The organism is Massilia sp. CCM 8734 (assembly GCF_011682155.1).
Taxonomy (GTDB): domain Bacteria; phylum Pseudomonadota; class Gammaproteobacteria; order Burkholderiales; family Burkholderiaceae_D; genus Telluria_A; species Telluria_A rubra.
The window spans coordinates 113,217-170,887 of record NZ_WHJI01000011.1 but is presented as its reverse complement, the minus strand read 5'-3'; the positions used below and the strand labels follow the sequence as shown (position 1 = coordinate 170,887).

The following is a 57,671-nucleotide window of genomic DNA, read 5'->3' as shown; positions in this document are numbered from 1 at the left end:
ATTGGTTCGCATGGGATCGTCCGCTTCTATGTGCCGGGCCACCAAGGGATCGGGGTGCATTCCGGCCGGCGTCATCACCCAAGAATCCCGGGCCCGCCACACCCGACCATGGGATGTATCCGCACCACAGACGAAGCAATGGCGGTGATCAAGGAGAAAATGCGCACATCTCCCATCACTTCGGTTCGCGTGGAACACAACTGCGGCACGCATACACACGCAACACGACGCCGCAACAGGCCTGCTCATGCATAAGGCCACCTTGAAGATGGGCGCCGCACTTCTGTTGTGCGCTTTCCTTAGCCCGGCCGCCCATGCGAAAAAAAAATGCACGCGAGCTGACGCCGACGCCGCCCAAGCGATGATCGATCATCTCGGTAGCTGGGAAAAGATCGACCAGGGACGCAGGCGATACGGTCAATGCGACGACGGCAGCATTTCTGACGGTATTTCGGAAGCGGTGGCGCGCAGGCTGGTCGACAATTGGGACACATTGCCCACGCTGGCGAACCTGATCAAGAAAGATCGCGCGTTGAAGCCTTTTGTAACGAGGCATTTGAATGAAACGTTGAATAGCGAGGACCTGGAGAAAATCCAGGTGCTGGCAACGTCGTCGTGCCTGCCTGGGTTGAAAAAGCTGTGCGCCGATTTGAATCGCGCGGCCACGGAAGGGCTCCGATAAAAAAACGCTTGAGGAGGATGCACTCTCCCTCAAGCGTTTTTGCTTGCACCATGAGCAGCATGTGCGCATGGTGCGGCGAACGGCGGCCAATGGCCGCCGTTCGTTTATACAACCTTGTTGAGCGCCGCGTCCCAACCACCGGACGTATTGCCGCCAGTGCCACCACCGATTTTTTGTTGCGTGTATTTCCACTTCACTTTCGAGAATTTCAGTGCAACGCTTTCAGCCATGATGCTGCCGGCGCCGACGCTCGGAGCGATGTGCCCGATCAGTACGTTTTCCAGTTCGATCTCGTAGTACTTCACACGCTCGCCCGTGCCATCGGCACGGAAGAACTCGAACTTCGCTTTTGCCAGGGTTTTACCCGAAGCGCAGTGTTGCGCCAGCACTGGCGAGGCCAGGTCGGCGATTTTTACAATGCTAATTTCCGACAACTCAGCGCGCTCGGCGGTGTGACCACCGGCGGTCGAGGAAGTGGCCGAACGTGGCTGCGAAATTGCCCAAGCCACCGATTCACACTCGATCCAGTCCTTGTGGGTGGAATCGGCGGACTCGCCTTTTACGCCTTCGATTTGGAGGTATACGTCAATTGCCATAATGATCTCTATATGTGCAAGGCGAAATTGCCTTTTACGATTATAGCAAAATTACCAACGTTAAAATGTTGACTTATTCAAATCTTAATCTTTAACATTTTGAACGCCGTTTTTGGGCCAATCGGGGCAAGAAACTTCCGCCGTAGATCTTATGTGTTGCGCATATGCTACTGAGCGCACAAGTTCGCCTGATACGATCCGCTGACACGTGGCCTTCACGTGGCAGGCCGGGTGCGCTGTCGGTCCCGGGCATTCGTTCCATCCTCAGCGGAGGTAACCATGTTCTTCAGATTGATCAGCGCGGCGACGCTTGCCACTTGCGCCGCAGCAGCCCAAGCCGGCCCTATCGAGTTCCAGTTCAGCTACACAGGATTTTACGACAAGGTGAGCAACCAGTTCGATCCGGCGGCTTTGATCGCAGGCCGCTTTATCGCCGATGACCTGAACGGCGACGGCTTGTTTGCCAAGGAAGAACTGCTGTCGTTCAAACACAATGGTTCGAACGATTACATCGGTTGCGGCGTCGGCGACCAGTATTACTGGAAATGCAGCATCGAGCGCTTCGGCTACCGCATTGGCGGGCCGCTGAAGTTTTCCAGCACCTGGTCGCAATCGGATATCGCCTACCAGATCAGCAGCTCGACCATCACCGGCGAAGAATACGTCTACAACTACCGCACCGCCAACGGCGTCGATAGCCGCGGCCTGATCTGGACCGGCCAGACCCGCTTCGCGATCAACGCCCTCAATGCGGTGCCGGAACCGTTCTCGCTGGCGCTGATGGCGATCGGCGCCGCCGGCCTGGGCGCGGCGCGCTGGCGCCGCCGCACACGCTGATGCACGGCACGGCGCGCAGGCCGTGTCAGCTTTCGACGTCGACGCCCTGGATGGCGCCATCTTCGGCAAACTTGACCGCGACCACGTAGTTGGTCAGGTCTTCGCCGAAGGTAAAATCGAACATCGCAAACGAGGCATCCGAGTCGTCCGGCATCGGATGCAGGCCCACATGGCTCAGGTGCAGGGTCGCCAGCATGCGCTCCTCGACCGGCAGCGCGGGGTCGGTGCCCTCGATCAGCGTGGCCAGTTGCTCAGGCGAGAACTCTTCCAGGTGATGATCGATATACGTGTCCCTGACCACGCCCCCGGCGTGGAAGTCGGCCACGCAGGCGGCATGCGCACGCGCGATCTTGCTGTCGAGCTGCTCCATGAAGCCGCTGACACGGTCGAGCACGGCCGGATCGAGGTCCTTGACCGCGGAGAACTCGGTAAACCCATCCTCTCCGGGAAATGCGTTGAAGAAAGCGAGTGACAGGTCGATTTCCCGTCCATCGACCAGATACGTGGCTTCGTTGTATTCCTCAGGCAATGCCAGGTTGATGGCGCCGAAGTGGGGGATGATTTTTTCCATGTTGATTCTCAATTGACCAGAACTTGCTATTTTATCAGCCGGTGACATTGCGCAGGAAAGCCCGGCAGCGCCTGGCGGCAACCTTTGTCCACCGTCAGGAACACGAGGAATGTATGTTTTCCGTGCATGATTCCCGGATAAAATGGTCATTCGTTCAACCTTCGACGCGGAGAAATCATGGTCCAATTACGGCACTACGCACTGATGGCATTGATGGCCCTGGCCGGGGCGGCCCAGGCCAAGGCGCCGCGGGCGGTCACCGGGCAGTTCGACTACTACGCGGTGGCGCTGAGCTGGTCGCCGTCCTACTGCGCCAGCCGCAGCGACCCGGATCAATGCGCGGCCGGACGCCAGCTCGGCTTCGTGCTGCACGGGCTGTGGCCGCAGTACGAATCGGGCTATCCGTCCAGCTGCAGCAACGAGAAGCTGCCCAACGACGTGCGCGAAAAATACACCTCGCTGTTCCCCTCGCCGAGACTGATCGGCCACGAATGGAGCAAGCATGGCACCTGCTCCGGACTGGCGCCGGCGGCTTACTTCGATCTGTCGGCCAGGCTCAAGGAGCAACTGTCCATTCCCGCGCAATACCAGAAACCGGCGGCGCCGGTGCGCACTACCAACGACGCGTTGTACAGCGCCTTCAAGGAGGCCAATCCAGCCCTGGCCAAGGATGGCGTACTGCCCTTCTGCGCCAGCGGCGGGCGCTTCTTGCGCGAGCTGCACGCCTGCTACGACAAGACCGGCGGCTCGCGCAGTTGCAGTCCGGGCCAGGTCAAGCGCTCGAAAAGCAGCTGCGGCCAGGCCAGCTTCCTGATCCAGAGCGTGCGCTGATCGCTCAGGCCTGCCACACGCCGTAGCCGGCCTCGCGCAACCCGATGCCAAGTTCGACTTCCATGTCGGCCGCGCCCGCGTAAGGCATCGGGTTGTACACCGCGTACAGTTCCGGCAGCAGGCGCAGACCGTACTTTTGCACGAACTTGTTGGCCTGGATGCCCGCCTTGTGCTTGTCGAAGCGCAGGTCGACGCTCAATCCCGTCATGCCCACGTACACGCACGGTTTGCCGCTCACGTAATCCGGATTGGACTTCTTGAAACGCGGCTTGTACAGCACGTCCTTCGACAGCTCGATGACATACACACTGTGGTGGTAGCGCCGGCCCATCGGCGCCTACGGCGGCGTGGCATTGCGGCCCAGCGGGCCGATGTCGGCGCTGCCCAGCACGCGCTTGCGCGCGCCGTTGCGCACCACGGCCAGCATGGCCTGCCCCACCTGGCGCGTGGTCAGCACGTGCCTGGGCATGGCGGCGCGCAGCAGCGGCAGCACGGGCTTCATCAGCGCATAGAAAATGCGGTAGGCGGTGGTCTTGGACTTGATGCCGTCAAGCGGCTCGATCATCCCCGGCCTGAAAATGTACACGCCGCGAAACGGCAGCGCCAGCAGTGCGTTTTCGGTCTTGCCGCGCACGCGCTCCCACATGGTGGCGCTCGTTTCGCTGCTGTCGGCGCCGGCGCCGGACACATACACGAACACCATGCGCGGATTTTTCGCGACCAGCGCATTGGCCGCCGCCAGGGTCATGTCGCAGGTCAGGCGCGTGTAGTCGGCCTCGCTCATGCGCGACGACGTCACGCCCACGCAAAAGAAGCAGGCGTCGATATCGTCCAGCTGCGCGGACAGCGTGGCGTAGTTGAACAGATCGGCGTGCACCACATCGCGCAGCTTGGGGTGGCGCTGCCCGGTCGGGGTGCGGCCGATGGCGACGACCTGCGCCACATCGGCGGCCTGCAGGCATTCGCGCAGCACGCCCTGCCCGACCATGCCGGTGGCGCCAAATATCAGAACTCTCACGTGGTCTTTCTCCTTGCCGCGCAGGGGCGCATCAGGGCGATATGATAGGCCTTATTGCGTGCCCGCGCAGGCTGGCGAATCGGGTTCGGGGATGACGCCGATCGACCGGATCGTCCCGTCCTGCCGCAAGCGCGCCGCGACCACGGCGCCGGTGACATCGTCGCCAATGGTGAATGCGAACACGGCAAATGGCGGGTCGGATGGGTCGGGCAAGGGATAAAGCGTGATGTGACTCAGTTCCAGGGCCAACAACATGCGCTCGTCGACGGGCAGCGATCCGTCGGTCCTGTAGATGACGTGTTCCAGCCAGCCAGGCGGCAGCCGCGCCTGGAGATACGCAATGTACCCGGTCCTGACCACGCCGCCGGTATGGAAATCGGCGCTGACGGCGGCGCGCGTGCGCTCGATGTGACGGTCCATGTCGCCTGCGAATTGCGCGACGCGATCAAGCACGGCCGGGTCGAGATCGCGCACCGGCAGCCGCATCGTGGCGCCATGCTCGTCCACGTCCGTTGTGTGCAGGGCCAGCGACAAATCGATTTCGTCAAACCGGCCTCCCACCTCGTAAAGGTAGTCGGCCTCGTAGTACCGATATGGCGCCGCCAGGTCGATGGCGCCGAAGTACGGGATGGTTTTATCCATGTGGAGCCTCGCTTTGAATCATCGTGCCGGCAAGGCCGACGGAAAAAACAGTTGCTGCCCGTTCGGGCGGAAGGCGGCGATCCGGGCCTGCCCTTCGCCGGAGGTGATCCAGTCGATCAACTGATGCGCCGCGCGCTCGTTGATGCCCGGATGGCGCGCCGGATTGACCGCGATGATCCCATACGGATTGAACATCTTCGGGTCGCCCTGCACCAGGATCGCCAGCGCGGCTTTGTCCTTGAAGGTGGCGTAGGTGGCGCGGTCGGTCAGGGTGCAGGCTTGCAGCTCGGCCGCCATGCCCAGCACTTGCGCCATGCCCAGCCCGGCCGACAGGTAACGCGGCGGCGGCGGGCGTATGCCGGCCGCTTTCCAGTAGCTCTTTTCCATCTGGTCGGTGCCGGAATTGTCGCCGCGCGAAACGAAGCGTACCTCGCTCGACGCCAGCCTGCGCAGGGCGGCGACGATATCGGAGCCGCCTTTGATGTCGGCCTTGTCGGACGGCGGGCAGGCCAGCACGAAGTCGTTGTACATCACGTCGCGCCGCTTGATGCCATGGCCCTCGGCCACGAACGTGTCTTCGGCGGCGCGCGCGTGCACCAGGGTGACGTCGACATCGCCATTTTTCGCCAGTTCCAGCGCCTTGCCGCTGCCGACGGCAATGACCTGCACTTTTGTGCCCGTCTTTGCCTCGAACACCGGCAGCAGCCAGGCCAGCAGGCCGGAATTGTCGGTGCTGGTGGTGGTGGACAGGCGCAGCACCTGCTCGCCCGCCAGAGCCAGCGGGCAGGCGATGCCCAACCAAAGGGCAAATGCGATTTTCCCGGTCATTTGTATTCGAGCTTTCCATCACGTAGTTTAAGGCGTTGCACGCCGGGCATGCCGATCAGGTCACGGTCGTGGCAGGCCGTGACCACCGCGCCGCCGGCCCCCGTCAGGGCGGCAATGAGCGATATCACCTGTTCGCGCGCGGCGCCATCGAGGTTGGCGGTCGGTTCGTCGAGCAGCAGCAGGGCAGGCCGCAGCACCGACGCGCGCGCCAGCGCCACGCGCTGCACCTCGCCGCCCGACAGGCGGGCCGGATCGCTGTCTTGCAGGTGCGCGACGCCGGCCCATGCCATGGCCTGCGCCACCGCCTGCGCCGCCTGCGCCCGCGGCACGCCGCGCGCGCGCAGCCCGTAGCCGATGTTGGCCGCCACGCTGGTCGAAAACATCACCGGATGCTGGTGCACGTACACGATCGCCGCGCGCAGGGCGGGCGGATACGGCGACAATGCCGCCGGCCGCCCCTGCCAGGTCAGGCCGGATGCCTCGCCCGGTTCCAGTCCGGCCAGCACGCGCAGCAAGGTGCTCTTGCCGGCGCCGTTGATCCCGGTGAGCACGTAAGCGCGGCCCGCGTCGAGCGCAAAGGCGTCCAGGTCGAACAGCACGCGCGCGCCGTGCGCCTTGCGCAGTTTGTCGATGCGCAGCAAGCTCATTGGCGTGCCCCGGCGGCGCGCGTGTCGCCCTGCAGCAGCATCAGCGCGCCGTTCATGAGCAGCGCCAGCGCCACCAGCACGATGCCGAGCGCGATGCCCTGGGCGAACTCGCCCTTGCTCGTTTCGAGCGCGATGGCGGTGGTGATGGTGCGCGTCTCGCCGGCGATATTCCCGCCGACCATGAGCGCGCAGCCCACTTCCGACAACACCCGTCCGAAGCCGCTGATCAGCGCCGCCATGACGCCGAAACGCGCTTCGCGCAGCACCGTGAACATGGTGCGCCAGCGCGACGCGCCCAGGGCGATCGCCGTTTCGGCGTAGCGCGCATCGAGCGCCTGCACCGCCGCCAGGGTGAAGGCGACCAGCACCGGGGTGGCGATGATGCACTGCCCGAGCACCACGCCCGGCTGCGAAAACAGCCAGTGCAGCGAACCCCACGGGCCGTGGCGCGACAGAAGCAGGTACAGCAGCAGGCCAATGAGCACCGTCGGCAGCGACAAGCTGGCCTGCACCAGCCAGATCGCGACGCGGCGCCCGGGAAAGCGGTAGCTGGCGATCGCATACCCGAGCAGCACCGCCGGCGCGCTTGCCAGCAGCAGGCCAAGCACGCTGGTCTTGAGCGACAGCCACACGATGCCCCACAGCGCGGCGTCGCCCGACAGCAGCAGTGCAAACGCGGCGTGCGTGGCGTCAAGCAGCGACATCAGGGCGCGAGCGGCTCGAAGTCCAGGCGCTCATGGCCGGTCAGCAGCAAAAAGTGCTTGCCGCTGCAGCGCGCCAGCAGCGCCATGCCGATCTTGCCGGCCACCATGTGGCCCATCTGGGTGGTGCCGGAGCGCGACAGCAGGAACGGGATGCCCATCTGCGCGCCCTTGATCACCATCTCGGACGTCAGGCGGCCGGTCGTGTAGAACACCTTGTCGCCCCCGGCCACGCCGTCGAGCCACATGCGCCCGGCGACGGCGTCGACCGCGTTGTGGCGGCCCACGTCTTCCACAAAATACAGCAGCTCGCCCGCGTTCGAGAACAGCGCGCAGCCATGCACCGAGCCGGCCTGCTTGTAGATCGATTGCTGCGTGCGGATGGTGTCGACGATGCGGTACACGGTCGATTGCGCCAGGCGCGCATGCGGCGGCAGCACGATCCGGTCGATGTCGTCCATCAGGCCACCGAACACCGAACCCTGGCCGCAACCGGTGGTGACCACCTTTTTGGAGGTGCGCGCCTCCACGTCGGCGATGCCGGAACGCGTGAGCACGGCCACCGCGTCGACCGACCAGTCGACCTGCACCGAGACGATGTCGGCGAGCGCTTGCACCAGGCGCTGGTTGCGCAGATAGCCCAAGGTGAGCGCTTCGGGGGCGCCGCCCAAGGTCATCAAGGTCACCAGCTCGCGCTTGTCCACGTACACTGTCAGCGGCCGCTCGGCCGGAATGGCGATGGTCGAGCGGCGTCCCCGTTCATCGAGCACCTCCACCTCGTGGGTGAGCGGTGCGCGCGCGTCGCTCAGGCGCGGCAAGCTCATGCTGCGGGCATCCCGGCGAGCAGCTGGCCGCCGCCAAAGCTGCCCTGCGGCTCCACCACCCCGCCCAAGGTCACCCGGATGGCGCAGTATTTGAACTCGGGGATCTTGCCGAACGGGTCGAGCGCGGCGTTGGTGAGGCGGTTGATGGCCGCTTCGTAGTAACAGAACGGCACGAAGATCGCGCCGCGCGGCGAACTGTCGTCGGCCCGCGCGTAAAGAACCACCTGGCCGCGGCGCGAAGCGATCGTTACCACGTCGCCCGGTTTGCCGCCCAGCGCCGCCAGGTCGAGCGGATGGACCAGCGCCACCGGATCGGGCTCGATCGCGTCCAGCACCGCCGTGCGGCGCGTCATGCTGCCGGTGTGCCAGTGTTCGAGCTGGCGCCCGGTGATGAGCACCATCGGATACGCCGCGTCGGGGCGCTCGTCGGCCGGGATGATATCGGCCGGCACAAAGCGCGCGCGCCCGGACTCGCGCGGGAACTGCCCGGTAAAGACCACCGGCTGGCCCGGATCGCCCTCCTTCGTGCACGGGTAAGTGACGGCGTGCTCGCGTTCCAGCCTGTCCCAGGTGATCCCGCCGATGCTCGGCATGATGCGGCGCATCTCGTCGAACACTTCCGACACGTGCCCGTACCGCCAGTCCAGGCCCAGGCGCTGCGCCATCTGCTGGATAATCCACAGATCGTGCCTGGCCTGGCCGGGCGGGTCGATCGCCTGGCGTCCGATCTGCACCAGGCGGTCGGTATTGGTGAAGCTGCCCGTCTTTTCGGGAAACGCGCTGGCCGGCAAAATCACGTCGGCCAGGTACGCGGTCTCGGTCAGGAAAATATCCTGCACCACCAGATGCTCGAGCGCGGCGAGCGAGGCGCGCGCGTGGTTGGCGTCGGGGTCGGACATGGCCGGGTTCTCGCCCATGATGTACATGCCGCGGATCTCGCCGCGCGGAATGGCATGCATGATCTCGACCACCGTCAGGCCGGGCCGGGAGTCGAGCGGCATGCCCCAGGCCTGCTCGAATTTGGCCAGCGCTTGCGGATTGTCCACGCGCTGGTAATCGGGGAACATCATCGGGATCAGGCCCGCGTCGGACGCGCCCTGCACATTGTTCTGGCCGCGCAGCGGATGCAGGCCGGTGCCGGGACGCCCGATCTGGCCGGTCATCAGCGCCAGCGCGATCAGGCAGCGCGCGTTGTCGGTGCCGTGGATGTGCTGCGAAATGCCCATGCCCCACAGGATCATCGACGCTTTCGAGGTGGCGTACAGGCGCGCCACGTAACGGATGGTGTCGGCGTCAACGCCGCAGATGGGCGCCATCAGCTCCGGGCTGTAGCCGGCCACATTCTGTTCCAGCTCGGCGTAGCCGATGGTGCGGCTGGCGATGAAGTCCTGGTCGACCAGGCCTTCGGCCACGATCACATGCATCATCGCGTTGAGCAGGGCCACGTCGGTATCGGGCTTGAACTGCAGGTAGCGGTGCGCGCTGCGCGCCAGGTCCGAGCGGCGCGGGTCGCACACCACCAGCTTGGTGCCGTTCTTGATCGCGTTCTTGATCCAGGTGGCCGCCACCGGATGGTTCACGGTCGGGTTGGCGCCGATGACGATCACCACCTCGGCCAGGGTCACGTCCATCACCGGGTTCGATACCGCGCCCGAGCCGATACCTTCCAGCAGCGCCGCGACCGACGAGGCGTGGCACAGGCGCGTGCAGTGATCGACGTTGTTGCTGCCAAAGCCGGTGCGCACCAGCTTCTGGAACAGGTAGGCTTCTTCGTTGCTGCCCTTGGCCGAGCCGAAGCCGGCCAGCGCGCGCTTGCCGTGCGTATCGCGGATGCGCGCCAGCGCGCCGCCGGCGGCATCGAGCGCCTCGTCCCAGCTCGCTTCGCGGAACACATCGAGCACGCGCGCCGGGTCCATGGAAAATTCGCCGCTCTTGGGCGCATCAAGGCGGCGGATCAGCGGCACCGTCAGGCGCTGCGGATGGTGCGCGTAATCGAAGCCGTAGCGGCCCTTGACGCACAGGCGTTCGCGGTTGGCCGGGCCATCGCGCCCCTCGACGAACAGGATCTTGTTATCCTTGATGTTGTAGGTCAGCTGGCAGCCCACGCCGCAGTACGGGCAGACCGACTCGACCTGCTTGTCCGGCACCGCCAGGGCGGCGTCGCGCGCCGGGCTCAAGGCGCCGGTCGGGCAAGCCTGCACGCATTCGCCGCAGCCGACGCAGGTGGAGTCGCCCATCGCATCGTCCATGTCGAACACGATTTTTGCGTGGTCGCCGCGCCAGGCCAGGCCGATCACGTCGTTGACCTGCTCGTCGCGGCAGGCGCGCACGCAGCGCGTGCAGGCGATGCAGGCGTCGAGATTGACGGTAATGGCCGCGTGGGAAGCGTCGCGCGCCGGCTGGCTGCGTGCGGCGAAGCGCGGCTGGCCAAGGGCCAGCTTGCGCGCCCAGAAATCGACTTCGTTGTGGCGCGTGTAGGCGCGTTCTGGCATATCCGACTGCAGCAGTTCGAGCACCATTTTTTGCGCGGCCACGGCGCGCGCGCTGTTTGTTGCGACCTTCATGCCGGCGGCCGGATGACGGCAGCAGGACGGTGCCAGCACGCGCTCGCCGTCGATCTCCACCATGCATGCGCGGCAGTTGCCGGCCGTGTCCATGCCCGGTTTGTAGCACAGGCGCGCAATCTCGATGCCTTCGCGCGCGGCCACCTCGATCAGGGTTTCATGGGCAAAGGCGGCTACCTGCCGGCCGTTGATTTCGAACTCCACGGGCGCGCCCTGCAAGGCCGCTTGCTTGTTCCTGCTGATCGCATTCATGGCTGCACCAGTTCATGAGAAAAATACCTGACGACGCAATCGACCGGATTGGGGGCGGCCTGGCCAAGGCCGCAGATGGAAGCGTCGCGCATCACCTGCGACAGCTCGGCCAGCAGCGGCGTATCCCACTGCGCTTGCCCGATCAGCGCCAGCGCCTTGGCGGTGCCGACCCGGCACGGCGTGCACTGGCCGCACGATTCGTCCTTGAAGAAACGCATCGTATTGCGCGCGGCGGCCACCGCCGAATCCTGGTCCGACAGCACCACCACGGCGGCCGAGCCAATGAAGCAGCCGTACGGCTGCAAGGTGTCGAAGTCGAGCGGGATCGCGCCCAGCGCGGCCGGCAGGATGCCGCCCGAGGCGCCGCCCGGCAGGTAGCCGTAGAACTGGTGGCCGGGCGCCATGCCGCCGCAGTATTCATCGATCAGCTCCTGCACGGTAATGCCGGCCGGCGCCAGCTTGACACCCGGTTCGCGCACCCGGCCCGAGACCGAAAACGAGCGCAAGCCCTTGCGCCCGTGGCGGCCCTGGGCGCTGTACCAGGCGGCGCCGTGCTCCATGATGGCGCGCACCCAGTGCAGGGTTTCGAAGTTGTGCTGCAGGGTTGGCAAGCCAAACAGGCCGACCTGGGCCACGTACGGAGGGCGCAGGCGCGGCATGCCGCGCTTGCCCTCGATCGATTCGATCATCGCCGATTCTTCGCCGCAGATGTAGGCGCCGGCGCCACGGCGCAGGATGAACTCGGGCATGGAGGTGAACGGCGGGTCGGCGCGCAGGCGCGCCAGTTCGGTCTCGAGCATCGCGCGGCAGCCGTGGTATTCGTCGCGCAGGTAGATATAGATGGTGTCGACGCCAGCCACCCAGGCCGCCACCAGCGCGCCTTCGAGGAAGCGATGCGGGTCGCGTTCGAGGTAATAGCGGTCCTTGAAGGTGCCCGGCTCGCCCTCGTCGATATTGATCGCCATCAGGCGCGGGCCCGGCTCGCCGCGCACGATGCGCCATTTGCGCCCGGTCGGAAAACCGGCGCCGCCGAGGCCGCGCAGGCTCGACTCCTCCATGGTGGCGATCAGCGTGTCGGCATCGCGCTGGCCGTCGTGGCACGCGCGCGCCAGGACGTAACCGCCGGCGCTGCGGTAGCTGTCGTAATCGATGTAGCCGGTCGGCTCATGGGTGGTGTGGCCGTTGCTCACCGCGGCGGCCACCGAGTCGCAACTGGCGCGGGCAAGCGGGTGCTGGCCGACCACGGCCGCCGGCGCCTGTTCGCAGCGGCCGATGCAGGGCGCGGCGAGCACGCGCACGTCCATGCCGACGCCCGCGCCCAGGATGGCGGGCAGGCGCTCGAGCAGGTCGCGCGCGCCGGCCATCTCGCACGAGAGGCCATTACAGACGCGCACCGTCAAGGCCGGCGGCGCGCTCCCGCCTTCGCGCACGACATCGAAATGGTGGTAGAAGGTGGCCACTTCGTAGACTTCGGCCTGGGCCAGCTTCATTTCCTGCGCCAGCGCCGCCAAGTGGGCGTGCGACAGGCAGCCGAAGGTATCCTGGATTTTGTGCAGGTGCTCGATGAGCAGGTCGCGCTGGCGCGATTGCGCGCCGAGCAAGGCCTGCACTTCCAGCAGGGCCTGCGGATCGACGCGCCGGCCCTTGGGCGCCTGGCGCTTGCGCTGGCGGCTGCTGGCCTGGGGCACGATCGGAATGACGGGATGGTTCATGGAAGATCCTGAAAGCAGCCACGCTGGCTGACGATGACGACTTCACATCATACCCTTGCCGGCGCCACATTTCACCTCCCACTGCGGTGTCAGGTCTGACATTCGGACACGGCCTCGACCTTAAATGGTCAAACTTGGCGCCAGGTATTGATCAAACCCGGTGTCAAACCCGGTGTCAGGTCTGACATTCGGACACGGGCTCAATAGTGGGCCGCATGGTTCTCCCATCTAAAGTCGAGCTCGTGTCCGAATGTCAGACCTGACACCGGGGTGGGGTTACATCTGGCGCAGCTCCTGCCAGACCATGCCTGGCTCGAGCTTTTCCATGCAGTCGTGGTGACCCAGCGGGCATTCGCGCTGGCGGCACGGCGAACAGGCCAGCCGCAGCGAGATCGAGCGGGCGACGTCGGAAAACGGCGGGGCGTGGTCGGGGTCGGTCGGGCCGTACAGGGCAATCACCGGCCGGTTCAGCGCCGAGGCGATGTGCAGCAGGCCGGAGTCGTTGGCCACCACCGCGGCCGCGCCGGCGATCAGCGCGATCGCTTCGCCAAGCGAAGTGGCGCCGGCCACGTTGTGGATACCATCGGTGCCGGTGAGGGCCGTAATCTCGGCGCAGGCTTCACGGTCCTTGGGCGAGCCGAGCAAGGCGATGTGCGCCGACGGGTCCTGTTCGCGCACCGATTGCGCCAGCGCGGCGAAGTGGCGCGCCGGCCAGCGCTTGGCGGCGCCGAATTCGGCGCCCGGCGCAAACACCACCAGCCGCCCCGCCCCTCCCATGCCGTGGCGCGCACGCACCTCGATAACCTGCTCCGGGCCGACGCGCATGGCCGGGCGCGGCACGTCGGCGCGCAGCGCGACCCCGGGCGCACCGGCCAGCGCGGCGTAGAACGGCACCATTGCGCGCTTTGGCGCATCGTCGTGATGGACCACGTTGAGCAGGCCATAGCGCATCTCGCCCTTGTAGCCGACCCGGCGCGCGATGCCCGCCAGCCAGGGTATGAGCGCGTACTTGATCGTGTTGGGCAGCACGTAGGCGTCGACGTAGCCGCGCGCGCGCAGCACCCTGGCGTAGCGCCAGCGCTCGCGCAGTTGCAGCGCGCCGTGGCGGAACGGGGTTTCGAGCACGCTGTCGACCTCGATCATGGCGCGCCACGCCGGCGCCACCGAGGGCGGCGCCAGCACGTCGATCGGACGCGCCGGATGCTGCCGCTTCAACAGCTGCAGCAGCGGCTGGGCCATGACCGCGTCGCCGATCCAGTTCGGCGAGATGACCAGGGTGCGTCCTTCGCTCATGCTTCGGCCTTGTTTTCCGACTTATTGGCGAACTGCAGGCGGTACAGGTTGGCGTACATGCCGTCGTGCGCCAGCAGTTCGTCATGGCGGCCCGCTTCCACGATCCGCCCCTGGTCGAGCACCACGATGCGGTCGGCCCGTTCGATGGTCGAGAGACGGTGCGCGATGACGAGCGTGGTGCGCCCGGCCATCAGGGTGTCGAGCGCGCCCTGCACCGCGCGTTCGGATTCGTTGTCGAGGGCGGAGGTGGCTTCGTCCAGGATCAGGATCGGCGCGTCCTTGTAGATGGCGCGCGCGATCGCCACGCGCTGGCGCTGGCCGCCCGACAGGCGCATGCCGTTTTCGCCGATCGGCGTATTGACGCCTTCCGGCAGGGCCGCCACCACATCGTCCAGGTGGGCCGCCTTGATGGCCGCGGCCAGGCGCGCCGGGTCGACCCGTTCGGCGCCGTAGGCGATGTTGGCGCCCAGGGTGTCGTCGAACAGCACCACGTTCTGGCTGACCATGGCCAGCTGCGCGCGCAGGCTTTGCAGGGTGATGTCTTCATATGGCACGCCGTCGAGCAGGATGCGCCCTCCCTGCGGCGAGTAAAAGCGCGTCACCAGGTTCACGAAGGTCGACTTGCCGCCGCCCGACATGCCCACCAGCGCCACGGTCTGCCCCGGCAGCACGTCGAGCGTGACATCGTTCAGCGCCAGCGGGTTGTTGTCGGTGTAGCGGAACTGTACGTTCTGGAACTGCAGATGACCGCGCGCGCGCTCCAGCGCGACCGTGCCCGGATCGGCTTCGACCGGGGTGTCGATCATGGCGAACACGGTTTCGGCGGCGGCCATGCCGCGCTGCAGCGGACCGTTCACGCCCACCAGCGACTTGAGGGGCGCGAGCAGCATCAGCATCATGGTGATGAAGCTGATGAATTCTCCCTGGGTCATCCCGGAGCTCATGGCGATGACGATCACCACCGACACCGCCAGCGCGGTGGCGCTCTGGGTGATCGGCACGGTGGCGGCGCTGGCGACCGTGATGCGCTGCGAGAAGCCGAGCAGCGCGCCGCTGCGCTGTTCGAACCGTTCGCGCTCGTAACGCTCGCCGGCGAACACGCGGATCACCTGGTGCCCGCGCGCCGCTTCTTCGACCACCTGGGTCATTTCGGCGGTCACGCGCTGGTTGTCGCGGCTCAGGCGGCGCATGCGCTTGGCGGTGGTGCGCACGATGGCGGCGGTGACCGGCATGACGACCAGCGCGATCAGGGTCAGTTTCCAGTTGGTCCACATCAGCATCAGCAACAGGCCGGCGATGACGAGCGAATCGCGCACGTAGGCCACGAACACGGAATTGATCATGTCGACCACCTGGCGCACGTCGCCGATGACGACGTTGATGATCTTGCCGGTCGATTCTTCGTGAAAGCGCGCCACCGGCAGGCGCAGCAAGCGGTCGAACACCATGCGCCGCAGGTCGTTGAGCACGCGGCTGATCACCCAGTTGTTCAGGTAAGCGGTGGAGAAGGTGAAGATGCCGCGCCCGATGAAGATCGACAGCAGCACCAGCGGCACCAGCCACAGCGAAAATTCGACCCGGTGCGGACCGAAGCCTTTGTCGATCAGCAGTTGCAGCGCGTAGCCGAGCGCCGGCTCGGTGACGGCGGTGCCGGCCATGGCCAGCAGCGACATCAGCGCGCGCGCACGGTACGGTTTGACGATAGCCAGCAGGCGCCGGACTATGACACTATTTTCCATCGTTTTCTCTTTCAGAGCCTGGTCCGGTTGCGGCATGCCGCGCCTGTAAATACGCAGCCTGTACCAGAGGCTCGACATTTTCGCACACGCGGTCCGGGTGCGGCCACTACAAACAGCGCGGGGACGCCAAATACGGCCGCGCCGCCGCTTCCCCGCGCGCGCATCCGGCCGCCCCGGGCCACCCGCGGACCGTACTGTAAAATGGCGAACAAATTTTAGGGGGGCAGGCGCCGCGCACGACGGCGCCCGCTATCGCCACGCTCAACGCGCGGCATGCACGACCCAGGTCGCTTAACAAGGCTATTGCTACAATGCAAGATTCTCCCGGTTTTCCGATTTCACGGCTTGAGCGCGCGGTTCAGTACCTGCTCTTGCTGGCGCTGTTTTGCGTACCGTTTTCCACCTGGCTGACGAATGTCTTTGCCGGTTGTTGCGTGCTCTGTTTCGGCGCCGCCCTGTACACCAGCGCTGCGCTGCGGGCCGCGTTGCGCGCGCCGCCGGCGCTGCTGGCCTTCGGTTTGCTGGCGCTGCTGGTGCTCGGCGCCAGCTGGTCGATCGGGCCGCCGGCCGATATCGTCTCGGCCCTGAAAAAATACTCGCGCCTGCTGGTGCTGCCGATCGCGGTGGCCACCAGCCTGCGCGACCCGGGCATGCCAGGGCGCGCGCTGGCCGCCTTTTTCGGCGGGGCGGCGGTGCTGGCCATCTCGAACTACCTGGTCTGGCACGACCTGATGCCCGCCTCCCCGCAAGGCTACTGGCGCATCGGCACCGCCAAGGATTCGTTCTCGTTCAAGAATCACATCACGATCGGCATCCTGCTCAGTTTTGCGACGGTGACCTGCCTGCTCGGCGCCACCTACGTGCAGGGCGCGCGGGCGCGCGTGGCCTGCGTGGCGGCCGGAATCCTGTTCAGCGTTCCGATCATTTTCCTCAACCAGGGCCGCACCGGCTACGTCGCCCTGTTCGTGGGCATGGTGGTGCTGTTCCTGCTGCGGGTGCGCTTTACGCTGCTGCGCACCAGTTGCGGCATGGCGGCCATCGTGCTGCTGTTCGTAGGTTTTTACGCCAGCTCGAACAACTTCAAGCTGCGCACCGATGACCTGATCACCGAGGTGCGCACCGACCAGAAACGCTCGCCCAACGGCCTGCGCATGAGTTATCTGCGGGTCGGCTCAAGCATCATCGCCGCCCACCCGCTCGCTGGCCTCGGGACCGGCTCGTTCGCCGAGGTGTATGCGCCGACCGCGCTGCGCGACTGGCCCGAGGACGAACTCGGACATACGCGCCACCAGCCGCACAGCGAATTCCTGCTGATCGCCGCGCAGCTTGGCGTGCCCGGCCTGCTGCTGTATTTCGCCATGCTGGGCAGCCTGCTGCGCCCGGCCCTGCGCACGCGCTCCTTCCATGCCGATGCGCTGGTGCTGCTGTGGGTGATCTATGTGGTCAGCTCCTCGTTCAACAGCCTGCTGTGGGATGTGACGGAAGCCTACTGGTTCCTGCTGCTGGCCGGCTCCCTGTATGTGAGCGCACGCCACCAGACGCCGCCGGGCAAGTTCACCTGGCAGGGTAGCTAGATGCGCGCCGACGTCCTCATTTCCATCATCGTCGCCACCTACAACCGGCCCGACGCGCTCGAAGCCGTGGTCGACGCCTGCTTTGCGCAGAGCGACAGGCAGTTCGAAATCATCATCGCCGACGACGGTTCGGGCGAGCCGACCCGCGCCTGTGTCGCGCGCCTGCAAACGCGTGCGACGGTGCCGCTGCGCCATGTGTGGCAGCCGGACCAGGGCTTCCGGCTGGCGATGGCGCGCAACCAGGGCATCCTGGCCTCGCGCGGCGAGTACATCGTGCTGCTCGACGGCGACTGCATCCCGCAACGCGATTTCGTGGCGCGCCATCGCGCACTGGCGCAGCCGGGCTGCATGGTCACCGGCAGCCGCATCCTGCTCGACGACGCCTTCACGCAGCGCGTGCTGGCCGACAAGCGCGACCTGCACACGCTCGCTGTCGGCGAAAAGCTGACCCTGCGCGCGCGCGGGCACCTCAACAAGGTGCTGCAATTGCTGTTCAAGCTTCCCGACCTGGGGCGGGTGCAAAAACGCTTCAGCTGGCGCCGCATCAAGGGCTGCAACATGGCGGCCTGGCGCAGCGACATCGACACCGTCAACGGCTTCGACCAAAGCTTCGAGGGCTGGGGGCACGAGGACGCCGACTTCGTGGTGCGCCTGTTTAACGCCGGCGTGGTCCGCAAGGATGGCGCGTTCGCCACCGAAGTGTTTCATTTGTGGCACCGCGAAAACGCGCGCGACGAAGCCTCGAGCAACCGTGCGCTGGTGCGCCAGCGCGCGGCCGAGCACACCGTGCGCGCACTGCGCGGACTGGCGTGACATGGCGCGCGTGGATGAGCGCTTTGATGCCGTAAGCGCTGGACCTTGCGCGGCGGGGACGTATAATAGGTATGTACGCGTTGGGCGCTGCCGCTGGCAGTGAATGTCGTTTCACCGGGAGTCCATCTTGTCACGTCCGCACACCATTTCTCTGATCGTCACCACCTACAACCGGCCCGATGCCCTGGAAGCGGTGCTGCGCGCCTGCCTGGCGCAGGATGACGAGGATTTCGAGATCATCGTCACCGACGATGGGTCGACCGAGGCGACCCGCCACTGCGTCGAACGCATCGCGGCGGGCACGCAGCGCCGCCTGGTGCATGTGTGGCAGCCTGACGACGGTTTCCGCGTGGCGCGCGCGCGCAACCAGGGCGTGCTGGCGGCGCGCGGCGATTACGTGATTTTCCTCGACGGCGACTGCGTGCCGCGCAAGGATTTCGTGGCCAGCCACCGGCGCCTGGCGCAGCCAGGCTGCATGATCACCGGCAGCCGCGTGCTGCTGTGTCCCGAATTTACCCGCGCCGCCCTGGCCGAACAGCGCGACCTGCACGAGGCGGGGCTGGGCGTGTGGTGGCGCGCCTGGCGCGCCGGGAATATCCAGAAGATCCTGCAGCTGGCGATCCGCCTGCCCGACCTGGGGCGGGTGCGGCGCGGCTTTACCATGCGCCGCATCAAGTCCTGCAACATGAGTGCCTGGCGCAGCGACATCGAGCGCGTGAACGGTTTCGACGAATCGTTCTCCGGCTGGGGTCATGAAGATGCCGATTTCGTGGTGCGCCTGTTTAACGCCGGCGTGCGGCGCAAGGACGGCGCCTTCGCCACCGAGGTGTTCCACCTGTGGCACAAGGAGCGCAATCGCGACCAGGCGGCGCATCACGACAAGCTGGTGTACCAGAGCCAGGTCGACAAGATCATTCGCGCGCCGGTCGGGCTGGCGCGCTAGCCCGGGCACCCATGGTCACGCACGCTGCGGCGCCGCAGCCGCTATTGAGCATCATCGTCCCCGCCTGGAACGTGCAGAACTTCATTGCGGCGTGCCTGGAATCGGTGCTGGACCAGATGGGCCCACGCCATGAGCTGATCGTCATCGACGACGGCTCGCGCGACGCCACCCTGGCGCGCGCGCGTGCACTAATCGAGGCGCGCAGCGACATGGCGTGCACTGTACTGGCGCAGGACAACCAGGGCATCGCCATGGCGCGCAACCGGGGCCTGGCTTGCGCGCGCGGCGAGTACATCGTGTTCGTCGACAGCGACGACCGCCTGCTGGCAGGCTCGCTGGCGGCGCTCGAGCAAGCCATCGACGCGCATCATCCGGACGTCATCGCCTGCGACTTCCGCGTGTGGCTGCCGGACCAGGAAGACAAATCGCACCGGGTCGGCCTGCGCTATCCGCCTGGGCTGCTGCGCGACCAGGCCACCATTCTCAATACCTTCTTTGCCGACCGCCAGATGTATGTGTGGGCCAAAGTCTTCAAGCGCGCCGTGTACGAGCAGCTGGAGGCGCCCGTGTTCCCGCCAGGGCGCGTATTCGAGGACATGTCCACCCTGCCCCGGCTATTGAGCCAGTGCGCCAGCCTGCTGTACCTGCCGCACGCGATCATCGATTACCGCCAGCACCCGGACAGCATCACCAAGCTCATTTCGGAGACTTGGTGCATGGACCTTGCGGGGGCGCTGCCGGTCGCGCGCGGGCACCTGGAGCGGCTTGGGGTGGCGCCGTCGGTGAAAACCCACTTCGATATCGCGGCCGGGTATTTTTATATCCGCGTGGTCAAGGATTCGTACGAACTGCCGCGCGCAAGCGGGCGCCGCGTGCGCGCGTTCATCAAGTCGGTGTTCGTGGAGAGCCTGTTCGGCGACTGCGCCAGCATGCTGGCGGCGGTGCGGGCCGGGCAGACGGTGTCGATCGACAGGGAGCATGATGCACGCATGATCCGCCAGGTGGAACGCGCGCTGGCGGGGAATTTTGTGTTCCGGGCCAGGCAGACGGCCAGTCGCAAGATCAAGGTGTGGAAGCGATTGCGCAGGACTCAAAAGGCGGCGCTGGGGTTGTGATGTAGTTCGTCTTTTTTCTGCGTAGGCCGTCTTGGTACCGAGTTTTCGCTTGCCTAAGAACCGTCGTTCCCGCGGCGGGAACGACGGTTTCTCGGATAACGGTTGTGTAGCGTCGGCGCTTAGTACTCGACCGCGACCTCGCGCGCCCCCAGCACCTGCTCCAGCGCCAAGGTCAACGCATCCGACGGCGCCACCCTCCAGTCGTCGCCGAACTGCAAGGTGCAATCGACGCCCTGCGGCTTGACCCGCATCGCCACCGGCAAGCCGCCGCCACTCTGGGCGCGGTACGGTTGCAGCACTTCGGCGATTTTCGACGAGGCCACCTTGCCCGGCAAGTACAGTCCGAGCTGGCGCCCGTAGTGCACGCGCGCCGAGGTCAGGTCGAACACCTTCTCGGCCGTGATGCGCAAGCCGCCGTTGAAGCGGTCTTCCGACACCTTGCCCACCACCGCCAGGAACTCGTCTTCCTTGAAGATGTTCTTGTTCGACTCGACCACTTCGCTGTACACCGTCACTTCCACCGTGCCGCTCTTGTCGTCGAGCGAGACGATCAGGATCTTGCCGCGCTGGGTCATCTGGGTGCGCACGCCGGTGATCACGCCGCACATCATGCGCGGCTCGCGCGACGGTTCCAGGTCGGTCAGCTTGGTGCGCGCGAAGCGCCGCGCCTCGGTCGCAAACGAATCGAACATGTGCCCCGACAGGTAAAACCCGAGCGCGATTTTTTCTTCCGACAGCTTCTGGCGGTCGGTCCACGGCGTCGCTTTCACATACTCGGGCGGGGCCACTAGGTCGCTGTCGTCGCCGCCGAACAGGCTGACCTGGTTGACCGAGGCCGAGGCCTGGTCGGCCACTTCGACCGCGAACGGCACCGAGGCCAGCAAAATCGCGCGGTCGACCTTGAAGCAGTCGAACGCGCCGCTGCGGATCAGGGATTCGATGGTGCGGCGGTTGATCTGCTTGCGGTCGACCCGCTTGCAGAAGTCGAACAGGTCGGTGAACGGCCCGCCGGCGGTGCGCGCGGCGATGATCGCTTCGATCGCCGACTGGCCCGAGCCCTTGACCGCGCCCAGCCCGTAACGGATGTTGGTGACGCGCTTGCCGGTGACCGACGGTGGCGGGCCTTCCGGCATGAAGCGGTAGTCGGAATGGTTGATATCGGGCGGCAGGAGCGTGAGGCCGCATACCTCCAGCGAGTCCTCGACCAGGATCTTGATCTTGTCGGTGTCGTCCATCGCCAGCGACAAGTTGGCGGCCATGAAGGCGGCCGTGTGGTGCGCCTTCAGGTAGGCCGTGTGGTACGACAGCAGCGCGTAGGCGGCGGCGTGCGACTTGTTAAAGCCGTAGCCGGCGAACTTTTCCATCAAGTCGAAAATCTCGTCGGCCTTTTCGGCCGTCAGGCCATCCTTGGCGGCGCCGGCGCGGAAGATCTCGCGGTGCTCGGCCATCTCTTCGGCCTTCTTCTTGCCCATCGCGCGGCGCAGCATGTCGGCGCCGCCGAGCGAGTAGCCGCCGACGATCTGCGCCATCTGCATGACCTGCTCCTGATACACCATGATGCCGTAGGTTTCGGACAAAATGGATTCGGTGCGCGGGTCGGGATAGTCGAAACGCTCGCCGTGCTTGCGCTTGCAGAAGTCGGGAATGAGGTCCATCGGGCCGGGACGATACAGCGCCACGAGCGCGATGATGTCCTCGAAGCGGTCGGGACGCGCGTCTTTGAGCATGCCCTGCATGCCGCGCGACTCGAGCTGGAATACCGCGACCGTCTTGGCCTTGGTCAGCAACTCGTAGGACGCCTTGTCGTTGAGCGGCAGCTTTTCCAGCGCGAAGTCGGCGTTGGCCGGGTCGAGCTGCTTGATGTAGCGTACCGCGCGGTCGAGAATGGTGAGCGTGGTCAGGCCCAAAAAGTCGAACTTGACCAGGCCCACAGCCTCCACGTCGTCCTTGTCGTACTGCGAAACCACGCCGGAGTCGCCGCCCTGGGTGTACAGCGGGCAGAAGTCGGTGAGCTTGCCAGGGGCGATCAGCACGCCGCCGGCGTGCATGCCGATATTACGGGCGATGCCTTCGACCTGCTGCGCCAGCGCCAGCAACTGCTTGACCTCGTCCTCGTTTTCCAGGCGCTCCTTGAGCATCGGTTCTTCTTCGATGGCGTCGGCGATCGTCACTGGCTTACCCGGCTTGAAGGGAATCAGCTTGGAGATGCCGTCGCAGAAGTTGTAGCCGAAATCGAGCACGCGGCCGACGTCGCGGATCGCGCCCTTGGCCGCCATGGTACCGAAGGTGGCGATCTGCGAGACCGCTTCCTTGCCGTACAAGTCCTTGACGTGCTGGATGACGCGGTCGCGCCCTTCCTGGCAAAAGTCGATATCGAAGTCGGGCATCGAGACGCGTTCGGGATTCAAAAAGCGTTCGAACAGCAGGTTGTACTGCAAGGGATCGAGATCGGTGATGAGAAGCGAATACGCCACCAGCGAGCCGGCGCCCGAACCGCGGCCCGGGCCGACCGGCACGCCGTTTTCCTTGGCCCACTTGATAAACTCGGCCACGATCAGGAAGTAGCCGGGGAACTTCATGTTACAGATCGTATCGGTCTCGAATTTGAGGCGCGCTTCGTAGCGCGGGCGCGCCGCTTCGCGCTTGACCGGGTCCGGGTACAGGTGGAGCAGGCGCTGTTCCAGGCCGGCCTGCGATTCGGAGACCAGGAACTGGTCGATCGTCATGCCGGGCGGCGTGGGGAAGTTCGGCAGTTGCGGTTTGCCGAGCGTGAGCACGACGTTGCAACGCTTGGCGATCTGGACCGAGTTGGCCAGGGCCGCCGGCATGTCGGCGAACAGCTCGGCCATCTCGGCCTGCGACTTGAAGCGCATCTCTTCGTTGAAGCGCTTGACGCGCTTGGCGTTGGCCAGCATTTCGCCTTCGGCGATGCAGGTGCGCGCTTCGTGGGCGATGAATTCTTCGGGCGAGAGGAACTGGATCGGGTGGGTGGCGACCACCGGCAGGCCCAGTTTGGCGGCCAGCGCGACCGCGTGGCGCACCTGGGCTTCCTGGTTGGGCTGGCCGGCGCGCTGCACTTCGATGTAGAAGTGGCCGGGGAAGACCGCCGCCCAGCGCTGGGCGCAGCGTTCGGCCAGCGCCAGGTTGCCGTTTTCAATGGCGGTGCCGACGTCGCCGAAGTGCGCGCCCGAGAGCACGATCAGGCCATTGGCCTGGTTCTCGCCGGGCGACAAGGTCGAGGCGCTGCTGGCCAGCGCGTCGAGCCACTCGGGGCGGATTTCGGCGCGGCCCTTGTGCTGGTTGCTCAGCCAGGCTTTCGAGAGCAGTTCGCACAGCTGCAGGTAGCCCATGCGGTTCTTGGCCAGCAGCAGCAGGCGCGATGGCTTGTCGCGGTTGTCGTCGTTGGTGATCCAGGCGTCCACGCCGATGACCGGCTTGATGCCCTTGCCGCGCGCCGATTTGTAGAACTTGACCATGCCGAACAGGTTGGCCAGGTCGGTAATGGCCAGCGCCGGCTGCTTGTCCTTGGCGGCGGCGGCGACGATGTCGTCGATGCGCACCAGGCCGTCGACGATCGAGTACTCGGAGTGCACGCGCAGGTGGACGAAGGCCGGTGCGGCCGGCTTGGCTGGCGCGGCGAGCGTGGCGCTCCCGGCTTCGATGACATCGGTACTCATGTGTGTTTCGCCTGCTGTACAAAGAGTGCTATTTTACCGCGCTGGCGGCTTGCGCGAGAAAAGGTCGTGGCGGCGCCACATACCCCTGATGCCAACGTGGACATTGTTCTATAATATCGGCTTCCCCGTTTTCCGATCGTTCACCGATCCTTCGCTCCCATGCAAGCTAATACTGCTTTACAAGCTGAAGCGCATGCCGCCATCGCCGCAGCTGCCGCTCACGTCAATATCGCCGCCTACAAATTTGTCACTTTCGACAACATTGAGGAAATGCGTCCCCTGTACCAGGATATCTGCAAGCGCCTGGCGCTCAAGGGCACGATTCTGTTGACGCCGGAAGGGATCAATATGTTCCTGTCCGGCCCGCGCTCGCACATCGACGAGTACCTGGCGTGGGTACGGGCGGACGCGCGCTTTGCCGATATCGAGGTCAAGGAAAGTTATTCGGAAGAGCAGTCGCACAAGCGCATGCTGGTGAAGATCAAGAAAGAAATCATCACCATGCGCATGCCGCTGATCCAGCCCGAAAAGGGGCGCGCGCCGGCGGTCGAGGCGAGCACGCTCAAGCGCTGGCTCGACAACGGCATCGACGATGAAGGCCGCGAGGTCGTGATGATGGAAACACGCAATGCCTTCGAGGTCGATGTGGGCACGTTTGAAAACACCCTGGACTACCGGATCGACAAGTTCAGCGAGTTTCCCGAGGTGGTGGCGCAGCACCGCGAGCAGTTGCAGGGCAAGACCGTGGTGACGTTTTGCACCGGCGGCATCCGCTGCGAAAAGGCGGCGATCCACATGAAAAATATCGGCTACGAGAGCGTGTACCAGCTCGATGGCGGGATTTTGAAGTATTTCGAGGAAGTCGGCGGCGCCCATTACAAGGGCGATTGTTTCGTGTTCGATTACCGCACCGCGCTCAATCCGCAGTTGGAGGCGACGGTAACAACGGTGCAGTGCTTCGCCTGCCGCGCGGTGGTGACGCCGCGCGACCAGTTGTCGCCGCTGTATGTGTATGAAAAATCGTGCCCGCAGTGTCATCCGGAGCGGGATCAGGAAAAAGACCAGGCAGCGCCGTAAAACCAGGGCGTCAGGCGCTCTCACCGGTACCGTTAAATGCAAAACCGTCATTCCTACCACTGGCAGAAATGACTTCCCGAGCAGGCGGGAATCCAAGGCACCGTCGCTTAGCGTAGATGCCTTGGATTCCCGCCTGCGCGGGAATGACGGTTCGACGGTTAACTGTCGAGACCCGCTATGCCATCAAACGCGCCCGTAGTTATCCTGGAAGCGGACGATATCGTCCTCGCCCAGGTAATCGCCGCTCTGCACTTCAATCATCACCAGGTCGAGCACGCCCGGGTTTTCCAGGCGGTGCTTGTGGCCGGCCGGAATATAGGTCGACTCATTGGTCGAGACGAACAATTCGCGATCCCCGTTGACTACCTTGGCCATGCCGCTGACCACGATCCAGTGCTCGCTGCGGTGATGGTGCATCTGCAGGCTCAGGCTGGCGCCCGGCTTGACTTCGATGCGCTTGATCTTGAAGCGGGTGCTGTCTTCCAGCACCGTGTAAGTGCCCCACGGACGGTGCACGGTGCGGTGCAGCTTGTGCACGTCGTGCCCTTCGGATTTGAGGCTCACGTACAAATGCTTGACGTCCTGCACCCGGCTGCGGTCGGCCACCAGCAAGGCGTCCGGGGTGTCGACGATGATCAGGTTACTGACGCCCACCGCGCCCACCAGGCGCTCATTGCTCTGGATGAAGCAATCGCTCACATCGTGCAGGCGCACGTCGCCATCGATGCGGTTGCCGTCGGCATCCGGCGCGATCAATTCGCCCAGCGCGTTCCAGGAACCAATGTCGCTCCAGCCGATATTGCACGGCACCACCGACACCTTGGCCGATTTTTCCATCACCGCGTAATCGATCGAATCGTCGGCGACTTGCTCGAAAGCGGCCGCATCCAGTTCGCACTGGGTAAAATTCTTGCCGCTGGCGCTGCGCGACTCGGCCAGGCAGGCGCGCGTGGCGGCCAGGATCTGCGGGCAGTGCAATTCCATCTCGGCGATCATGCTGCCGGCGGTAAAGCAGAACATGCCCGAATTCCACAGGTAGCGTCCGCTGGCCAGATACTCGCGGGCTTTTTCCAGGCTCGGCTTTTCGACGAAGCGCAGCACCGTGTTGCCTTCCGCCTCGATGTAGCCAAAGCCGGTCTCGGGCGCATGCGGCTCGATGCCGAAGGTCACCAGACGGCCGGACCGGGCCAGCGGAATGGCCTGGGCCACGGCGGCGCCAAAAGCGGCCTGGTCGGCAATCAAATGGTCGGCGGCCAGCACCAGCAGCACCGCATCAAGGCCGTGCGTGGCGGCCACGTGCAGGGCGGCGGCGGCGATCGCGGGCGCAGTGTTGCGGCCGAACGGTTCCAGGATGTAGCTGTTGGACAGTTCCTGGTGGCCTTTGGCGACGGCGCGGTAATCGTCTTCAGTCTTGAAGAACAGTTCGCGGTTGGTCACGGTCAGCACTTGCGCTACCTCGGGCAGGGCGGCGCCGCGCAGCCAGGCTTTTTGCAGCAGGCTTTGGCCATCGGCGAGGCGGATGAACGGTTTCGGGTGAAGTTCGCGGGAAACGGGCCACAGGCGCGAGCCGGCACCGCCGCAAAGAATGGTAGGGATGAGTTTCAAAGCGGTTCCTTTAGGGCATGCATGCCGGATCGCCCGGCGATTGATGTGACAACGCAAATAACGTTGCGCATTCTACATCATTGTATGCACCGGAGGAATCGCAGCAACCCGCCCGCAGCGCCAGGACGGCGCAGCGGAGGGTCCGGTGGGGCTTATTGCGCCGTTTTTGGCAGCAGATCTTTCAGCACGCTCTTGTAGGTGCCGCGCGCGGTTTCGTAGATCGCCAGTTGGGCGTTCAGGCGGGCGATTTCCGACTCGACGTAACGCAGGTTGGTCACTTGCTGTTGCGCTTCCGGGGACAGGTCCGACACTTTGTAGCTCAGGCCGCCGGTGGTGATTTCAAGTTCGTTGGTGCTCATGTTTCCTCTTATGATAAAAATGGCCGGCGCCACATGCCGCCGGCTGGGGGTTAATCAGCGGAAGTAGGATGCGGTGCGGCTCACGTCGCTCGCGTCCAGGGTTCCGGCGGCTGCGCGCAAGCGCAGCGACGACATCATATAGTTATATCGCGCTTGTGCAAGATCGCGCTTGGCCGTAAACAACTGTTGCTGGGCATTGAGCAAGTCCAGGTTGATGCGCACGCCGCCCTTGATGCTCTGTTCGGTCGCCTTGATCAGCAGGTTGCTCGATTCCACCGCGCGGTTCAGGGCGTTGATCTTGGCAATGCTGCTCTGGACCGCCGAAAACTGCTTGCTCACTTCGATCAAGGTCTTGTCGGTCTTGCCTTGCAGGTCGGCGCGCGCGCGTTCCAGCCCGGCCACGGCCTGGCGCGAGGTGGCGTTGACCGAGCCGCCCGAATACAGCGGCACGTTGAGCTGGATGCCGATCGCGCGTACGGTCGAATCCTGGTTGTAGGTATTGATCGTCTCGGACGCGTTCTTGCTGTAGCTGGCCACAAAGTCCAGGCGCGGCGCATGGCCGGCGCGGGCTTTCAGGATTTCCTGCTTGGCCACTTCGAGCGCGGTGGTCTGGGCCTGGAGCTCGGGATTTTCCTTGAGCGCCAGACTCTTCCACTCCTGCACATTATTCGGCGCCAGCGGCAGCGCGCGGAAGTTATCGTTCAGGCCGACCAGATTGCCCGGGTCGCCGCCGATCAGGCCGGCCAGGGTGTTGCGCGAGGTCGCCTGGCTATCCTTCGCTTCGATCAGGTTCGCTTCCGACAGTTCCAGGCGCGCCTGCACTTCGAGCACGTCCGTGCGGGTGCCTTCGCCATGCTTGAGCAGACGCTCGTTAACCTTGCTTTGCTCGGCGTAGGCGTCGCGCTGGGCGGTGTTGAGCGCCACTTGTTCGTCCGCGAACAGGGCGTCGAAATAGGCGCTGATGACGCGGATCAGCACTTCCTGGCTGCGCACGCCAAACACCTGGTCGCTCAGCAGGGCCTGGGCCTTGCCCTGCTTGTAGCGCGCGTACGCGTCCACGTTGAACAGGGTCTGGCGCAGCTGGATGGTGGAAACCCGGCTGATGTATTCAGGATGCGTCAGCGAAAGCGCGCTTTGGATATCGGCGCGGTTCTTGCTGGCATTGTAGTTGGCCTGCACGTTCGGCAGCAGGCCGACCCGGCCAAGGATCGCGCTTTCCTTGCCGCTCTGGTTCTCATAGAACGCCGAACGGTAGGCCGGGTCGTTCTGCAGCGCCTGCTCGTAAGCCTGCTGCAGATTGATGGCCGACGCGCCGGCGCTGGCCAGCAAGAGTGCGGCGGCGGCGACGGCCTTCATGCGGCCCTGGGCGGTGATGCGAAACATGGTCAGTCCAAACGTCATCTTAATCCTCCGACAGGGATGTCTTGGCGCGGTCGAAGACCGGCTTGAACAGGTAATTCATCATGGTGCGTTCACCGGTCTTGATGAACAATTCGGCCGGCATGCCGGACTGGATATCGAGTTTATGCGAAGCGATCAGCTTGGCGCCTTCCGGTGTCACGCGGGCTTTGATCTTGTAGTATGGCATGCCGGTACGCTCGTCGACGGTACGATCGGCCGAGACCTGGGTCACGATGCCGGGAATGTGCGGCGTCTTGTTGGTATTGAAGGCCGAGAAAATGAATTCGACCGGCAAGCCGACCTGCACCTTGTCGATCAGGTTGACCGGCAGTTGGCCTTCGACCACCATCGCATCCGAGTTCGGCACGATATCCATCATGCGCGCGCCCGGGCCGATCACGCCACCCTTGGTGAAGATCTGCAAGCCGACCACCACGCCATTGACGGGCGCCTTGACTTCGGCGTTGGCCAGGTCGAAATCCTGGGCCAGCATACGGCTGGCCAGGGCGCTGGTTTCCTTTTGCACATCGGCCAGCTGGGTGCCGACTTCCTTCTGGTATTCCTGGGTGCGCACGATGCGGCGCAGGCTCAGTTCCATCAACTGGTTCTGGGCGCGGCTGATATTGCCGATATCTTCCGAAATGGTGCCTTGCACCGCCATGAAGGTGCGTTCCATTTCCAGCAGGCGCGAGCGCGGAATGTAGCCATCCTTGGCCAGTTCGCGCATGCCCTCGAGTTGCTCCTTGATGATGACGCCCTGGCTCTTTTTCGAGGCCATCGATTCCTGCAAGCCCTTGGTCTGCGCCTTGAGACCGGCGGCGTTTTCTTCCAGCGCGGCCAGTTCGTTCTTCAGGCTGGTCTGGCGCGAGGCCATCAGCTGGGTCTGGGCTTCCATCGATTCCTTGGCGCGCGGGTCGTCCTTGTTATCGAGCAGTTCCTTGGGGAAAGTTGGCTGGCTCTTGCCGCTGCGTTCGGCTTGCAGGCGCGCTTCCGCCGCCAGCGCGCTGAAATACTGGGTGCGCGTCATTTCGATCGCGGAACGGGCCACGGTCGGATTGATGCGCACCAGCACCTGGCCAGCCTTGACCACGTCGCCATCCTTGACCAGGATGTCTTCCACAATGCCGCCAGTCAAATGCTGCACGGTCTTGCGGCTCGTTTCGGTGGCCACGGTGCCCGACATCGGCACGCCGCGGTCGAGCGGGGCGAACGAGGCCCACAGAATGAAGCCAAGCACGCCGACCAGCACGATGATCCAGCCCATGCGCGAATATTTTTTCGAGTCGACGCTGGCGACCTCGGGCACCACGTCGCGGGCAACGACGTCGGTGACATTTCTGGTTTGAATGTTGCTCATGTTCTTATTCCTTTTCCGTTGTTACTGGCGCGCTTGCCTGGGCAGGCTGGGCCTGGCCTGGCTGGCCCGGCTGGCCCGGTGGCTGACCCGGCTGGCCCGCTTGCTGCTGGCGCTGCTGCTGTTGCTGCGCTTCCAACAGTTTCTGGTTCGCTTCCTGAATCGCCTGCAATACCTGGGCGGTCGGGCCGAACATCTGCACCGCGCCATCACGCAACACCAACAGCTTGGTCGAGACATTGATCGCGGCCGGACGGTGGGTAATGAGCACAATGGTCTTGCCGCGCTGGCGCATGTCCTGGACCGCCTGCATCAGGGCATGTTCGCCCTGGTCATCGAGGTTCGAGTTCGGTTCGTCGAGCACCAGCAGGGCCGGGTCGCCATACATGGCGCGGGCCAGGCCCAGGCGCTGCTTCTGGCCGCCGGACAGGCCGGCGCCGCCGTCGCCGAGCACGGTATCGTAACCGTTCGGCATTTTCAGGATCATGTCGTGCACGCCGGTGCGCTTGGCGGCCAGCACCACCTGCTCCGGATCGATGTCGCCGAAACGGGCGATGTTTTCGCTGACCGTGCCGCCGAACAGTTCAATATCCTGGGGCAGATAGCCGAGGTGAGGGCCGAGCTGGTCTTTGTTCCAGTGGTAGATATCGGCGCCGTCGAGGCGCACTTTGCCGATCAGGGCCGGCCACACGCCGACCATCAGGCGCGCCAGGGTCGACTTGCCCGAACCGCTGGGGCCGACCACGCCGAGCACGTCGCCCGGAGAAATCGCGAAACTGACGCCTTTGAGCACAGGGTGGGTCGCGCCCGGAGGACCGGCCGTGATGTTATCGATCAACAGGCTGCCGACCGGCGGCGGCAGGGGCATGCCTTCCTTGCGCTCTTCATTTTCTTCCAGCAAGGTGGTCAGGCGCTCGTAGGAACTGCGCACGCCGGCCACCGACTTCCATACGGCGATCACTTGCTGCACCGGCGCCATGGCACGGCCCACCAGGATCGAGGCGGCGATCATCATGCCCGGCGTCAGTTTGCCTTCGATGACCAGCAAGGCGCCGAGGCCGAGAATGAGCGATTGCAGCGAGGTTTGCACGAATTTGGTGACGGCGCCGACGGTGCCGGCTTTTTCACTCGCTTCGGCCTGCAATTGCAGGAATTTGCTGTGGATCTTGTACCAGCGCGCCTGCAACTGGGGCAGCATGCCCATCGCTTCGATGACTTCGGCATTGCGCAGGTTGTTGGTGGCCAGGTTGCCGGCCACGATGGACATGGTGCTCGCTTCGGCCAGCGGCTTGTGCGAAACGCGCTCGTTGACGATCGCCAGGATCACCAGGATCGCGGTGCCGCCCAGGGCGAACCAGCCCAGCAGGGGCTGGAAGAAGAAAATCACGATCAGGTACAGCGGAAACCAGGGCGCGTCGAAGAAGGCAAACAGCGCGTTGCCGGTGAGAAACTGGCGAATGTTGGTCAGGTCGCTCAAGGCCTGGCCGGCATTGCCGCCGGCCTTTTTCAGGTTGCGCTCGAACGCGGCGGTGTACACGCGTTTATTCATTTTCATGTCGAAGCGCGCGCCGATGCGCACTAGGATCATGCTGCGCATGAATTCCAGGGCGCTCATGAGCACATAGGCGCCCAGCATGAGCAAGGTCAGCATCAGCAGGGTGATTTCGTTCTGGCTGGCCAGTACGCGGTCATACACCTGCAGCATGTACAGGGACGGCACCAGCATCAGCAAATTGGTGATCGCGCTGAACACGCCGATGGTATAGAAGGTGCCCTTGAACGCGAGCAGTGCCTGCCCAATTTCGTTCTGCTTATCGAGAAGTTTTTTCATTAGAGACCAACACAATTCATTAGTAATTCACGAGGGGGACAGCGCGGACGGCGGCAACTTCCCGATCCTGGTGAGCGTCACGCCAGCCGCGTCAACGGCGGCACATCGGCAAGGGCGTCAGGATGTCAAAAAATCCGCTGGGAAATGTGATGTGGATCACAAGTTCGAAAGGTTAGCACAAAGCAGGTTTTTACACCAGAGAAGATTAACTGAACGCACCATGAATGCCTCAGTCAAACCCGGCACGAACGGCGGGTCGAAAAAAAGGCCAGGCGGTGAAGCCTGGCCTTTTGCTTGCATCGAACCACAGGCCGAAGCCTGCGGTTCTTTGCTACTTATAACAACAATTAAGCAGCAACTACGATTGCGCCTGGGATCAGGACGTTGTAGTTAGCAGCGGTACCAGCACCTGCAGCCAGACCGGTGTCAACACCAGCGCCAACCAGGTGGATGGTGGTGGTAACGCCACCAGCGACCGAAACGATGTCGATGATGTTATCGCCTGCAACTGCGTTGTTGGTGGTAACAGCGCTGCCGGTGACGAAGCTCAGAACGTCGCCAGCTGCGAAGTTCGACACGTTAGCGGTGTAGGTACCGGTTGCAACGTTGAACACGTAGTTCAGGGTTGCCGCATCGAAGTTGGCGTTACCGGCGCTAACTGCAACCGGGGTGGTGTTCGAAGCGGTCGACAGCGAGCCAGCACCGAAGTAGGTGTTGAACAGCGCTTCGGTATTGACGACGGCAGGCATGACTGCTGGAGCCTGGGTCTGCACGGTAACGCTGGAGGTCAGACCACCCAACACGCCCTGCACAACAACGGTGTTGTCGCCAACAACGGTGTCGATCACGCTAACAACCGAACCTGCGGCAAACACCAGCTTGTCGCCAGCAGCGAAGTTGCTGACAACCGACGAGAAGGCTTGGTTAGCAACAGTGAACGTTACGTTCGTGTTGTTACCAGCGTTGTAACCAGGAACGGTGTTGTTCAGGGTAACAGCGACGCTGGTCGTTGGCGTGGTCACGACTGGAGCGATGAAGCCCGATGCGCCTTCGAACAGGTAGTAGTTAGCAACCGACGAGTTGACGAAATTCGACTGGGTCAGACCGGCCCAGTTGTTTGCGCCAGTCAGTACGGTCGAACCAGCTGCACCGCCGGTCGAGGCCAGGTCGATCGTGCCTTCCAGGGTAACCGTTGCGTTCGCAGCACCGATCGCGTCAGCGATCGAGTACACGGTACCGATGTGGGTCGTTGCATCAACAGCGACGTACACGTGGGTCTGTGCAGCAGCGTTGTCAGCGGTGTACAGGGCAGCGATTGCGGTCGTAGCCAGTGCAGCGCTAGCGAGCGTTGGCGTGCCGATGGTGATCGACTTGTTGGTCGTCAGAGCACCGGTCAGGACATTACCACCGATAGCGGTGAAGTCCAGGTGATCGATGCCAGCGCCGATGACGTCGAAGTTGACGATCGTGTCGTTGCCGAAACCAGCAGTGTAGACAACGGTTTCGTTATCCGAAATAGCGTAGTCAGCAACGGTAGGAGCCAAGATCTGAGCGCCAGCGTTCAGAGCTTCGTGGTTGCCCAGAGCGATAACGTCATTGCCCGAACCTGGGGTGATGATGTTGTCGCTGATTGCAACGCTTTCAGCACCGGTCAGTTGACCCAGGGTGATCAGGTTGCTGTCGGTGTAAGCGGTTGCAAAGTTCGAAGCGTAGTCACCGTTGGTACCGTAGGTGGCCAGTGCAGCGACCATTGCTGCGTAAACACTGCTGCCATCAGCTGCAGGGCTGGTGATGCCGTAAGCGGCAGCGGCAGCGGCCAGGTCGCTGATCGACAGGGCGTTCAGCGCGCTGGTTGGAGCAACCAGACCAACGGTCAGGTCACCAACAACGTGCAGGCCATCGGTCAGTGCGGTAACGGTCAGGGCGCCCGATGGGGAGTCCGTAGCTACCAGCAGCTTGTTCAGGATGACGTTGTCGTTGATCGCTTTTTTGATTGCCTGGTTGATCTGCAGATCGGTCGTTTTGTAGGTCGACGCGTCGTTGATCAGGATCGAGCTGGTGATACCTTTGTACGTCACGTTGATGGTCGTGTTGTACAGGAAGTAGCTGTCGTTGAAGTCCGAACGCATGTTGCCGACGAAACGGTCAGCAGGAGCCACGGTCACTTGGTCGGTCGTGTTGAACGCCCAGGTTGCGGTGGTGCCGGCAGGGATCGCGCCGCTACCTGGAACTGCAGGAATCGGCAGCGCAGGTGGAACGCCTGGAATCGCTGGGGTACCTGGAATAGCAGGGGTACCGTAAGCAACGGTGTACAGGTTGGTCGCGCCGGTGTTTTCGCTGTAGATGGTGTCATCGCCAGCGCCGCCGTCGATGCGGGTGTCGCCATCGCCGAGTTTGCGGATGGTGTCGTTGCCGTCGCCGCCGCTGATCGAGATGTTGTTGTTCAGATCTTGGTTGCTGTTGAAGTACGTACCGCCACCAGCGACAGCAGGAACGATGCGCAGGGTCAGCGCGTCGTTACCCGAGTTGCCGTTCAGGCTGAACGTGAAGTCTTCCAGGCCGCTGATGATCTGGCTACGACTGCCTGCAACGCCTGCGTCGAGGTCAACGATCATGGTGTCGTTGTTCAGGCCGCCGGTGTACGAGAAAGCAACGTTGTCAGCTGCCGAGTTCGATTGGGTATCGATCTTGTTGATGTACTTGGCAACCGAGCGGTCGGTGACGACAGCGGTCAGGGCCAGGTTACCGACCAGGGTCGATGCGTCGATCAGACGAACGTCGTGGAAGCCATACATGTCGCCGTGCTGCTTGCCACCGTTGGTGGTGTCGGTACCTGGCAGTGGGGTGTCCACGCCGAGGCCTGGCAGGGTTACCTGGCCGCCGTTAGGAGCGGTACCAGCGGTAGCGACTGCTTTCAGGTTGGCATTGCCATTGACGTACAGGTCGCCTTTGGTAGCGCCGTTAACCAGGATAACTTCTTGCAGGAAGTTGTCGGTCGAGTTGATGGTTTGCAGGCGGCTGGTGCGCTCAACGGTGATTTCGAAACGCTCAACGCCTTTCGAGGTCGAGGTGTCGCCGATCGAGATGCCACCGATGACCAGGTCGCCACCGTTCGAACCACGGCCCACGTCGTCCAGGATGACGGTGCTGGTGATTTTCGAAACGACGGTGGTTGGGTTGCCTTGCAGAATTGCGGTGTGCAGACCCGAATCAGGTGGAACTGCAGCTTCTGCAACCCAGCCCGAACCTTTTGGCAGGGTGATGGTGCCTGCGCCCGGGTTGGTGATGACGATTTCGTTACCGGTTTGTGGCTTGCCGGTTTTGGTATCGGCAACGGTGAACGCGTCACCCAGCTTGACCTGGAAGTTTTCGATGCCTGGGGTCAGCTTGATTGCGGTTTGCAGTGCGGTAACCAGTTCAGCGTACGACTGAGCTTGGTCGATTGCTTGCGAAGCGACTTTGATTGCTTTGCCGTTGAAGCTGAAGATGAAACCGTTGTACGGATTGTCCAGCAGCTTGGCCAGGCCTTGCTCACTAGCACGGGTGTCCATCAGTTGCAGGCGCAGGGTGGCGCCCGAAGCGGCTACCGGCGCTGCGCGCAGGGAGTGCTGGTCGAACAGGACGCCGAAGTCGACGTTACCGGCATCGGTTTGCACCATGGCGATGGTGATGTCTTTGGTGATCTGCGAGTCGAGGATACGGATATCTTCGATGACCAGGTCAGCGCGGCTGTTGCTGTCTTCGAAACGGGTAACGCCTTCCATGCGCTCTGCGTCGATCTGGACTTCAACGGTGCGAACGGTGTTGTTGTCGGTTGCGTCAGGGCCGATGGTCTGTGCGCTGATAACGACGTTTTCAACGCCGGTGGTTTCTGCACGGAAAGCGAACAGCTGCGATTTGCCCACGTCAGCGCGCAGGGTGTCGTTGCCGCCGCCAGCTTCGATGCGATCGCCGCCTTGCAGGGTGTTCTGGTTGTCGAAGATGGTGCCCTGGAAGATGTCATTGGCATCGGTGCCGATCAGGGTATCACGCTGTTCGGTCAGGCGCTGGGTGGTACCTGGGGTCGAGCCCAGAGCCAGGCTTGCCAGTACCGAGTTCACGGTTGCCTGGTAGACGGTTGCGTCGGTGTTCGCGTTGACGTTAGCCAGCAGCTTGCGTGCTTCGGCAGCGGCGAAGTTGCCGTCGTAGCCTTTGACTTCAGCTGCGGTGTCGATAGCGGCGGTGAAGGCGCTTGCGATAACAACTTTCTTGGCCACGGTCAGTGCGTCAGCACCTTTAGCGTCGACAGCGCCGGTCAGGATGTTGTAAGCAGCTGCGCCTTTGCTGACGACGCCGGTGTCGATCTGCTTGGTCCAGTAGGCTTGGCCTTCTGCATCAGGAGCGCGACCGAACAGGTTCAGGTAGACACCTTTCAGGAAGTCGGCGGTCGAGCCAGGGTACAGAGCTGCGGACTCGGCGCTGTTGCCGAAGTTGTCCATCAGCTGTTTCACTGCTGGGTTGGTGTTGTAAGCAACAGCCAGGCCAGCCGTGTCCGTAGGCGCATTAGCAGCGGCCAGTGCTTCGGTCATGCTTTTCAGACCGGTCGAATCAGCTGGACGGCCAAAATAGGAGAGGTAAAGTTCTTGTGCTACTTTTGTGTACTCGGTTGCTACGGCCATGATTGATCCTTTAGTTGAGCTTAGATATAACCAAATTTCTGCGGCCCGGCGGGGTTAACAACCCCTCGCCTGAGCCCTTTTTTGCAGAACAGGGAGTATATTGCCACATCGTGGGGCGTGGGTTGTGATCACCATCACAAATCGCGGTTTATTCCGCTTTTTTTCCGACTATTTGATAAATTTGTTTTGATACTGAACATGTTCCTGCCTGTTTCTTGAGCACCTGCCCCCGAATTGGGCAATATTCGTCCGGACTGGCTTCTGCCACTTGAATGGGGAATCGGGACGCCATGCGCGGCGCGATTATCTCCGCCAACATCGGGTTTATCGGACAATGCGCCTGGCGGTCAGCGGAGCCGACCCGGCGCCATGCAAGCATATATATATATGCACGGCGCGCGCCATAAAAAAAACGACCGCCATGCCGGCAGCCGTTTTAGAAGATCATCGCCCCGCTATCGGCGCCGCTTGCATCGGCGCGGGCGCAATGGCGTTACGCCGGCATTAACGCGTGAAGCGCGCATAGCCCTGCGCGGTCCAGCCCTGCGGATTCCAGATTTCGCCATTAATGCTCTTGAAAATGAATTCAGCGCCATTGATTTTGTCGCCACCGGTCAGGTAGCCGCTCAGGGCGGTGTTGGAGTCCGTCCCGTGGGCTAACTTGCCGGTGGACTCCACCAAGCCGACGGCGCGCACCCGCAACTCGCCTTCATGGCTGCGCACCAGCATGCTGGTCTCGAAACGCTGGGCGCCGAAATTCACGTTCAGGCTGCCTTCCTTGATGGTGGCGGCCTGAGCGTCGCCGCCCTTGCGCGTCAGGCTGGCCGTTCCCTCGGCCAGCGCGAACGAGGCCTGTCCTTCGGACGGCAGGACCATCTTGGCGTCGAGCCGGCGCTTCATCGTATACGAGCCGAGGAAGAAACCGTCGTCATAGGCCGGGTTGTTCATTTTGGCGACCACCTCCGGGTCCGATACGGTGCCGGCGATGCGCTCGTAGCGTCCCCAGATCACTTCCGGCCCTTTTGGCACTTCCGGCACCGGCACCAGCACCACCGGCGGCACGGGCGGCAGCGTCGGGACCGGGACCGGGGTCGGCTTGCTGATCTGGTTGATGGCGTCTTTTTTGGCGTCCAGGTTGACGGTGTTGCCGGGCAAGGCCGGCACCGTGGTGGTGGCCCCGGCGACGCGTCCGCTCGGCTCGTCGCTGCGCGGCGGCACGGCCTGGTCGGGGCTGTTGCCCGGATTGTTCAGCAACTTCGGCACCAGCTGGCCCTTTTCGACCTGCAACAGCATGCCCGGCTGGCCGGCGAACAGCTCGCGGCTGCTGCGCCCTTCGCACGGCCCGCCGCCTTCCGGCCCGCAGGCGCCGGCAAAGCCGGAGACCACCACGCCGCCGGAGACCACGGCCACGCGCGTGGTCAACTGGTCGGTCGAGACGATAAAGTCGGTGCCGCGCACGCCAATGGCCGCCACCGGCGTATTGAAGCGGTAGTTCTGGCGCGACATCTTGACGCCCTGGCCCGAAATGCTGCGCGCCACGCCGCTGAGCAGCTCGAGCTTGACCCGTGTATTGGCCGGATTGCCGGCGTCGATCTTGTAAGCGATGATGCGGGCACGGCTGTTCGGACGCAAGATCAGGAAGCCGCCGTCGACGGTCTTCATATACACGTAACCCTGGGCGCCGGTACTGAGCTCGTCGCCCTCCTGGACGGCCGAATCGAGCACGGCCGCCTTGCTGGCGACCTGCACCTCGCCGGTGACGAATACGATGCGCCCCGCCTCGGCGGCGCCAGCCTGCCCGGCGGCGGCGAACGACAGCGCCAGCGCGAGGGGCAGATAGCGGAATGTGGCGATGGATTGATTAAACATAAATTCTCCCTGATGCCGGATTATGCGCCCGCAAAACCCTTCAAAATGTGTTGCTCGTCACATTATTGCACAATGATACAAATCTGGGACGGTTCAGCAACATCTCTTGCGCCCTTTGCCGTCTATGATGAAGCTCCACCCTCGTACGCGCGCGACATTGCGTTGAGAGTAATGTTGCAAAAAAACTTGCTTTGGTAGTATTACTGTCGCTCTGGCGTTATACTTGCGTCATTTTCCAGGTCGCGCACCTGCGTCGGGAGCACCATTCCCGTCGGTCGGCGCGCCATACTCATTGGTCCACTTGCGCTCCTTCTCTCCCCCTCCCCTGCTGCACCTGTCGATTCCGTTGGCGGCGCTGATGCTCGCTGCCTGGGCGCAACTGCCGCGCGGGGCCTCGGGGCTCGACGCCGCCGACGAATGGCTGCGCGACCGTTTCGTGGTGGCGCAGGCGGTCGATACGCCCGAGTCGCGCATCCTGGTGGTCGATATCGACGAGACCAGCTTGGCCACCCATCCCTGGCCATGGTCGCGCGAGCGCCTGGCCGCGCTGGTGGAAACCCTGATCGGCGACGGCGCGCGCGCGGTCGCGCTCGACATTTTGCAAGGCGAGCCGGGCGACCCGGCCGGCGACATGCGCCTGGCCGTGCTGGCCGGGCAAGGCCCGCTGGTGCTGGCCCAGCTGTTCGACTACGAACAGCGCCCGCAAGCGCTGCGCTTCGGCCGCCCCGCCGGCGGCGCGCCGTCCGCAGCGCCCGGCGCCGCCGTGCCGGCCTACGGCTTCATCGCCAACCATGCCGGGCTGGCGCAGGCGCCGCATGTGGGCAATATCGGGGTGCGCCCCGATTCCGACGGCGTGCTGCGCCGCGTCCCTATGTATACCTGGTTCGAACAGCGCCGCTTTCCAACCCTCTCGCGCGCGCTGCTCGACTGCTGCGGCGCGCCCGCGACGGCGCCGGCGCCGGACCAGCGCGACGGCTACCAGCGGGTGCCGTTCAGCCGCTCGCTCGACGCCTACACCGTGGCCAAGGCCGGCGAGATCCTCGACGGCCGGCTCGACCCGGCGATGGTGGCCGGGCGCCTGGTGCTGATCGGCTCGTCGTCCCTGAGCATCGGCGACCGCGTCGCCACCCCGCTCGGGCGTTCCAGCCCCGGCTTGCTGGTGCACGCCTCGATGCTCACCACCCTGCTCGACCGGCAGGCCGGCCTGGCCCCGGCGCCCTGGCCCGGACGCCTGATGGCGGTGCTGTTCGCCAGCGTCGTCGTGGTGCTGGCCGGCTACACCTTCGCGCGCCTGTCGGCCGCCGTCAATGTGCTGATGCTGGCGGCAGCCTCGCTGACCTGGCTCATGCTGGCCTACGGCCTGTCGGCCCACGATCCGGATTTTTCGGTGAGCGGCCCGCTGCTGTCGATCGGGTTTTTGCTGGCGGTGGGCGTGCCCTTCCACTGGCAGTTGGCCCAGTCCGGCTCGCGGCGCCTGCTCGACACCATGCGCCGCTACGTGGCCGGGGAAGTGGTCGATGAATTGCTGCGCAGCGGCCTGAAAGACCCGCTCGCCCCGCGCCAGCTGCAAGTGACCACCCTGATCGCCGACATGCAAGGCTACACCACCCAGGTCGAAGCGCTGCCGGTGGAAGAAGCGGCCAGGCTGACCACCGATTTTCTCGATTGCCTGACCCGCCCGGTGCTGGAAAACAAGGGCACGCTCGACAAATACACGGGCGACGGCCTGGTCGCCTTCTGGGGCGCGCCGATTCCGAACGCGCAGCACGCCGACCTGGCGCTGGACGCGGCCGCGCGCATCCTGCGCGAGGTCGCCATCCTGAGCGCGCGCCGGGTGCGCGCCGGCGGCCAGCCGCTGCGCGTGCGCATCGGCATCGAAAGCGGCCTGGCCATGGTGGGCGACTACGGCACCTCGTTTCGCAGCATTTATACGGCCGTGGGCGACAGCGTCAACACCGCGTCGCGCCTGGAACAGGCGGCGCGCGACTTCCCGCACGATGTGATCATCGGCCAGGGCACGGTCGGCTACGCCACGCGCCACCGCTTCCTCAGCCTGGGCCGGCATGCGCTGCGCGGCAAGGAGCATCCGATCGAACTGTTTACGCTGGAGCAGCCGGCATGAGGCGCCCGACCCTGGCGCTACTGCTGGCGCTCGGCGCCCTGGGCGCACTGGCCCCGGCGCGCGCCCAGCAGGGCGATGCACCCGAAACGGCGGCGGCGCCCGAAACGGCGGCGGCCGAGGCCCCGGCCCCGCTCAGCGACGAGCAGGCGGCCGAGGAAGAAAAACTCTACCTGGAAGCGCTGCGTTCGCTGTCCGAAGGGCGGCCCGACGAAGCCACCACCAAGCTTGGCCGCCTGCTGGAAAAGAACGCGCTGCACGCCGGGGCCTGGCTCGACCTGGCCATCAGCCATTGCGAACTGGGCAACAAGGCCGAGGCCGAGCGCCTGTTCGGGCAGATCGTGCAGCGTTTCCATCCGTCGGACGCGATCCTGGAATTGATCGCCCACTACCGCGCCTCGGGCTGCAAGGGCCAGCGCGCCCATCCGCGCTCGATGTCGTTCAAGCTCGGCGCCGGCTACGACACCAACGTCAACCAGGGCTCGAGCAGCAGCAGCGTGCAGATCGGCGGCGCCGGCAATCTGAAAACCTACGATCTCGGCCCCGACTCGCTGCCGCGCGCCGATCATTTCAAGGTGCTCTCGGGCGACTTCAACCAGCCGGTCGGCAGCCGCGGCATGCTCCTGATCGCCCAGCTGCGCGCCTTGCGCTACAACCAGGTCAAGAGCCAGGACACCGATTCCGTCCTGCTGGGGCTGGAACGCCCGTGGAGCGGCGCCGGCTGGACCGGGCGCGCCACCGCCGCCTACGGCCTGGTGCGGCTGGGCGAAGAGCTGTATCAGCGCCAGGCCCAGGTGCTGCTGCGCGCCGTGCCGCCGGTCGACCTGGGCGAATCGCTCGGCTGGTCGCTCAGCGCCGGCTACAGCAGCGCCATCTATCCGACCCGGCGCTATTACGATGCGCGCACGCTCGACCTGGGCACCAGCCTGGCGATCCGCAGCAAGCAATCGACCGTGGTGCTCTCAAGCGGCCTGCTGGCGGACCGGGGCAAGGAAGCGCGTCCCGGCGGCGAGCGCGGCGGCTGGTACGGCGGCGCCAACCTGGTCGCGCTGATGGGCGATAAAGCCATCGGCGAACTGGGCGTGTCGCGCCAGTCGTGGCGGGGCGAGCGCATCTATTCGAAGGATTTCATCGAGATCAAGCGCCAGCAGGACACCACCCAGCTGCGCGCCAGCCTGCTGTTCCCGGTCGGCACCCACAGCGCCGTGCAGCTGGAAGTGCGGCGCACCTTCAATCGCGAGAACATTCCCCTGTTCCAGTACGACAGCCGTTGGTTCCAGTTCAGCTGGCGCACCGACAACTGGTAAGATACCGCTCCAGCACGTTTGCTGGCGCTGGTACGGGACATGCCGGCGCCAGCGGAACGACTGTTGATGTGGATAAGATGACTTGGGAATTGATTGTGTTTTTACTGGCCACGGCCGGCATCGTGGCGGGCTGCCTGGTACCGAACGCATGGCTGCCGCCATTGCCGAACGATAAGCTCATGCATTTCCTGGCGTTCGGCCTGCTCGCCCTGTTGCTGGCACGTATGGTTCCGGGCGGCTGGTTCCTGCAACTCTGCCTGCTGGGCTTGCTGGGCGCCGCCCTCCTCATCGAAGTCCTGCAAAATTTAGTACCCGGAAGAAAGTTTTGCTGGCGCGACATGGCGGCCAATGCCGCCGGCATCGCCACGGTGGCGCTGTGCGCGCCGCTCGCGCATGCCTATTTATGACGGAAACAGTGCATGAGTACAAATAATTTCATCGTTACCGCGACCAAGAACGGGGTCCCGCTCGGCCCCGAGGATGCCTCGGTGATGCCGGTGCCCAAGGATTCGCAGAACAAGGTCAGCGTCCAGATCCACCTGCGCAAGATTCCCCTGCTGGCCCAGCTGAGCGAGGATGAAATGCGCCAGGTCATGACCGACCTGCGCATCCGCACCTACGCCAAGCGCGACGTGGTGCTGCAAAAAGGCGCCAGCGGCGACAGCCTGCTGTTTTTGCTGTCGGGCCAGCTGCAAGTGATCGACGTGACCGAGGACGGGCGCGCGATCGGCCTGCGCATGCTCGCGCCGGGCGACTTCTTCGGCGAAATCGCCGTCATCAACGGCTCGACCCGCTCGGCCTCGGTCGTGGCGCTCAGTCCGGTGATGGTGGCGCTGCTGCCGCGCCTCACCGCCCTGCATCTGTTTTCCCATTCGCCATCGGTGGCCAAGCACATGCTGCGCTTCCTGGCCGAAAAAGTGCAGCGCGACTCGCAATTTCGCGCGCTGCTGAGCATCCACAACACCGCCAAGCGCATCTACACCTTCCTCGAACTGATGAAGGAAAAGAAGGAAGGCGATGTGGAAGTGGTGGAAAACCTGCCGACCCACCAGGATATCGCCAACATGATCAACACCAGCCGCGAAACGGTGACCCGCACCCTGCTCGCGCTGGTGCAGCAAGGCATCATCGAAAAAGGCACGCACCGCCTGATCATCCTCAACCCGGCCGAGCTGCACAAGCTGGCGCAGAACTGAGGCGCACCAAGGCCTGGCGCGATCGCGGCGCCGCCGCCGGCCCCAGCTTTGACTGGCTACCGCGAACTGAAATATTGTATACTGCGTATCGTTTTATCCGGTACATGAGGCGCAAGCGGCAGCGCGACGGCGGGCCAGCGCATCGATGCGGGTCCACCAGGGCGCGTGCGCCACGGCAGCCGGGCCATCCCCCTGCCCGACCAACCCGCAAGGAATCGCAGCACCCATGAACGACTCTTCTTCCCCAGCCGTCCAACCTGCGCGCGTGTCGCCGGGACGCGCCCGATTGCCGGCATGGCGCCGGCGCAGCCGTGGCGCGCGCCATCTGCTGCGCCTGCTGCTGGTGGCCCTGATCTTTACCGTCAGCCTGGTGCCGGCCCTGCCGAAACTGGCAGGCTGGCACAGCGCCAAAATTCCTCCAGTGGAAGAATTACGTCCACTGGCGGCCTACCCGGCCACCTGGGAAGGCGGTCTCTTCGATACCGACAAGAATTACGCGCGCTTTGAAAAAGCCTTCGCCGATCAACTCGGCTTGCGCAGCCTGATGATCCGCGTCAAGAACGAAATCGACTACCGCCTGTTCCGTACCTCGCGCCGCGTGTACTACGGCAAAAATGGCGAACTGTACGGCCGCAGCATTGCCGAGGTCGAATTGCCGCTGACCGAGAAAATCCTCGGCACCCAGGCCGCGCAGGACGCCGCCCACGAAGGCGTGCTGGGCCTGGCGGCGCGCCTGCGCGCGGTGGGCGTCACCATGGTCCTGATGACGCCGGTCCAGAAACAGTATTTCACGCGCGAGCGCTTGCCCTTCTTCGCCCCGCGCGTGCCCGACGACTCGCATTTCATGCACTTTTACCAGCGCCTGAAAAGCACGCCCGAGCTGCATTTTGTCGATGTCGTCGGCTTGATGCGCGCCAACGAGGACAAGTTCGCGCCGTTTTTCAAGCAGGATTTTCACTGGTCCGAACCGATGGCCATGGCCACGGCGGCCGACGCGGTGCGCGTGATCGCCGAACTGGAAGGCTCGCCCGTGCGCTGGCGCCACCGGCTCGAACTGGACGTCAAGCCCTTCGTCGGCGTCGAAATGCGCTTTGCCGGACGCCTGAACATGCACAAGGACGTGCCCGAGCCGCAACTGAAGACAAGCTGGCCCGCGCTGCACCAGCGCCGCCAGTTCGATCCCGCCGCCACCGGCCTGGAATTCGATACCGCCACCGTGGAGCGGGCCGACCTGCTGCCGCCGACCTGCATGTACGGCAACAGTTTCAGCGACGGCATGCTGGGCGCCGGCCTGATCGAGCATTTCCAGAAATTCACCAAGATCAGCCGTGCCCAGGAACTCAAAGAGGTCGCGCCGCTGATCGCGGGGCGCTGCAAATACCTGATCGTCCAGGTGCTCGACATCCAGGCCGACCGCTGGGCGGCGTTCACCGTCAAACGCTGACACCACGACCGGCCTGTCCCTTCGGCGCACAAAGGCGCTGACCGATAACTCTTTTGCCGCGCGGGCCCCAGGCCCGCGCCCACGGATCACCCATGGTTTTTTCTTCTCCCGGTTTCCTGTTCCTGTTCTTCCCGGTGTTTTTCGCCTTGTACTTCGTCCTGCCTAGGGCTGCGCGCAACAGTTACATCTTGCTGGCCAGCTTCGCCTTTTACATCCTGGGCGCGGGCGCCCTGACCGTGGTGGCGCTGGTGCTGCTGCTGCTTAACTTCATGCTGGGCCAGCTGATCGGCCACCTGTGCCGCGCATCATCGGAGCGCGCCGCCAAGCTGGCGCTCGGGGCCGGCATCGTGATGAACCTGGCGCCCTTGATCTTCTTCAAATACCTGCTGTTCCTGGCCCAGGTGCTGCACGACGTCTCCGGCGCGGCGCCGTTCGCCACGGCGGCGACCTGGAAGATCATCCTGCCGCTCGGTATCTCCTTCTACGTGTTCCATTTCCTCTCTTACCTGCTGGACGTGCATGCGCGCCGCATCGAGGCCGAAACCAGTATCCAGAAGTTCGCCATCTACATCTTTTTGTTCCCCCACCTGATCGCCGGCCCGGTGGTGCGCTACGCCGAGGTGCGCGAGCAGCTCAACCTCAAGTACCGGCGCCTGGTCGGCAGCGACGTGTTCTGGGGCATGGTGATCTTTTGCATCGGCCTGTCGAAAAAAATGCTGATCGCCGATCCGCTCGGCGCGGTGGTGGACGTGGTGCACGGGCCCACCGTGGCGATGAGCACCTACGCCGCCTGGCTCGGCGCGCTGTGCTACTCGTTCCAGATCTATTTCGATTTTTCCGGCTACACCGACATGGCGATCGGCATGGCGCGCATGATGGGCTTCCGCTTTCCGCGCAACTTCAACCGCCCGTACGCGGCGGCCAGCATCACCGAATTCTGGCAACGCTGGCACATGACCTTGTCGCGCTTTTTCCGCGACTATGTCTACATTGCGCTGGGCGGCAACCGGCGCGGCAAGCTGGCGACCTACCGCAACAGCTTCATCGTGTTCGGCCTGTGCGCGCTGTGGCATGGCGCCGCCTACACCTTCCTGATCTGGGGCCTGGGGCACGGCGCGCTGCTGGCGCTCGAACGCGCGGGCGTGCTCAATTCGGCGCGCTGGCGCCTCGGCAGCCTGCCGGTGTTCGTGCTGGCCACCTTGCTGTGGGTACCGTTCCGCGCGGTCGACCTGAGCCAGACCGGCAAGCTGCTCGGCGCCATGAGCGGGCTCGATCCGGCCGTGCCGCTGTGGCAGGACGCCAACCGGGTGCTGGCCGACCCCAAGGTGATGTTCCTGCTGGCGCTGGCCGGCGTGATCTGCCTGCTCGGCGACCAACCGTTCCAGCGCCTGCGCCGGCGCAGCCTGCGCCAGCCCTTGATGATGGGCCTGTACGCCTGCCTGCTGTATGTACTGTCCTGCCTGGCGGTGGTCGAAGGCGGCTTTAATCCATTCATTTACTTCCAGTTCTGAGCGGCGACGATGGCAAGGCGCATGCGTGCATGAAAACCATCGTTTTTGAACGTGATACCAGGCCCGGTGTGGTGAGATTACATCGTTATGCACAGTGTTCAATTGTGCGGTGAAAACAACGAATTTGTCGGGTGTAAGATGAATTTTTATCTACACCCGCCAGAGAAGCATGCAGATACGCGGGCCGGCCTTACTCACAAGCAAGGAGACCGTTCGATGCCTCAACCAAGCTATTCCAGCGCAACAGGGTATATCAGCGAAAATTTCTTTACCCTGTATTTCGATATCGCCCTCGACGCCGCCAATCCGCCACCGCTCAATGCCTTCAATGTCGATATCAACGGGACCGGCGTCATGCTGGCGGCGCTCACGGTCGACAGCCTGGGCAAGGCCGTCAACATCAGCTTCAGCGCCAATGCATTGACCGCCGGCGACGTCATCGCTTTTTCCTATGAAGACCCGAGCGCCAACGACGACGTCAGCGCCGTGCAAGGCCTGGACGGCACCGACAGCGCCACCTTCTACAGCAGCACCACCGTCGTCGGCGGGCGTCCCGGTCCGGCCGCGCCGCCCTTGCCGACCTTGGACAGTGGCAGCGACAGTGGCGCCTTGGGCGACGGCATCACCAATATCGGCACCCCGACCCTGAACGGCACCGCCCTGGCCAACGCCACGGTCAAGCTGTACGACACCGACGGCACCACCCTGCTGGGCAGCACGACGGCCGACGGCAGCGGCAACTGGAGCCTCACCAGCAGCCTGCTGGGCGACGGCAGCCACACCCTGAAAGTGACCCAAACCAACGGCGCCAGCCAGACCTCGGCGCTGAGCGCCGGCCTGGCCCTGACCATCGACAGCAGCGCGGCCGCGCCGGCGCAACTGGCGCTGCATGCCGGCAGCGACAGCGGCACCATCGGCGACGGCATCACCAACGCCGGCCTGCCGGTCATCACCGGCACGGCCGAGGCCAACGCCAGCGTGCGCCTGTACGACAGCGACGGCAGCACCGTGCTGGGCACGGCCACAGCCAACGGCGCCGGGGCGTGGAGCATCACCAGCAGCGCCCTGCTGACCGGATCGCACACGCTTACCGCCAAACAGACCGACGCCGCCGGCAACGTCTCGCCCGCGTCCAGCGGTTTCGCCTACATTCTCGACACCATCGGTCCGGTCGGCATGGCGCTGAGCACCACCTCGGTCGACGCCAGCGCCGCCACCAGCGGCAGCACGGTGGCCACGCTGTCGTCCACCGACATCACCAGCGTACAGTACGGCTTTGCGGTCGGCAACGGCACCATCGACGCCGACAACGGCAAGTTCAGCATTTCCGGGACGGGCCTGGTGGCCAGCCAGAACCTGCCCCTGGGCGCGTATCACATTTACCTGAAGGCGACCGACGCGGCCGGCAACGACGCCTTCCAGATCTTCACCATCAACGTCGCGAATACCCCCAGCGTCACTTCCATCGTACGCGCCGGCGGGGCCGCCGTCGCGGTACCGGCGGCCACCACGACGGTCAGCTATGCGGTCACCTTCAGCCAGAGCGTGACCGGGGTCGACGCGGGCGACTTCACCGTGGTCACCAACGGCACGGCCGCGGCGGGCATCGCCTCGGTCACCGGCAGCGGCACCAGCTACACCGTGACGGTGGGCGGCCTCGGCGGCGACGGCAGCGTGCGGCTCGACCTCAACGCCAGTGGCACCGGCATCGAAAGTGCCGGCAATGTGGCCATCGGCGGCGGCTACAACGGCGGCGAAACCTATGTGCTCGACCATACCGCGCTGGCGCCCACGGTCCCGGCCATGACCAGCGCCACCGACACCGGGGTCTCCGACACCGACGCCATCACCAGCAACGCCACCCCCGTATTCGAGGGCAAGGCCGAGCCGGGCGCCACGGTCAGGCTGTACGATACCGATGGCACGACCCTGATCGGCACCATCGTGGCCGACGGCAAGGGCAACTGGAGCATCCCCAGCAGCGCGCTCAGCGCCGGCCAGCACACCGTTACCGCGCGCCAGACCGATCTGGCCGGCAACGTGTCGTCCGCCAGCGGCGCACTGACCGTCATCATCGATACTGGCGCCGCGCCACTCGGCGCGCCGCTGCTCACGCCCAAGAGCGACAGCGGCGTCGTGGGCGACAACCTGACCCGCTTCGCCACCCCGACCCTGAGCGGCAGCGCCGAAGCGTATGCAAGCGTGCAACTGTTCGACACCGACGGCACCACCGTGCTCGGCACCGCCACGGCCGGTCCGAATGGGCTCTGGAGCATCCCCACCAGCGTGCTGGGCGACGGCAGCCATACGATCACCGCCAGGCAGACCGATGCGGCCGGAAATGTATCGGACGCCAGCGCCGCGCTGACCCTGCTGATCGACACCGAAGCGCCGGCCGCGCCCGCAGCGCCGCTGCTCTCGCCCACCAGCGACAGCGGCACGGCCGGCGACCAGATCACGTTTGTCAGCACGCCGCTGCTGAGCGGCAGCGCCGCGCCGCATGCCAGCGTGACCTTGTACGACGGCGATGGCGTGACGGTGCTGGGAACCGTGCTCGCCGATGGCGGCGGCCAGTGGAGCATGACCACCCTGCCGCTCTCGCCCGGCTACCACGCGCTCACGCTCAAACAGGGCGATGCGGCAGGCAACCTGTCGCCGGCCAGCCCCATCCTGGGCCTGCTGATCGAGGCGGTGCCGCTGCCACCGAAGATTCCGGTGCCGCCCACGCCAACGCCACCGGTGCCAGTGGTGGCGACGGTCGATGGCGTGCCGGTCTCGACCGTTGCAGTGACCCTGCCGGGGGGCGCCAGCGGCACCCAGACCGTCATTCCCGTGATCACGAGCGAGCGCGCCGAATCGAATGGCGGCGCCAGCACGGCCGACATCGCGCTGGCCACCAGCAGCGGCGGCAACCTGCTGCTGGCCCAGCTGGCACCCGGCGTCGGCCTGACTGCCAGCGGCGGCCCGAGCCAGGCTGCCGGCAATTCGACCGAGCACCTGATCCAGGCCATCCTGGCGTCCACGCCGGGTCATCCGGCCGCCGACCAGTCTCACCTGACCGGCAACGGCGTGGTCTTCCTGGGCAAGCTGGGCGCCAGCCTGCCCTTGCTGGTCGAAACCATCGTGGCCGTCGGCGGGGCCAACAGCGCGAGCGGCGCCCTGACCCTGACCGGCACCAGCAACGCGACCCAGGCGACGGCGCTGGTGGTGGACGCCACCAAGCTGGCGGCCGGCAGCCAGATCGTCTTGAACGCGGTTAACTTCGCCGCCATCGTCGGCGCCGCCAATGTCAGCGGCAATACCGAGGGCCAGATCCTGACCGGCGACGCCGCCAGCCAGACATTTAGCACCGCGGCCGATACCGCCTACGTGTTTTCGGGAGGCGGCAGCGACAGCCTGCGCCTGAACTGGGCGGCGGGCAGCGCCACCCGGGCGGCGGCCGAGCCGGCCGCCACGCCCGCGCCCACCATCCTGCATGGCGGACTCGATGCGGACGCCGGGTTCTTCATGGGCAACAGTGCCGACTACACCATCGCGCACCACGAATCGTACGTGGCCATCACGCCCAAGAACCAGCCGCAACACACGGCCCTGGCGATCAACCTGGAAAGCCTGGTGTTTGCCGACACCACCATCGCGCTCGGGCACCGGGGCGAACAGAGCGCATTGGCCGGACTGTACAAAAACGTGCTGGGACGCCAGGCCGACTACCAGGGTTTCGAGTTCTGGGCCCAGGCCGAAAAGAGCGGCGTAACCCTGGGCCACATTGCGCTGGAGATCATCAGTTCGCCCGAAGCGCAGTTGCTCAACAAGGCGCCCTTCAACGGCTTCATCGAGCATGACCTCAATCTGCTCTACCAGAACATCTTCGGCCGCCAGAGCGATGCGCCCGGGCTCGCCTTCTGGCGCGCGGCCATGGAGCAAGGGGTAAGCCTGGAGCATGTGGCCGACGAGTTCCTGCATTCGCCGGAAATCGCGGCGCATGTGGTGGCGCCGCTGCAGTGGGACTTTATCGTCTGAACGCCCGGCCGCGACCGCCTCGCCGCAGCGGGCGATCCCGGCCGGGTGCACGCCAATCCACATAAAAACATTGCAAGATTATACGGCGCCGCAACGGCGCCGCGACGGCGCCATGACGGCCCGCGCAGCGCCTTCCGCGCTGTCGTGGCCCTAAAGCCGCATGCTATAATCTTCCGCCCCGCAGCCCCGGCAAGGCCAGGCGCGGAGCGGCGCGACCGGTTGCGGCGCCGCCCTGCCGGCTGGCGGCGGCGCGACCTGTTATTTCCCATATGCTAAACAAAACGACCCACACCATGACCTTGCCGTTCGCCGCCTGTGCGCCTGCGCTTCCCACCAGATTGCACGCGCGCCGCGCCCCGCGCGCATGATCTCGCTGTCGATGTTCCGCGGCGTCTGGCGCTACCGCGGCTTCGTGCTCGGCAGCGTCAAGCGCGAATTCCAGTCCAAGTACCGCAATTCCCTGTTCGGCGCGCTCTGGACCATCCTCAATCCGCTGGCCATGATCACCGTCTACACCGTGATCTTTTCCGAAGTCATGGGCAGCCGGCTGCAGGGCGTCAACTCCACCTTCGCCTACAGCATCTACCTGTGCGCCGGCGCGCTGACCTGGGGCCTGTTCGCTGAAATCACCACGCGCGCGCAGACGGTATTCATCGAAAACGCCAACCTGATCAAGAAGCTGCAGTTTCCGCGCATCTGCCTGCCGATCATCGTGGTGCTCAACGCCTGCGTCAACTTCGCCATCATCTTCGGCCTGTTTACCGCCTTCCTGGTCTGGTCCGGCACCTTTCCCGGCGCGGTCTACCTGCTGCTGTTCCCGGTGCTGGCGCTGCAGATCCTGTTTTCGATCGGCCTGGGCATGGTGCTGGGCGTACTGAATGTGTTTTTCCGCGACGTCGGCCAGTTCTTCGGCATCCTGCTGCAGTTCTGGTTCTGGTTCACCCCCATCGTATACCCGGTCACGGCCCTGCCGAAACCGATCCGCGAACTGCTCGTGTTCAATCCCATGGCCGCCGTGATCGCTTCCTACCAGACCATCCTGGTGCATGGCCGCGCGCCGGACTGGGCCAGCATGCTGCCGATCCTGGTCCTCACCGTGCTGTGCTGCCTGATGGGTCTTTTACTGTTCCGCAAGCGCTCCGGCGAAATGGTGGATGAACTCTGATGGGTACCATACGCGTCAATCAACTGGGCAAGGCCTACAAACAATACGGTAACCGCTGGGGCCGCCTGGTGGAATGGGTCCTGCCCTTCCTCGGCCAGCGCCACCGCCTCAAATGGGTGATCCAGGATGTCAGCTTCCAGCTCGCGCCGGGCGAAGCGGTCGGCATCATCGGCATCAACGGGGCGGGCAAGAGCACCCTGCTCAAACTGATCACCGGCACCACCACCCCGACCACCGGCAGCGTGCAGATCACCGGCCGGGTGGCGGCCCTGCTCGAACTGGGCATGGGGTTTCATCCCGATTTCAGCGGACGCCAGAACTGTTTCATGGCCGGCCAGCTGATCGGCCTGACCGTCGATGAAATCGGCGCCCTGATGCCCGAGATCGAAGCGTTTGCCGACATCGGCGAGTATATCGACCAGCCGGTGCGCGTGTATTCCTCGGGCATGCAGATGCGCCTGGCCTTCAGCGTGGCCACCGTCAAGCGGCCCGACGTGCTGATCGTGGACGAAGCGCTGTCGGTCGGCGACGCTTACTTTCAGCACAAGAGTTTCGAGCGCATCCGCCAGTTCCAGAAGCTCGGCACCACCTTGCTCATCGTCAGCCACGACCGCGCCGCGATCCAGTCGATCTGCGAACGCGCCCTGCTGCTCGACGGCGGCCGCCTGGCGTCCCAGGGCAGCCCGGAACAGGTGATGGACTACTACAACGCCCTGATCGCCGCGCGCGACGGCGCCGGGGTCGAGCAGGTCGTCACCGAGGCCGGCCGCACCCAGACCAGCTCCGGCACCGGCGAAGCGAGCGTGACCCGCATCACCCTGGAAGACGAGGCCGGGCGCGCGCTCGAGACGGTCAACGTCGGCGCCGCCGTGACCCTGTGCATCCAGGTCAAAGTGCACCGGCCGGTGTCGCGCCTGGTGCTCGGCTACATGATCAAGGACCGCCTCGGCCAGCAGATGTACGGCACCAATACCCACCACATGGACATGGTCCTGCACGACGTGGCCGCCGGCGAAGAGATTACCTTCCGTTTTGCCTTCCCGCTCAACCTGGGCGAAGGCAGTTATTCGCTGACCACCGCGCTGACCAGCGACGAAACCCATTTGGGCGGCAACTACGAATGGCGCGACCTGGCCTTCCTGTTCATCGTGATGAACATGAACCGCAAATACTTTGTCGGCACCAACTGGCTTGAGCCGCGCGTGGAGATCCTGCGATGAGCGACAATTTTTACCGCGCGTTCGAAGACCGCTACCGCGGTTCGCGTGAACTGATCAAGTCGCGCCTGACGGCGTATGCACCGTTTTATGCCCCGCTGGCGGCGCTGTACCCGGGCGCCACGGTGCTCGATCTCGGTTGCGGGCGCGGCGAATGGCTCGAACTGCTGGGCGAGCAAGGCTTCAAGCCTTTCGGCGTGGACCTGGACGACGGCATGCTGGCGGCCTGCCGCGAACGCGGCCTGCACGTCGAACTGACCGACGCCCTGTCCGCGCTGCGCGCCACACCTGGCGCCAGCGTGGCCCTGGTCTCGGCCTTCCACCTGGTCGAGCACATCCCGTTCGAGATGGTGCAGGACCTGATCCGCGAAGCGCGCCGGGTGCTGCTGCCGGGCGGCCTGCTGGTGATGGAAACGCCGAATCCCGAAAACCTGGTGGTGGGCGCATCCAGTTTCTACATGGACCCCTCGCACCTGCGTCCGATTCCGCCGCCCCTGCTCGAGTTCGTGGTCGGCTTTGCCGGCTTTGCGCGCCAGAAGGTGCTGCGCCTGCAGGAGGCCAAGCAGCTGCACGAGGGCAAGCCGATCGGCCTGATCGACGTGCTCGACGGGGTCAGCCCCGATTACGCGGTGGTCGGCCAGAGCAATGCGCCGGACGAGGTGCTGGCGCCGTTCGCCGCGCCGTTCGCCGCAAGTTACGGCATATCCCTGGCCGACCTGGCGCTGCGCTTCGAACACCAGGACAGCGTGCGCCGCGCCGAACTGCACCAGGCGCTGGGCAGCCTGGGCGACCGCGTCGGCCGGCGCGAACAGACCGACCTAGACAACTTCGACACGCTGCACAAGGGCCTGGCGCGGATCGCCGAGGGCGTCGAAGACAACCGCCGCCGCCACGACGCCGCCGCGCCGCAGCTGCTGCAAATGCAAAGCGACCTGGCGGAGCAGGCGCAACTGGCACTGCAACAGCAGGCGGCGGTGCAGGAACAAATCGCCGCGCTGGCCCAGCGCAGCGGTGCGGCCGAAGAGCGCGCCGCGCAGCATCAGCGCCGCGTCGAGGAACTGCTCGATAGCACCTCGTGGCGCGTCACCGCGCCGCTGCGCATGGTGACCGGCTACGCCTACCGCCTGCGTAACGCCGTGCGCGACGGCCGCATCGGGCCCGGCATCAAGCGCCGCGTCACGCCGCCGCTGCTGTCGCTGATGCGCGCCCTGCTGCGCCGTCCGCGCGCCAAGCGCACCGCACTGGCCGTGCTGCGCCGCTTCCCCGGCCTGCACGCGCGCCTGTACGGCGTGCTCAGGCGCGGCAACAACCCGCCGCCGCCGCCCCCGGCGCCGTTCCCGCCCAGCACCAGCGTGCTGGACCTGACGCCGCGCGCGCAGCGCATCTACCAAGAACTCAAACAAGCTATCGACTCAAGGAAGAACTGATGCGCATTGTGATCGACCTCCAGGGCGCCCAGTCGGAAAGCCGTTTTCGCGGCATCGGCCGCTATTCGCTGGCCCTGGCGCTGGGCGTGGCGCGCAACGCCGGCGAACACGAAATCTGGCTGGTACTCAATGGCGCCCTGGGCGCCTCGATCATCGACCTGCGGCGCAGCTTCGCCGGCCTGGTGCCGCCCGAACGTATCCGCGTGTTCGACATCGCCGGCCCGGTGGCCGAAATCGACGCCGGCAACAGCCCCCGCGCGCGCGCCGCCGAACTGACGCGCGAACACTACATCGCCCAGTTGCGCCCGGACGCGGTGCTGGTCACCAGTTTGTTCGAAGGCTTCGTCGACGACGCCGTGGTGTCGGTCGGCGCCTTCGCCGGCGCCGCGCGCACGGCGGTGGTGCTGTACGACCTGATTCCGTTCTTGAATCCCGAGGCATACCTCGGCAGCGCCATCCAGCGCGCCTACTACGAGCGCAAGATCGCCTCGCTGCGCAGCGCCGGCCTGCTGCTGGCCATTTCCGACTACTCGCGCCAGGAAGCGATCGACGCGCTGGCGCTCGCGCCCGACTCAGTGCACGCCATCTCCACCGCGGTGGACGACACCTTCTGCGCCGACGCCACGCAAACGCCGGAGCAGGTGGCCGAGTTGCGCGCGCGCTTCGGCATCAAGCGCGGTTTGCTGATGTACGCGCCGGGCGGCTTTGACGCGCGCAAGAATATCGATGGCCTGATCACCGCCTACTGCCTGCTGCCGCCGGCCCTGCGCGACAGCCACCAGCTGCTCATCGCCAGCAAACTCGGTGAGCGCGACCGCGCCGACCTGCTGGCCCACGCGGCCAAGCGCGGCATGGAAAAGGATCACCTGATCCTGACCGGCTACGTCAGCGACGCCGACCTGATTCGCCTGTACCAGATCACCGACCTGTTCATCTTCCCCTCGCGCCACGAAGGCTTCGGCCTGCCGGCGCTCGAAGCGATGGCCTGCGGCGCAATCGTCATCGGCGCCAACAACACCAGCATTCCCGAAGTGGTGGGCTGCGAGGAAGCGCTGTTCGACGCCGACCGCCCGCAATCGATCGCCGAAAAGATCGGCCAGGTGCTGCAGGATACGGCCATGCGCGAACGCCTGCGCGCGCACGGGCGCGCCCAGGCCAAGCGCTTTTCGTGGGACGAGAGCGCGCGCAAGGCGCTGCGCGCGATCGAGCGGCGCTTCGGCGCGGCGCAGCCGGACGCGCTAGCCGAGGCCGAGGCAGGCGCCCCGGCACGGCGTCCGCGCCTGGCCTTCGTCTCGCCGCTGCCGCCCGAGCGCACCGGCATCGCCGACTACGCCGCGCAAGTGCTGCCGGCCATGCTGGAGCATTACGAGATCGACCTGATCGTGCACCAGGATAAAGTAGCGCTGCCGCCGGCCCTGGCCGACCTGCCCCGGCGCGACCCGGCCTGGTTCGAGCAAAACGCCGGCCAGTTCGAACGCATCGTCTACCAGTTCGGCAACAGCCCCTTCCACAGCCACATGTTCGGCATGCTGGCGCGCCATCCGGGCGTGGTGGTGCTGCACGACTTCTTCATCAGCAGCGTGCTGGCCTACGAGCAGCTGGCCGGCGGGATTCCCAACGCCTGGACCGACGCCTTGTTCCACTCGCACGGCATGGCCGCCCTGCTGGCCGGCCTGAAGGTCGAGCGCGCGCTGGAAACGCGCAGCCTGTATCCGTGCAACCTGACCGTGCTGCAGCAGGCGCGCCGCGTGGTGGTCCATTCCGAACACGCGCGCAGCCTGGCGCGCCACTGGTACGGCCCGCTGGCGGCGGGCGACTGGAGCGTGGTGCCGCTGCCGCGCGCCCTGCCCGCGCCGGGCGACCGGGCCAGCGCCCGGCGCGCGCTCGGCATCGGCGACGAGGTGTTTTTGGTGTGCAGTTTCGGCTTTGTCGCCAACACCAAGCATAGCCAGGAATTGCTGGACGCCTGGATGGATTCCGGGCTGCACCGCGACCCGCGCTGCGAACTGGTGCTGGTCGGCGCCAACGACGGCGGCGACTATGGCAAGCGCGTGGCCGCCACCTTGTCCGCCGGCGGCAAGCGCATGCGCGTGGCCGGATGGACCGACGAAGCGGTCTACCAGCAGTACCTGCAAGCGGCCGATGTCGGCGTGCAGCTGCGCTGCCAGTCGCGCGGCGAAACCTCGGCCGCGGTGCTCGACTGCCTCAATTACGGTTTGCCGACCATCGTCAACGCCAACGGCTCGATGGCCGAACTGCCGGCGGACGCGGTGTGGGGCCTGCCCGACCTGTTCACCCAGGACCAGTTGCGCGCAGCGCTGGAAGGCTTGCATGCCGACCCGGCGCGCCGCGCCGCGCTGGGCGAACGCGCGCGCGCGCTGCTGCACACGGTGCACAGCCCGGCCCGTTGCGCCGCCCTGTACGCGCAGGCCATCGAAGAGGCGTATGCCGGCGCGCCTGGATCGCGCGCGGCCCTGATAAGCGCGCTGGCGGCCCAGCCGGCGCTGCAGCATGACGACGCGCTGGTGCGCATGAGCGCCCAATGCATCGCCGCCGCGCCCGAGGCGCTGGCGCCGCGCCAGTTGCTGGTCGACGTCACCTCGACCGCGCGCCATGGCCTCAACACCGGCATCGAACGGGTGGTGCGCATGCAATTGACCGAACTGCTGGCGCGCCTCGAACCGGGCCTGCGCATCGAACCGGTCTACCTGGCCGAGCACAATGGCCGCACCGAATACCGCTATGCGCGCGAGTATGCGCGCGGCCTGTACGGCATCGATTCGCCGCTGCCGTCCGATGAAGCGGTGGAAGTGAACGCGGGCGACCGTTTCTACTGCGCCGACTATGCGCCCGGCGCGGTGCTGGCGGCGGCGCGCGAAGGCCTGTTCGCGGCCTGGCGCGCGCGTGGGGTCGAAGTGACCTTCTTGATCCACGACCTGCTGCCGGTGCTGCGTCCCGAATTCTTCCCGGAGGGCGCGGACGCCGGCCATGGCGCCTGGCTGGCATGCGTGGCGGCCAATGCCGACCGCCTGCTGTGCATTTCAGGCGCGGTCAGGAGCGAACTGCAGGACTGGCTGGCGCAGGTGAACGCGCCCCTGGAACTGCGCGGCCCGCTCAAGCTGGCGGTGCTGCACCACGGGGCCGATATCGGCGCCCAGGTGGCGCCCGCCGCCCCCGCCAGCACGCGCCGCGACGGCCCGGCCACGTTCCTGATGGTCGGCACGATCGAGCCGCGCAAGGGCCACCTGCAGGCGCTCGACGCCTTCGAGGTGCTGTGGCGCGAAGGCGTCGACGCGCGCCTGGTGATCGTCGGCGCGGAAGGCTGGACCCCGCTGCCGGAGGCAGCGCGGCGCACCATTCCGCGCATCGTCGAGCGCCTGCGCGGCCACGCGGAACTGGGCAAGCGCCTGGAATGGCTGCAAGGGATCGGCGACGCCGAACTGCTGGCGCTGTACCAGTCCAGTTCCTGCCTGTTGGTGCCGAGCGAAGGCGAAGGTTTCGGCCTGCCGCTGATCGAAGCGGCGCGCTACGGCTTGCCGCTGCTGGCGCGCGACCTGCCGGTGTTTCGCGAGGTGGCCGGCACGCACGCGGCTTACTTCAGCGGCATGCACGGGACCGAGCTAGCGCAGGCGCTGCGCACCTGGCTGGCCCAGCGCAGCGCCGGCACCGAGCCCGATTCGGCCGGCATGCCGTGGATTACCTGGCGCGACAACGCCGGCCAGCTGCTGGCGGTGCTCGACGGGCGCGGCGGGGATCTGGCGTGGCCGGCGCCGTAACTATTTGGGAGCGGCAGCCGGCGCCGGCAACAGCCGCTCGGTGCCAAAGCGCAGCACGTCGAACATGGCGCCGGCGTCGTGATACAGGATCAGGATGTCGGTATTGCCGGGATCGCGGTACAGATAGTTCGTGAAGGTCAGGATCTGTTCGGGCGTGAGCTGGTCGGTGTTATTGGTGGCGAACTGCTCCACCGTGCCGTAATAGCGCGCATACCAGGCCGACACCTTCGAGCCGAAGGAGTCCGAGATGATTAGCAGGCGCCGCGCGGGCGCCTTGGGATTGCTGAAGCGGCTGATGTCGCGCAACTTTCCCGCCACCGCCGCGATTTCGGGATAGCAATCGCCGCCCCAGCAGCCCTTGACCTGCGACGCTTCCAGGTCCGGTTCGATGATCTCGCTTTCCAGCAGCACGCCGTCGAACAGGTGCGACACGTCCGAGTGATGCATGTATTTTTTGGTCGCCAGGACCGGCGCCT

At 65.0% G+C, this 57,671-nt stretch carries 42 protein-coding genes (2 of these 42 cut by a window edge); 20 read left to right on the top strand and 22 right to left on the bottom strand.

Annotated features, from left to right (window positions below; translation table 11 throughout):
• Together F2P46_RS12905 and F2P46_RS12900 are read left to right on the top strand one after the other, a co-directional pair.
• On the top strand, positions 1-255 hold the 3' portion of the coding sequence (locus F2P46_RS12905; RefSeq protein ID WP_166889855.1) for a L,D-transpeptidase family protein. Its footprint begins 192 nt before the window's first position; only the last 255 of its 447 coding nucleotides appear in the window; its start codon lies beyond the left edge, outside the window; the stop codon is at positions 253-255.
• Positions 248-682 (top strand): hypothetical protein, encoded by a 435-nt coding sequence (locus tag F2P46_RS12900; protein ID WP_166889853.1) that lies wholly within the window; start codon positions 248-250, stop codon positions 680-682. Before F2P46_RS12905 ends, F2P46_RS12900 begins: the two co-directional genes overlap by 8 nt.
• Before the next feature lie 104 nt (positions 683-786).
• On the opposite strand, the gene F2P46_RS12895 is transcribed toward F2P46_RS12900, so the two are convergent.
• The gene (locus F2P46_RS12895) at positions 787-1,278 is read right to left on the bottom strand and encodes a type VI secretion system tube protein Hcp (RefSeq protein ID WP_166889852.1); all 492 of its coding nucleotides are present in this window, start codon (positions 1,276-1,278) and stop codon (positions 787-789) included.
• Positions 1,279-1,557: 279 nt separating this feature from the next.
• On the opposite strand from F2P46_RS12895, the gene F2P46_RS12890 reads away from it, so the two are divergent.
• Positions 1,558-2,115, top strand: a complete 558-nt coding sequence (locus F2P46_RS12890) for a PEP-CTERM sorting domain-containing protein (protein ID WP_166889850.1) — start codon at positions 1,558-1,560, stop codon at positions 2,113-2,115.
• A 25-nt stretch (positions 2,116-2,140) separates the two neighbouring features.
• Here F2P46_RS12890 and F2P46_RS12885 read toward each other — a convergent pair whose 3' ends face one another.
• Complete coding sequence (locus tag F2P46_RS12885; RefSeq protein WP_166889848.1) at positions 2,141-2,686, bottom strand: DUF2004 domain-containing protein; 546 nt, start codon at positions 2,684-2,686, stop codon at positions 2,141-2,143.
• A gap of 177 nt (positions 2,687-2,863) precedes the next feature.
• Between F2P46_RS12885 and F2P46_RS12880 the strand changes: the two genes are divergently transcribed.
• The gene (locus tag F2P46_RS12880) at positions 2,864-3,517 is read left to right on the top strand and encodes a ribonuclease (RefSeq protein ID WP_166889846.1); all 654 of its coding nucleotides are present in this window, start codon (positions 2,864-2,866) and stop codon (positions 3,515-3,517) included.
• Positions 3,518-3,521: 4 nt separating this feature from the next.
• Here F2P46_RS12880 and F2P46_RS12875 read toward each other — a convergent pair whose 3' ends face one another.
• From F2P46_RS12875 to msbA, 11 genes are all read right to left on the bottom strand, one after another.
• On the bottom strand, positions 3,522-3,848 hold the full coding sequence (locus F2P46_RS12875; RefSeq protein WP_166889844.1) for a hypothetical protein: 327 nt from the start codon (positions 3,846-3,848) through the stop codon (positions 3,522-3,524).
• Positions 3,849-3,854: 6 nt separating this feature from the next.
• Positions 3,855-4,535, bottom strand: a complete 681-nt coding sequence (locus tag F2P46_RS12870; RefSeq protein WP_166889842.1) for an NAD(P)H-binding protein — start codon at positions 4,533-4,535, stop codon at positions 3,855-3,857.
• Positions 4,536-4,586: 51 nt separating this feature from the next.
• Complete coding sequence (locus F2P46_RS12865; RefSeq protein WP_166889839.1) at positions 4,587-5,177, bottom strand: DUF2004 domain-containing protein; 591 nt, start codon at positions 5,175-5,177, stop codon at positions 4,587-4,589.
• Between the two features lie 18 nt (positions 5,178-5,195).
• Positions 5,196-6,005, bottom strand: coding sequence for a substrate-binding domain-containing protein (locus F2P46_RS12860; protein ID WP_166889837.1), 810 nt, complete (start codon positions 6,003-6,005; stop codon positions 5,196-5,198).
• Positions 6,002-6,652 (bottom strand): energy-coupling factor ABC transporter ATP-binding protein, encoded by a 651-nt coding sequence (locus F2P46_RS12855; RefSeq protein ID WP_166889834.1) that lies wholly within the window; start codon positions 6,650-6,652, stop codon positions 6,002-6,004. The genes F2P46_RS12860 and F2P46_RS12855 overlap by 4 nt, the downstream gene beginning before the upstream one ends.
• The gene (locus F2P46_RS12850; protein ID WP_166889831.1) at positions 6,649-7,356 is read right to left on the bottom strand and encodes an ABC transporter permease; all 708 of its coding nucleotides are present in this window, start codon (positions 7,354-7,356) and stop codon (positions 6,649-6,651) included. The genes F2P46_RS12855 and F2P46_RS12850 overlap by 4 nt, the downstream gene beginning before the upstream one ends.
• A complete protein-coding gene (locus tag F2P46_RS12845; protein ID WP_166889828.1) occupies positions 7,356-8,177 on the bottom strand; it encodes a formate dehydrogenase accessory sulfurtransferase FdhD in 822 nt (273 codons plus the stop codon). The genes F2P46_RS12850 and F2P46_RS12845 overlap by 1 nt, the downstream gene beginning before the upstream one ends.
• Positions 8,174-10,993 carry a formate dehydrogenase subunit alpha gene (gene fdhF, locus F2P46_RS12840; protein WP_166889824.1) on the bottom strand — a complete coding sequence of 940 codons (2,820 nt, stop codon included), beginning with the start codon at positions 10,991-10,993 and terminating at the stop codon, positions 8,174-8,176. The genes F2P46_RS12845 and fdhF overlap by 4 nt, the downstream gene beginning before the upstream one ends.
• Complete coding sequence (locus F2P46_RS12835; protein ID WP_166889823.1) at positions 10,990-12,705, bottom strand: NAD(P)H-dependent oxidoreductase subunit E; 1,716 nt, start codon at positions 12,703-12,705, stop codon at positions 10,990-10,992. The genes fdhF and F2P46_RS12835 overlap by 4 nt, the downstream gene beginning before the upstream one ends.
• 276 nt (positions 12,706-12,981) lie before the next feature.
• Complete coding sequence (gene waaF, locus F2P46_RS12830; protein WP_166889820.1) at positions 12,982-13,998, bottom strand: lipopolysaccharide heptosyltransferase II; 1,017 nt, start codon at positions 13,996-13,998, stop codon at positions 12,982-12,984.
• Positions 13,995-15,737 (bottom strand): lipid A export permease/ATP-binding protein MsbA, encoded by a 1,743-nt coding sequence (gene msbA / locus F2P46_RS12825; RefSeq protein ID WP_166889818.1) that lies wholly within the window; start codon positions 15,735-15,737, stop codon positions 13,995-13,997. Before msbA ends, waaF begins: the two co-directional genes overlap by 4 nt.
• Positions 15,738-16,048: 311 nt before the next feature.
• On the opposite strand from msbA, the gene F2P46_RS12820 reads away from it, so the two are divergent.
• The 4 genes from F2P46_RS12820 (at position 16,049) to F2P46_RS12805 (ending at position 20,182) form a co-directional block, all read left to right on the top strand.
• On the top strand, positions 16,049-17,311 hold the full coding sequence (locus F2P46_RS12820; protein WP_166889815.1) for an O-antigen ligase family protein: 1,263 nt from the start codon (positions 16,049-16,051) through the stop codon (positions 17,309-17,311).
• Positions 17,312-18,124, top strand: a complete 813-nt coding sequence (locus F2P46_RS12815) for a glycosyltransferase family 2 protein (RefSeq protein ID WP_166889813.1) — start codon at positions 17,312-17,314, stop codon at positions 18,122-18,124.
• A gap of 127 nt (positions 18,125-18,251) precedes the next feature.
• Positions 18,252-19,067 (top strand): glycosyltransferase family 2 protein, encoded by an 816-nt coding sequence (locus tag F2P46_RS12810; protein WP_229476652.1) that lies wholly within the window; start codon positions 18,252-18,254, stop codon positions 19,065-19,067.
• Positions 19,068-19,078: 11 nt separating this feature from the next.
• Positions 19,079-20,182, top strand: a complete 1,104-nt coding sequence (locus F2P46_RS12805; RefSeq protein WP_166889807.1) for a glycosyltransferase family 2 protein — start codon at positions 19,079-19,081, stop codon at positions 20,180-20,182.
• A 119-nt stretch (positions 20,183-20,301) separates the two neighbouring features.
• On the opposite strand, the gene dnaE is transcribed toward F2P46_RS12805, so the two are convergent.
• Positions 20,302-23,859, bottom strand: coding sequence for a DNA polymerase III subunit alpha (dnaE, locus tag F2P46_RS12800; RefSeq protein ID WP_166889804.1), 3,558 nt, complete (start codon positions 23,857-23,859; stop codon positions 20,302-20,304).
• Between the two features lie 159 nt (positions 23,860-24,018).
• Here dnaE and F2P46_RS12795 point away from each other — a divergent pair, with 159 nt between their 5' ends.
• Positions 24,019-24,936 carry a sulfurtransferase gene (locus F2P46_RS12795; RefSeq protein ID WP_166889801.1) on the top strand — a complete coding sequence of 306 codons (918 nt, stop codon included), beginning with the start codon at positions 24,019-24,021 and terminating at the stop codon, positions 24,934-24,936.
• 183 nt (positions 24,937-25,119) lie between these two features.
• Here F2P46_RS12795 and F2P46_RS12790 read toward each other — a convergent pair whose 3' ends face one another.
• From F2P46_RS12790 to F2P46_RS12760, 7 genes are all read right to left on the bottom strand, one after another.
• A complete protein-coding gene (locus F2P46_RS12790; protein WP_166889798.1) occupies positions 25,120-26,541 on the bottom strand; it encodes a mannose-1-phosphate guanylyltransferase/mannose-6-phosphate isomerase in 1,422 nt (473 codons plus the stop codon).
• A 152-nt stretch (positions 26,542-26,693) separates the two neighbouring features.
• Positions 26,694-26,900 (bottom strand): DUF6447 family protein, encoded by a 207-nt coding sequence (locus F2P46_RS12785; protein ID WP_166889795.1) that lies wholly within the window; start codon positions 26,898-26,900, stop codon positions 26,694-26,696.
• A 54-nt stretch (positions 26,901-26,954) separates the two neighbouring features.
• On the bottom strand, positions 26,955-28,301 hold the full coding sequence (locus tag F2P46_RS12780) for a TolC family outer membrane protein (protein WP_229509254.1): 1,347 nt from the start codon (positions 28,299-28,301) through the stop codon (positions 26,955-26,957).
• Between the two features lies 1 nt (position 28,302).
• Positions 28,303-29,658, bottom strand: a complete 1,356-nt coding sequence (locus F2P46_RS12775; RefSeq protein ID WP_166889792.1) for an HlyD family type I secretion periplasmic adaptor subunit — start codon at positions 29,656-29,658, stop codon at positions 28,303-28,305.
• A 4-nt stretch (positions 29,659-29,662) separates the two neighbouring features.
• Positions 29,663-31,486, bottom strand: a complete 1,824-nt coding sequence (locus F2P46_RS12770; protein ID WP_166889789.1) for a type I secretion system permease/ATPase — start codon at positions 31,484-31,486, stop codon at positions 29,663-29,665.
• Between the two features lie 347 nt (positions 31,487-31,833).
• Positions 31,834-36,144 carry an S-layer family protein gene (locus tag F2P46_RS12765; protein ID WP_166889786.1) on the bottom strand — a complete coding sequence of 1,437 codons (4,311 nt, stop codon included), beginning with the start codon at positions 36,142-36,144 and terminating at the stop codon, positions 31,834-31,836.
• Positions 36,145-36,648: 504 nt separating this feature from the next.
• Positions 36,649-38,013: a FecR domain-containing protein gene (locus F2P46_RS12760; RefSeq protein WP_166889784.1), complete on the bottom strand. Its 1,365-nt coding sequence runs from the start codon at positions 38,011-38,013 to the stop codon at positions 36,649-36,651.
• A gap of 358 nt (positions 38,014-38,371) precedes the next feature.
• Here F2P46_RS12760 and F2P46_RS12755 point away from each other — a divergent pair, with 358 nt between their 5' ends.
• The 11 genes from F2P46_RS12755 to F2P46_RS12705 all read left to right on the top strand — a co-directional run bounded on the left by F2P46_RS12755 (position 38,372) and on the right by F2P46_RS12705 (position 57,195).
• Positions 38,372-40,135 (top strand): adenylate/guanylate cyclase domain-containing protein, encoded by a 1,764-nt coding sequence (locus F2P46_RS12755; protein ID WP_166889781.1) that lies wholly within the window; start codon positions 38,372-38,374, stop codon positions 40,133-40,135.
• On the top strand, positions 40,132-41,439 hold the full coding sequence (locus F2P46_RS12750; protein WP_166889778.1) for a tetratricopeptide repeat protein: 1,308 nt from the start codon (positions 40,132-40,134) through the stop codon (positions 41,437-41,439). The genes F2P46_RS12755 and F2P46_RS12750 overlap by 4 nt, the downstream gene beginning before the upstream one ends.
• Positions 41,440-41,516: 77 nt before the next feature.
• Complete coding sequence (locus F2P46_RS12745; protein ID WP_166889941.1) at positions 41,517-41,846, top strand: VanZ family protein; 330 nt, start codon at positions 41,517-41,519, stop codon at positions 41,844-41,846.
• A 12-nt stretch (positions 41,847-41,858) separates the two neighbouring features.
• Positions 41,859-42,635, top strand: coding sequence for a Crp/Fnr family transcriptional regulator (locus F2P46_RS12740; RefSeq protein ID WP_229509253.1), 777 nt, complete (start codon positions 41,859-41,861; stop codon positions 42,633-42,635).
• A gap of 226 nt (positions 42,636-42,861) precedes the next feature.
• The gene (locus F2P46_RS12735) at positions 42,862-44,079 is read left to right on the top strand and encodes a hypothetical protein (RefSeq protein WP_166889774.1); all 1,218 of its coding nucleotides are present in this window, start codon (positions 42,862-42,864) and stop codon (positions 44,077-44,079) included.
• A 92-nt stretch (positions 44,080-44,171) separates the two neighbouring features.
• Positions 44,172-45,590, top strand: coding sequence for an MBOAT family O-acyltransferase (locus tag F2P46_RS12730; RefSeq protein WP_166889771.1), 1,419 nt, complete (start codon positions 44,172-44,174; stop codon positions 45,588-45,590).
• Positions 45,591-45,806: 216 nt separating this feature from the next.
• On the top strand, positions 45,807-49,610 hold the full coding sequence (locus tag F2P46_RS12725; RefSeq protein ID WP_166889768.1) for an Ig-like domain-containing protein: 3,804 nt from the start codon (positions 45,807-45,809) through the stop codon (positions 49,608-49,610).
• A gap of 364 nt (positions 49,611-49,974) precedes the next feature.
• Positions 49,975-50,775, top strand: a complete 801-nt coding sequence (locus F2P46_RS12720; RefSeq protein WP_306667689.1) for an ABC transporter permease — start codon at positions 49,975-49,977, stop codon at positions 50,773-50,775.
• Complete coding sequence (locus F2P46_RS12715; RefSeq protein ID WP_166889765.1) at positions 50,775-51,995, top strand: ABC transporter ATP-binding protein; 1,221 nt, start codon at positions 50,775-50,777, stop codon at positions 51,993-51,995. Before F2P46_RS12720 ends, F2P46_RS12715 begins: the two co-directional genes overlap by 1 nt.
• Positions 51,992-53,419 (top strand): class I SAM-dependent methyltransferase, encoded by a 1,428-nt coding sequence (locus F2P46_RS12710; RefSeq protein ID WP_166889762.1) that lies wholly within the window; start codon positions 51,992-51,994, stop codon positions 53,417-53,419. Before F2P46_RS12715 ends, F2P46_RS12710 begins: the two co-directional genes overlap by 4 nt.
• On the top strand, positions 53,419-57,195 hold the full coding sequence (locus F2P46_RS12705) for a glycosyltransferase (RefSeq protein WP_166889759.1): 3,777 nt from the start codon (positions 53,419-53,421) through the stop codon (positions 57,193-57,195). The genes F2P46_RS12710 and F2P46_RS12705 overlap by 1 nt, the downstream gene beginning before the upstream one ends.
• Here the strand turns inward: F2P46_RS12705 and F2P46_RS12700 are convergent, their stop codons facing one another.
• A protein-coding gene (locus tag F2P46_RS12700) for a hypothetical protein (RefSeq protein ID WP_166889756.1) crosses the window boundary here: on the bottom strand, positions 57,196-57,671 show its end. The gene runs 733 nt beyond the window's last position; only the last 476 of its 1,209 coding nucleotides appear in the window; the start codon falls outside the window, past its right edge; its stop codon occupies positions 57,196-57,198. It lies immediately after the preceding gene.

Excerpts from the sequence above, each read along its gene's own strand:
- F2P46_RS12900 (WP_166889853.1), top strand. The coding sequence starts at position 248 with ATGCATAAGGCCACCTTGAAGATGGGCGCCGCACTTCTGTTGTGCGCT.
- F2P46_RS12895 (WP_166889852.1), bottom strand. The coding sequence starts at position 1,278 with ATGGCAATTGACGTATACCTCCAAATCGAAGGCGTAAAAGGCGAGTCC.
- F2P46_RS12890 (WP_166889850.1), top strand. The coding sequence starts at position 1,558 with ATGTTCTTCAGATTGATCAGCGCGGCGACGCTTGCCACTTGCGCCGCA.
- F2P46_RS12885 (WP_166889848.1), bottom strand. The coding sequence starts at position 2,686 with ATGGAAAAAATCATCCCCCACTTCGGCGCCATCAACCTGGCATTGCCT.
- F2P46_RS12880 (WP_166889846.1), top strand. The coding sequence starts at position 2,864 with ATGGTCCAATTACGGCACTACGCACTGATGGCATTGATGGCCCTGGCC.
- F2P46_RS12875 (WP_166889844.1), bottom strand. The coding sequence starts at position 3,848 with ATGGGCCGGCGCTACCACCACAGTGTGTATGTCATCGAGCTGTCGAAG.
- F2P46_RS12865 (WP_166889839.1), bottom strand. The coding sequence starts at position 5,177 with ATGGATAAAACCATCCCGTACTTCGGCGCCATCGACCTGGCGGCGCCA.
- F2P46_RS12860 (WP_166889837.1), bottom strand. The coding sequence starts at position 6,005 with ATGACCGGGAAAATCGCATTTGCCCTTTGGTTGGGCATCGCCTGCCCG.
- F2P46_RS12855 (WP_166889834.1), bottom strand. The coding sequence starts at position 6,652 with ATGAGCTTGCTGCGCATCGACAAACTGCGCAAGGCGCACGGCGCGCGC.
- F2P46_RS12850 (WP_166889831.1), bottom strand. The coding sequence starts at position 7,356 with ATGTCGCTGCTTGACGCCACGCACGCCGCGTTTGCACTGCTGCTGTCG.
- F2P46_RS12845 (WP_166889828.1), bottom strand. The coding sequence starts at position 8,177 with ATGAGCTTGCCGCGCCTGAGCGACGCGCGCGCACCGCTCACCCACGAG.
- fdhF (WP_166889824.1), bottom strand. The coding sequence starts at position 10,993 with ATGAATGCGATCAGCAGGAACAAGCAAGCGGCCTTGCAGGGCGCGCCC.
- F2P46_RS12835 (WP_166889823.1), bottom strand. The coding sequence starts at position 12,705 with ATGAACCATCCCGTCATTCCGATCGTGCCCCAGGCCAGCAGCCGCCAG.
- waaF (WP_166889820.1), bottom strand. The coding sequence starts at position 13,998 with ATGAGCGAAGGACGCACCCTGGTCATCTCGCCGAACTGGATCGGCGAC.
- msbA (WP_166889818.1), bottom strand. The coding sequence starts at position 15,737 with ATGGAAAATAGTGTCATAGTCCGGCGCCTGCTGGCTATCGTCAAACCG.
- F2P46_RS12820 (WP_166889815.1), top strand. The coding sequence starts at position 16,049 with ATGCAAGATTCTCCCGGTTTTCCGATTTCACGGCTTGAGCGCGCGGTT.
- F2P46_RS12815 (WP_166889813.1), top strand. The coding sequence starts at position 17,312 with ATGCGCGCCGACGTCCTCATTTCCATCATCGTCGCCACCTACAACCGG.
- F2P46_RS12805 (WP_166889807.1), top strand. The coding sequence starts at position 19,079 with ATGGTCACGCACGCTGCGGCGCCGCAGCCGCTATTGAGCATCATCGTC.
- dnaE (WP_166889804.1), bottom strand. The coding sequence starts at position 23,859 with ATGAGTACCGATGTCATCGAAGCCGGGAGCGCCACGCTCGCCGCGCCA.
- F2P46_RS12795 (WP_166889801.1), top strand. The coding sequence starts at position 24,019 with ATGCAAGCTAATACTGCTTTACAAGCTGAAGCGCATGCCGCCATCGCC.
- F2P46_RS12785 (WP_166889795.1), bottom strand. The coding sequence starts at position 26,900 with ATGAGCACCAACGAACTTGAAATCACCACCGGCGGCCTGAGCTACAAA.
- F2P46_RS12780 (WP_229509254.1), bottom strand. The coding sequence starts at position 28,301 with ATGACGTTTGGACTGACCATGTTTCGCATCACCGCCCAGGGCCGCATG.
- F2P46_RS12775 (WP_166889792.1), bottom strand. The coding sequence starts at position 29,658 with ATGAGCAACATTCAAACCAGAAATGTCACCGACGTCGTTGCCCGCGAC.
- F2P46_RS12770 (WP_166889789.1), bottom strand. The coding sequence starts at position 31,486 with ATGAAAAAACTTCTCGATAAGCAGAACGAAATTGGGCAGGCACTGCTC.
- F2P46_RS12765 (WP_166889786.1), bottom strand. The coding sequence starts at position 36,144 with ATGGCCGTAGCAACCGAGTACACAAAAGTAGCACAAGAACTTTACCTC.
- F2P46_RS12760 (WP_166889784.1), bottom strand. The coding sequence starts at position 38,013 with ATGTTTAATCAATCCATCGCCACATTCCGCTATCTGCCCCTCGCGCTG.
- F2P46_RS12755 (WP_166889781.1), top strand. The coding sequence starts at position 38,372 with ATGCTCGCTGCCTGGGCGCAACTGCCGCGCGGGGCCTCGGGGCTCGAC.
- F2P46_RS12750 (WP_166889778.1), top strand. The coding sequence starts at position 40,132 with ATGAGGCGCCCGACCCTGGCGCTACTGCTGGCGCTCGGCGCCCTGGGC.
- F2P46_RS12745 (WP_166889941.1), top strand. The coding sequence starts at position 41,517 with ATGACTTGGGAATTGATTGTGTTTTTACTGGCCACGGCCGGCATCGTG.
- F2P46_RS12740 (WP_229509253.1), top strand. The coding sequence starts at position 41,859 with ATGAGTACAAATAATTTCATCGTTACCGCGACCAAGAACGGGGTCCCG.
- F2P46_RS12735 (WP_166889774.1), top strand. The coding sequence starts at position 42,862 with ATGAACGACTCTTCTTCCCCAGCCGTCCAACCTGCGCGCGTGTCGCCG.
- F2P46_RS12730 (WP_166889771.1), top strand. The coding sequence starts at position 44,172 with ATGGTTTTTTCTTCTCCCGGTTTCCTGTTCCTGTTCTTCCCGGTGTTT.
- F2P46_RS12725 (WP_166889768.1), top strand. The coding sequence starts at position 45,807 with ATGCCTCAACCAAGCTATTCCAGCGCAACAGGGTATATCAGCGAAAAT.
- F2P46_RS12720 (WP_306667689.1), top strand. The coding sequence starts at position 49,975 with ATGATCTCGCTGTCGATGTTCCGCGGCGTCTGGCGCTACCGCGGCTTC.
- F2P46_RS12715 (WP_166889765.1), top strand. The coding sequence starts at position 50,775 with ATGGGTACCATACGCGTCAATCAACTGGGCAAGGCCTACAAACAATAC.
- F2P46_RS12710 (WP_166889762.1), top strand. The coding sequence starts at position 51,992 with ATGAGCGACAATTTTTACCGCGCGTTCGAAGACCGCTACCGCGGTTCG.
- F2P46_RS12705 (WP_166889759.1), top strand. The coding sequence starts at position 53,419 with ATGCGCATTGTGATCGACCTCCAGGGCGCCCAGTCGGAAAGCCGTTTT.